Annotated in this window: 52 protein-coding genes (2 of these 52 running past the window's edge); 30 read left to right on the top strand and 22 right to left on the bottom strand. The window is 40.2% G+C overall.

Translation table 11 applies throughout. The features are described 5' to 3' along the window. The 4 genes in view from ACL9RF_RS13580 to ACL9RF_RS13565 are tightly spaced (at most 55 nt apart) and all read left to right on the top strand, a layout consistent with a single transcriptional unit that may run on beyond the window. On the top strand, positions 1-225 hold the 3' portion of the coding sequence (locus ACL9RF_RS13580; protein ID WP_422801176.1) for a FecR family protein. The gene continues 663 nt to the left of window position 1, outside the view; 225 of the gene's 888 nt are visible here — the last part of the coding sequence; the start codon falls outside the window, past its left edge; the stop codon is at positions 223-225. Next, positions 189-437 carry a FecR domain-containing protein gene (locus ACL9RF_RS13575; protein WP_422801175.1) on the top strand — a complete coding sequence of 83 codons (249 nt, stop codon included), beginning with the start codon at positions 189-191 and terminating at the stop codon, positions 435-437. The genes ACL9RF_RS13580 and ACL9RF_RS13575 overlap by 37 nt, the downstream gene beginning before the upstream one ends. 55 nt (positions 438-492) lie before the next feature. Further along, complete coding sequence (locus ACL9RF_RS13570) at positions 493-3657, top strand: carboxypeptidase regulatory-like domain-containing protein (protein WP_422801174.1); 3165 nt, start codon at positions 493-495, stop codon at positions 3655-3657. Between the two features lie 20 nt (positions 3658-3677). Continuing rightward, positions 3678-6188: a phosphocholine-specific phospholipase C gene (locus ACL9RF_RS13565; protein ID WP_422801173.1), complete on the top strand. Its 2511-nt coding sequence runs from the start codon at positions 3678-3680 to the stop codon at positions 6186-6188. A 43-nt stretch (positions 6189-6231) separates the two neighbouring features. Here the strand turns inward: ACL9RF_RS13565 and ACL9RF_RS13560 are convergent, their stop codons facing one another. The 3 genes from ACL9RF_RS13560 to ACL9RF_RS13550 all read right to left on the bottom strand — a co-directional run bounded on the left by ACL9RF_RS13560 (position 6232) and on the right by ACL9RF_RS13550 (position 9045). Continuing rightward, complete coding sequence (locus tag ACL9RF_RS13560) at positions 6232-6660, bottom strand: hypothetical protein (RefSeq protein ID WP_422801172.1); 429 nt, start codon at positions 6658-6660, stop codon at positions 6232-6234. A gap of 44 nt (positions 6661-6704) precedes the next feature. Beyond that, the gene (locus tag ACL9RF_RS13555; protein WP_422801171.1) at positions 6705-8363 is read right to left on the bottom strand and encodes a M28 family metallopeptidase; all 1659 of its coding nucleotides are present in this window, start codon (positions 8361-8363) and stop codon (positions 6705-6707) included. A gap of 67 nt (positions 8364-8430) precedes the next feature. Further along, the gene (locus tag ACL9RF_RS13550) at positions 8431-9045 is read right to left on the bottom strand and encodes a sprT domain-containing protein (RefSeq protein ID WP_422801170.1); all 615 of its coding nucleotides are present in this window, start codon (positions 9043-9045) and stop codon (positions 8431-8433) included. A gap of 119 nt (positions 9046-9164) precedes the next feature. Between ACL9RF_RS13550 and recN the strand changes: the two genes are divergently transcribed. Further along, the gene (recN, locus tag ACL9RF_RS13545) at positions 9165-10823 is read left to right on the top strand and encodes a DNA repair protein RecN (RefSeq protein ID WP_422801169.1); all 1659 of its coding nucleotides are present in this window, start codon (positions 9165-9167) and stop codon (positions 10821-10823) included. 71 nt (positions 10824-10894) lie between these two features. On the opposite strand, the gene ACL9RF_RS13540 is transcribed toward recN, so the two are convergent. Both ACL9RF_RS13540 and ACL9RF_RS13535 read right to left on the bottom strand, forming a co-directional pair. Then, complete coding sequence (locus tag ACL9RF_RS13540) at positions 10895-13072, bottom strand: ATP-binding protein (RefSeq protein ID WP_422801168.1); 2178 nt, start codon at positions 13070-13072, stop codon at positions 10895-10897. Positions 13073-13490: 418 nt separating this feature from the next. Continuing rightward, positions 13491-13991, bottom strand: a complete 501-nt coding sequence (locus tag ACL9RF_RS13535) for an RNA polymerase sigma factor (protein WP_422801167.1) — start codon at positions 13989-13991, stop codon at positions 13491-13493. A 333-nt stretch (positions 13992-14324) separates the two neighbouring features. Between ACL9RF_RS13535 and ACL9RF_RS13530 the strand changes: the two genes are divergently transcribed. Then, positions 14325-14984, top strand: coding sequence for a response regulator (locus tag ACL9RF_RS13530; protein ID WP_422801166.1), 660 nt, complete (start codon positions 14325-14327; stop codon positions 14982-14984). Positions 14985-15018: 34 nt separating this feature from the next. On the opposite strand, the gene ACL9RF_RS13525 is transcribed toward ACL9RF_RS13530, so the two are convergent. The 5 genes from ACL9RF_RS13525 to hemA all read right to left on the bottom strand — a co-directional run bounded on the left by ACL9RF_RS13525 (position 15019) and on the right by hemA (position 20872). Next, the gene (locus ACL9RF_RS13525) at positions 15019-15438 is read right to left on the bottom strand and encodes a hypothetical protein (RefSeq protein WP_422801165.1); all 420 of its coding nucleotides are present in this window, start codon (positions 15436-15438) and stop codon (positions 15019-15021) included. Between the two features lie 101 nt (positions 15439-15539). Next, positions 15540-16847, bottom strand: coding sequence for a glutamate-1-semialdehyde 2,1-aminomutase (gene hemL, locus ACL9RF_RS13520; protein WP_422801164.1), 1308 nt, complete (start codon positions 16845-16847; stop codon positions 15540-15542). Between the two features lie 35 nt (positions 16848-16882). Then, the gene (hemB, locus tag ACL9RF_RS13515) at positions 16883-17851 is read right to left on the bottom strand and encodes a porphobilinogen synthase (RefSeq protein ID WP_422801163.1); all 969 of its coding nucleotides are present in this window, start codon (positions 17849-17851) and stop codon (positions 16883-16885) included. Positions 17852-17928: 77 nt separating this feature from the next. Continuing rightward, complete coding sequence (hemC, locus tag ACL9RF_RS13510; protein ID WP_422801162.1) at positions 17929-19509, bottom strand: hydroxymethylbilane synthase; 1581 nt, start codon at positions 19507-19509, stop codon at positions 17929-17931. A gap of 118 nt (positions 19510-19627) precedes the next feature. Next, complete coding sequence (hemA, locus tag ACL9RF_RS13505) at positions 19628-20872, bottom strand: glutamyl-tRNA reductase (protein WP_422801161.1); 1245 nt, start codon at positions 20870-20872, stop codon at positions 19628-19630. 310 nt (positions 20873-21182) lie between these two features. Between hemA and ACL9RF_RS13500 the strand changes: the two genes are divergently transcribed. The 6 genes from ACL9RF_RS13500 (at position 21183) to ACL9RF_RS13475 (ending at position 25799) form a co-directional block, all read left to right on the top strand. Then, positions 21183-21581: a hypothetical protein gene (locus tag ACL9RF_RS13500; protein WP_422801160.1), complete on the top strand. Its 399-nt coding sequence runs from the start codon at positions 21183-21185 to the stop codon at positions 21579-21581. A 9-nt stretch (positions 21582-21590) separates the two neighbouring features. Then, a complete protein-coding gene (locus tag ACL9RF_RS13495) occupies positions 21591-22643 on the top strand; it encodes an AI-2E family transporter (protein WP_422801159.1) in 1053 nt (350 codons plus the stop codon). Positions 22644-23040: 397 nt separating this feature from the next. Next, positions 23041-23412 (top strand): 30S ribosome-binding factor RbfA, encoded by a 372-nt coding sequence (gene rbfA, locus ACL9RF_RS13490; RefSeq protein WP_422801158.1) that lies wholly within the window; start codon positions 23041-23043, stop codon positions 23410-23412. A gap of 21 nt (positions 23413-23433) precedes the next feature. Beyond that, positions 23434-24111: a leucyl/phenylalanyl-tRNA--protein transferase gene (aat, locus tag ACL9RF_RS13485; protein ID WP_422801157.1), complete on the top strand. Its 678-nt coding sequence runs from the start codon at positions 23434-23436 to the stop codon at positions 24109-24111. Further along, the gene (locus ACL9RF_RS13480; RefSeq protein ID WP_422801156.1) at positions 24080-25168 is read left to right on the top strand and encodes an aminotransferase class V-fold PLP-dependent enzyme; all 1089 of its coding nucleotides are present in this window, start codon (positions 24080-24082) and stop codon (positions 25166-25168) included. Before aat ends, ACL9RF_RS13480 begins: the two co-directional genes overlap by 32 nt. Next, on the top strand, positions 25158-25799 hold the full coding sequence (locus ACL9RF_RS13475) for a hypothetical protein (protein WP_422801155.1): 642 nt from the start codon (positions 25158-25160) through the stop codon (positions 25797-25799). Before ACL9RF_RS13480 ends, ACL9RF_RS13475 begins: the two co-directional genes overlap by 11 nt. 74 nt (positions 25800-25873) lie before the next feature. Here the strand turns inward: ACL9RF_RS13475 and tsf are convergent, their stop codons facing one another. The 4 genes from tsf to rplM form a co-directional block, all read right to left on the bottom strand. Continuing rightward, the gene (gene tsf, locus ACL9RF_RS13470) at positions 25874-26710 is read right to left on the bottom strand and encodes a translation elongation factor Ts (RefSeq protein ID WP_422801154.1); all 837 of its coding nucleotides are present in this window, start codon (positions 26708-26710) and stop codon (positions 25874-25876) included. Positions 26711-26884: 174 nt separating this feature from the next. Further along, entirely contained in the window at positions 26885-27691 is an 807-nt protein-coding gene (gene rpsB / locus ACL9RF_RS13465; RefSeq protein WP_422801153.1) for a 30S ribosomal protein S2, read from the bottom strand. An 18-nt stretch (positions 27692-27709) separates the two neighbouring features. Beyond that, the gene (gene rpsI, locus ACL9RF_RS13460) at positions 27710-28096 is read right to left on the bottom strand and encodes a 30S ribosomal protein S9 (RefSeq protein WP_422801152.1); all 387 of its coding nucleotides are present in this window, start codon (positions 28094-28096) and stop codon (positions 27710-27712) included. Positions 28097-28107: 11 nt separating this feature from the next. Next, a complete protein-coding gene (gene rplM / locus ACL9RF_RS13455; RefSeq protein ID WP_422801151.1) occupies positions 28108-28551 on the bottom strand; it encodes a 50S ribosomal protein L13 in 444 nt (147 codons plus the stop codon). Positions 28552-28763: 212 nt separating this feature from the next. Between rplM and ACL9RF_RS13450 the strand changes: the two genes are divergently transcribed. From ACL9RF_RS13450 to ACL9RF_RS13430, 5 genes are all read left to right on the top strand, one after another. Beyond that, a complete protein-coding gene (locus ACL9RF_RS13450; protein WP_422801150.1) occupies positions 28764-30482 on the top strand; it encodes a tetratricopeptide repeat protein in 1719 nt (572 codons plus the stop codon). Next, on the top strand, positions 30472-31239 hold the full coding sequence (locus ACL9RF_RS13445) for a DUF4292 domain-containing protein (RefSeq protein WP_422801149.1): 768 nt from the start codon (positions 30472-30474) through the stop codon (positions 31237-31239). Before ACL9RF_RS13450 ends, ACL9RF_RS13445 begins: the two co-directional genes overlap by 11 nt. Positions 31240-31337: 98 nt before the next feature. Next, positions 31338-32603 (top strand): murein hydrolase activator EnvC family protein, encoded by a 1266-nt coding sequence (locus ACL9RF_RS13440; protein ID WP_422801148.1) that lies wholly within the window; start codon positions 31338-31340, stop codon positions 32601-32603. A gap of 82 nt (positions 32604-32685) precedes the next feature. Then, the gene (locus ACL9RF_RS13435) at positions 32686-32898 is read left to right on the top strand and encodes a twin-arginine translocase TatA/TatE family subunit (protein ID WP_422801147.1); all 213 of its coding nucleotides are present in this window, start codon (positions 32686-32688) and stop codon (positions 32896-32898) included. Positions 32899-33035: 137 nt separating this feature from the next. Continuing rightward, positions 33036-34478 (top strand): LysM peptidoglycan-binding domain-containing protein, encoded by a 1443-nt coding sequence (locus tag ACL9RF_RS13430; RefSeq protein WP_422801146.1) that lies wholly within the window; start codon positions 33036-33038, stop codon positions 34476-34478. Between the two features lie 136 nt (positions 34479-34614). Here the strand turns inward: ACL9RF_RS13430 and ACL9RF_RS13425 are convergent, their stop codons facing one another. Then, positions 34615-35130 (bottom strand): phosphoribosyltransferase family protein, encoded by a 516-nt coding sequence (locus tag ACL9RF_RS13425; protein WP_422801145.1) that lies wholly within the window; start codon positions 35128-35130, stop codon positions 34615-34617. A 97-nt stretch (positions 35131-35227) separates the two neighbouring features. After that, positions 35228-35785 (bottom strand): C40 family peptidase, encoded by a 558-nt coding sequence (locus ACL9RF_RS13420; RefSeq protein ID WP_422801144.1) that lies wholly within the window; start codon positions 35783-35785, stop codon positions 35228-35230. A gap of 482 nt (positions 35786-36267) precedes the next feature. On the opposite strand from ACL9RF_RS13420, the gene thrA reads away from it, so the two are divergent. The 4 genes from thrA to ACL9RF_RS13400 are packed head-to-tail and all read left to right on the top strand — an operon-like array spanning position 36268 to position 42294. Beyond that, the gene (thrA, locus tag ACL9RF_RS13415) at positions 36268-38715 is read left to right on the top strand and encodes a bifunctional aspartate kinase/homoserine dehydrogenase I (RefSeq protein ID WP_422801143.1); all 2448 of its coding nucleotides are present in this window, start codon (positions 36268-36270) and stop codon (positions 38713-38715) included. Between the two features lie 32 nt (positions 38716-38747). Continuing rightward, the gene (locus tag ACL9RF_RS13410; RefSeq protein WP_422801142.1) at positions 38748-39752 is read left to right on the top strand and encodes a homoserine kinase; all 1005 of its coding nucleotides are present in this window, start codon (positions 38748-38750) and stop codon (positions 39750-39752) included. Between the two features lie 26 nt (positions 39753-39778). Further along, on the top strand, positions 39779-41086 hold the full coding sequence (thrC, locus tag ACL9RF_RS13405; RefSeq protein WP_422801141.1) for a threonine synthase: 1308 nt from the start codon (positions 39779-39781) through the stop codon (positions 41084-41086). A gap of 23 nt (positions 41087-41109) precedes the next feature. Further along, complete coding sequence (locus tag ACL9RF_RS13400; protein WP_422801140.1) at positions 41110-42294, top strand: class I SAM-dependent rRNA methyltransferase; 1185 nt, start codon at positions 41110-41112, stop codon at positions 42292-42294. Between the two features lie 43 nt (positions 42295-42337). Here the strand turns inward: ACL9RF_RS13400 and ACL9RF_RS13395 are convergent, their stop codons facing one another. After that, positions 42338-43384 (bottom strand): 3-oxoacyl-ACP synthase III family protein, encoded by a 1047-nt coding sequence (locus tag ACL9RF_RS13395; protein WP_422801139.1) that lies wholly within the window; start codon positions 43382-43384, stop codon positions 42338-42340. Positions 43385-43456: 72 nt separating this feature from the next. Here ACL9RF_RS13395 and ACL9RF_RS13390 point away from each other — a divergent pair, with 72 nt between their 5' ends. The 3 genes from ACL9RF_RS13390 to ACL9RF_RS13380 all read left to right on the top strand — a co-directional run bounded on the left by ACL9RF_RS13390 (position 43457) and on the right by ACL9RF_RS13380 (position 47217). Next, entirely contained in the window at positions 43457-43738 is a 282-nt protein-coding gene (locus tag ACL9RF_RS13390) for an ATP-dependent Clp protease adaptor ClpS (RefSeq protein ID WP_422801138.1), read from the top strand. A gap of 79 nt (positions 43739-43817) precedes the next feature. Then, positions 43818-46310 carry a TonB-dependent receptor domain-containing protein gene (locus tag ACL9RF_RS13385; protein WP_422801137.1) on the top strand — a complete coding sequence of 831 codons (2493 nt, stop codon included), beginning with the start codon at positions 43818-43820 and terminating at the stop codon, positions 46308-46310. A gap of 91 nt (positions 46311-46401) precedes the next feature. Then, a complete protein-coding gene (locus tag ACL9RF_RS13380; protein WP_422801136.1) occupies positions 46402-47217 on the top strand; it encodes a 3-keto-disaccharide hydrolase in 816 nt (271 codons plus the stop codon). A gap of 63 nt (positions 47218-47280) precedes the next feature. Here ACL9RF_RS13380 and ACL9RF_RS13375 read toward each other — a convergent pair whose 3' ends face one another. Continuing rightward, the gene (locus ACL9RF_RS13375) at positions 47281-47982 is read right to left on the bottom strand and encodes a YjjG family noncanonical pyrimidine nucleotidase (protein WP_422801135.1); all 702 of its coding nucleotides are present in this window, start codon (positions 47980-47982) and stop codon (positions 47281-47283) included. Positions 47983-48099: 117 nt separating this feature from the next. Between ACL9RF_RS13375 and ACL9RF_RS13370 the strand changes: the two genes are divergently transcribed. The 6 genes from ACL9RF_RS13370 to ACL9RF_RS13345 all read left to right on the top strand — a co-directional run bounded on the left by ACL9RF_RS13370 (position 48100) and on the right by ACL9RF_RS13345 (position 52433). Beyond that, on the top strand, positions 48100-48975 hold the full coding sequence (locus ACL9RF_RS13370) for a sensor histidine kinase (RefSeq protein ID WP_422801134.1): 876 nt from the start codon (positions 48100-48102) through the stop codon (positions 48973-48975). Next, a complete protein-coding gene (locus tag ACL9RF_RS13365; protein ID WP_422801133.1) occupies positions 48965-49687 on the top strand; it encodes a response regulator transcription factor in 723 nt (240 codons plus the stop codon). Before ACL9RF_RS13370 ends, ACL9RF_RS13365 begins: the two co-directional genes overlap by 11 nt. Before the next feature lie 2 nt (positions 49688-49689). Continuing rightward, positions 49690-50205 carry a hypothetical protein gene (locus tag ACL9RF_RS13360; RefSeq protein ID WP_422801132.1) on the top strand — a complete coding sequence of 172 codons (516 nt, stop codon included), beginning with the start codon at positions 49690-49692 and terminating at the stop codon, positions 50203-50205. A 6-nt stretch (positions 50206-50211) separates the two neighbouring features. Further along, positions 50212-51246: a uroporphyrinogen decarboxylase gene (gene hemE, locus ACL9RF_RS13355; RefSeq protein ID WP_422801131.1), complete on the top strand. Its 1035-nt coding sequence runs from the start codon at positions 50212-50214 to the stop codon at positions 51244-51246. A 124-nt stretch (positions 51247-51370) separates the two neighbouring features. Next, complete coding sequence (locus tag ACL9RF_RS13350) at positions 51371-51922, top strand: CopD family protein (protein WP_422801130.1); 552 nt, start codon at positions 51371-51373, stop codon at positions 51920-51922. A gap of 10 nt (positions 51923-51932) precedes the next feature. Further along, the gene (locus tag ACL9RF_RS13345) at positions 51933-52433 is read left to right on the top strand and encodes a hypothetical protein (protein ID WP_422801129.1); all 501 of its coding nucleotides are present in this window, start codon (positions 51933-51935) and stop codon (positions 52431-52433) included. 435 nt (positions 52434-52868) lie between these two features. On the opposite strand, the gene ACL9RF_RS13340 is transcribed toward ACL9RF_RS13345, so the two are convergent. The 4 genes from ACL9RF_RS13340 to ACL9RF_RS13325 all read right to left on the bottom strand — a co-directional run. After that, complete coding sequence (locus ACL9RF_RS13340; protein WP_422801128.1) at positions 52869-54302, bottom strand: NAD-dependent succinate-semialdehyde dehydrogenase; 1434 nt, start codon at positions 54300-54302, stop codon at positions 52869-52871. 491 nt (positions 54303-54793) lie between these two features. Next, entirely contained in the window at positions 54794-56008 is a 1215-nt protein-coding gene (locus ACL9RF_RS13335; RefSeq protein ID WP_422801127.1) for a bifunctional 3,4-dihydroxy-2-butanone-4-phosphate synthase/GTP cyclohydrolase II, read from the bottom strand. Positions 56009-56080: 72 nt separating this feature from the next. Continuing rightward, complete coding sequence (locus ACL9RF_RS13330; protein ID WP_422801126.1) at positions 56081-57547, bottom strand: LptF/LptG family permease; 1467 nt, start codon at positions 57545-57547, stop codon at positions 56081-56083. Positions 57548-57614: 67 nt separating this feature from the next. Next, positions 57615-57671 carry the 3' portion of an START-like domain-containing protein gene (locus ACL9RF_RS13325; RefSeq protein ID WP_422801125.1) on the bottom strand. 321 nt of this gene lie beyond the right edge of the window, so only the last 57 of its 378 coding nucleotides appear in the window; the start codon falls outside the window, past its right edge; it ends in the stop codon at positions 57615-57617.

Raw genomic sequence — 57671 nt, 5'->3', positions numbered from 1 at the left:
AAAGTTGTTGTTAAGGCGTTAAAGGCCGACCCTAATGTTAAGGATGTGTACCTGAACCCGGGCGAGGAGTGGCAATTGGATCCTAGGCAAGATGTGAAGGCACTAAAGCCGCTGTTATGGCAGCAAGAGCGTTTTGCACGGTTTGAAAAGGAGGCCCAATCGACATACCTGTTGGAGCTCGTAATTTGGTGTTACATTACGATGATACACCTCTACCTACCGTAATAGAGCAGCTGAAAGCGATTTATCCGGTAGACTTTGAATTTTATACCGATGATTTGAAAGGCATTCGCTTCTCGGGCAAACTTCCTATACCTAACAGTGCATTACAACCGAACTCCTTAGATACGGTCTTACAGCTTTTGTTTAAAAATTGCCCTGTACTGTATCACCGATACCCTAATAAAGTGATTATTAATCTTCTTCCTCCATCATAGGGATGATGGGGCTCAAATTTATATGTATCAAATTATCTATCCATATTAATTAAAAATGAAAAATCTATTTACGATGTTGTTATCAACGCTTTTGATAACGCTCATGTTTTGTCCTGATGTATTTGCGCAAGCCACCAATGCAAGTATTTTAGGCGTAATTACCGACGGTAACAATAGACCAGTTGCAGGGGTGTCTGTTAGCGTTAAAAATGAATCTACCGGATTTCAGAATACGACTACTACCAATGAAAACGGAGCGTATTTATTCCAACAACTTCCCTTAGGTAAGCCCTATACCATACGGGTAAAACACTTGAATTACCACGAAGCTACAGAGCAGGGGTATAGCTTAAATCAAGGGGATCAGCTGCGCCTAAATTTTAGTCTGCGTGAATCGAATACTACGTTGGAAGCGGTTACAGTAACGGCTACAACGAATTTGAAAAATACGATCCGTAACCTTGGGGCATCTACTGCTGTTACAGCACGTGACTTGGAAAAACTTCCTGTTAACGGTCGGAACTTTACGTCCTTAATAAATCTCTCGCCACTTAGTAATGGTAGTCAGTTATCAGGGCAGATTGCTTCGTCAACAAATTTTTCTATCGATGGCATGACATCGCGCGGCCCATTGTCTGGTGGTACCACTAATAGAGGCCCTTATTCGGTATCTATGGAGGCTATTCGCGAGTTTGAAGTAGCTACAAATCAATATGATGTAACGTATGGGCGTGCTGGTGGGGGGACCATTAATACCGTGACAAAATCGGGTACAAACACGTTAACAGGTAGTGTTTTTACCTATGGACGTACCGGCTGGTTGTCTAGCCCTTATGATATTCGCGGAAATAAAATTGATCAGGAGTATTCTACCTATCAGTTTGGGTTTTCTCTTGGCGGTCCCATCGTAAAAGATAAAGCGCACTTTTTTGTCGCTTTAGATAAGCAAGCTGATTCTAGACCTTTTTATATCGCTGATATCCGCTCTGCAGCGGATGAAGCACGCCTTAATCTTACGCAAGGTACCTTAGATCGGTATTTGGATATTGCTCGTTCTGCATATGGGTTTGCATCTTCACAGCAAACAGGGGCCTTCGACCGAAAAAGGCCTACAACAACTTTATTTACACGTGTCGACTGGCAGTTGAATACTAAAAACCTCCTTACTATTCGTAATAACTACGTACGCGACATGAACAACCTAGGGGTGAGCGATAACAGTGCAATTAATGTTTATGAAGTGTATGGCTCGCATCTATCGACCGATAACAGCCTTATGGCTTCGTTGCGTACAGCATTGAAACCGCGCCTTACGAACGAGTTAAAAGTTCAGTATCTGTATACGATGGATGATGGTCGTCCGAATGCACAACTGCCTTCAACGAATATCCCGCGCGCTATTGTCGAACAGGTGGAGTCGCAGATTGATGGTAAACCGGTTACAACAACCATACAATTAGGGCGGCAACGTTATCTTCCGGAAACATTTAAAAATCATGTCTTGCAGTTGGTGGATAACCTCTACTGGACAAAAGGCCGGGTAAACTACAGCTTTGGTGTGGATCTTATGTATACTAAGCTAAGTTCGCTGGCAACAAGTGAAATGAATGGTCGTTTTTACTTTAGTGGCTTGGAGAACTTTGCTAATCTGCAACCATATCGCTATGCCCGCGAGGTTGCTTTGGTCGATGATGCTGCGGTAAAACAGGCTGTTTTAAATGCTGGCCTTTATGGGCAGGCACAGGCTAATTTAGGTGCCGGGGTAGATGTTACCTTAGGCTTACGTACCGATTATACGCATTATTTTAACCACCCTGCACTTAACCAATCGGTAGAAAAGGCGCTAGGGTTACGCACGGATTATGGTGTGAAAACGTTGCAGGTGCAGCCTCGCTTTCAGCTAACCTGGGATATGGGCGAGCGTAAAACGGATATTTTACGTGTCGGTGCTGGTATCTTCGGCTCTAACTTAAACAATTATGCTATGGTGAATAATATGCTTAACGATGGCACAAAGGTCGCCTCAGTGGATCTTTCGGGTACTTTGGTGCCAAGGCCTGATTTTATCGGTTACCGTGATAACCCAGCTTCAGCACCAGGAAAAGAGCTGTTTGACCTTCCTGGTGTAGCAAAGGTGAGTACGATTAACATGAATAGTAAAGGTATTAAGGTGCCTACTTTATATAAAGCTAATATGTCATACAATAGGTTTATTACGGATCGTTTTCGCGTTGGGGCTACTTTTTTAATGTCTTTTGCGCGTAATAATTACATGTATGTTGACCGTAATATGGTCGACAACCCTTTCTTTAGGTTGGCCAACGAGAATAATCGTGCGGTTTATGTGCCGACAACGGGAATCAACCCGAAAAATGGTGCTGCTGATTGGACAACAGGGCGTAAGAGTGCCGAGGTAAGCCGGGTGCTGGAGTTGGTGAGCGAGGGTAAAATTAATCAATATGCATTGGTATTGGATGCTACGGCTCGTTATTATAAAGACGGTCAGATTACCCTGAGTTATACCTGGAATGACACCAAGGATAATACGTCTTATAATGGTAATGTTGCGAATACAGCGACATTGGATTTAATGACGGCTGAAGATCCTCGTGATCTTTCAAAGATGACGTATTCATCGAACCAGTTTAGAAATAAGGTGGTGTTGTATGGTACATTGCCTACCTTTTATGGGGTAAGTATCGGGGTTCGTTATGCTGGAATCGGTGGTACGCGTTATTCGGTCGCGGTAAATGGGAATGTAAATGGTGACTTTGTAAACAGCAACGATTTGGCTTTTATTTTCGATCCGAATAATACCAACAATGCGAGTGCGCTGCGTACAGGGATACAGGCAATCTTGGACAATCCTAATGCAGATAAGGGATTTAAAGAATACATCGCCGGCCATATAGGGCAGATTGCAACACGTAATGGTGGCATAAACCGCTTCTATGGGGTATGGGATGTGCGTGCAAGTAAGAAATTTAAGTTTTATAAAACGCATGCCTTAGAGCTGTCGGCGGATGTTTTCAACTTCGCCAATCTTTTAAATAAAAATTGGGGCGTAGATAAAACCTTGGGTAAGCAGAATCTGATGTCAATACGGGGTTTTGACGCCGACAAAAAAGAATATACTTACCAGATTAACCCTAATGCAGGCGTAGCTTCCTTAACGGGTAATCCTTATCAGGTGCAATTGGGGGTACGTTATAGTTTCTAATGACAATATTGGAGAATGTTATGCACACAAACAGAAGAGATTTTATAAAAAAAGCAACGCTGCTTTCAGGGAGTACGGCATTGCTGCAGGTTTTGCCGGATACCATACAGCGGGCATTGGCCATTAATCCGGTGGCTGGCAGCACATTTTATGATGCCGAGCATATTGTGTTTTTAATGCAGGAAAATCGTTCGTTCGACCATCTTTATGGCACCCTGAAGGGGGTACGTGGTTTTAACGACCCGCGAGCCATTCAGCTACCCAATAAAAATAAGGTGTGGCTTCAAACAAATGCAGAGGGTAAAACTTATGCGCCCTTTCGGTTAAATGTTACGGAAACGAAAGCTCCATGGATGGGGTCTACACCGCATGGTTGGGCAGATCAGACGGATGCGCGTAACCATGGTAAGTATGACCGCTGGCTGGATGTTAAAAAGCCATATAATGCGGAATATGCGGATGTACCCTTAACATTAGGCTACTGTAACCGGACGGATTTCCCCTTTTATTATTCCTTGGCTGATGCTTTTACAATTTGTGACCAGCATTTTAGCTCTAGTATCACGGGGACGCACCCCAACCGCTGGTATTGGATGACGGGTACTGTGCGCGAAGCCAATACAGCAGAGTCAAAAGCACATTTGTGGAATATATCGGACTATACGAAACCGACATTAGATTGGAAAACTTTTCCCGAACGCCTGCAGGAACAGGGCATTAGTTGGCGGGTATACCAGAATGAACTGACGCTGGGTTATGGCTTAAGTACGAAGGAAAGTAGCTGGTTAGGGAATTTTGGAACCAATGTGCTGGAGTATTTTAAGGCTTATCATGTAGGCTTGCATAGCAGCAGTTTGAAAAATATGGCCGAGCGTAAACGCTATGTTCAGGATGAAATAAACCGTCTCGGGGATAGTCCTTCTTCTGAAGCCGATAAACAACGTTTAATTGCGGCTCAAAAAGTGCTTTTAATGATTGATAGTAAGGAGAAAATTTATACGGAGGAGGCATTTAATAGGTTGTCGCCAATAGAAAAGGCTTTAAATACCAACGCTTTTACTGTAAACGATAGCGATCCGTATTTCCATGAGTTAACAACCGTAAGCTATGATGATAATGGGGTGGAGCGTAGCTTGGAGATCCCTAAAGGTGATGTTTTACATCAGTTTAGGCAGGATGTTAAAAATCATAAACTCCCTACGGTTAGTTGGTTAATGTCGCCGGCAAATTTCTCGGACCATCCTGGCGTACCTTGGTTTGGATCTTGGTATGTAAATGAGGTTATGGAAATACTATTGGAAAATCCAGCGGTATGGAAGAAAACAATTTTTATTCTTACCTACGATGAGAATGATGGTTTTTTCGACCATGTGCCCCCGTATGCCGTTCCGCATCCGTATAAGGAGAATTGTGGTAAAGTTTCTTCCAGCATAGATCCTCGTTTAGATTTTGTATTAAACGATCAACAAACAAATCCATCTGCAAAGGCAGATCGCTTACGCGAGAGTGCAATAGGTCTTGGCTACAGGGTTCCTTTGCTTATAGCTTCGCCATGGACACGAGGTGGTTTCGTAAATTCCGAAGTATTTGACCACACTTCCTCCATTCGGTTTTTGGAACATTTTATCGCCCATAAATTTAATAAAAACATTGTGGAAGAGAATATCTCTTCCTGGCGTAGAAGCATCTGTGGCGATCTTACATCGATATTTAGACCCTATACTGGAGCGCAGATAGCAAATCCTAAGGCGCTGGATAAAAATAGTTTTCTGCGCAATATCCAGAATTCAAAGTTTAAGGATATTCCACATACGTATAAATCTTTGTCGGAGCAGGAAATTGAGCTTATCAATACCGACCCGAAGCAGTCGCCGTATTTTCCACAACAGGAAAAAGGGGTTAAACCTGCCAATGCTATCCCTTATGAATTATACGTTGACGGTGTTTTTGACCAGCAGCGCAATAGTTTCTCCATTATTTTTCAGGCACAGGATAATGTTTTTAAAGCTAAAAGCGCAGGTTCACCATTTTTAGTATATGCCATGAACGCCTATGATGGTGAGACTTGGAAAACCTGGGAGTATGCTGTCGCTGCTGGAGATAAATTATCGGATAGCTGGGCATTGTCGAAATTTGAACATAGGGGCTACCACTTCAGGGTATATGGACCCAATGGTTTTTACCGTGAGTTTAAAGGGACAGCCGAAAATAGTGGGCTAACGCTATCTTGCCGGTATGAGTTTGCTGCAAAAATGGAGGCGCAGCCTACAGGGAATCTTGTTTTTGTAGTAAAAAATACTGCACCAGCGGCCAAAGAATTGTTAATTGAAGACCTGGGGTATAATAAGCCTACAGTTAGCAAGGTTATTCCAGCAAATGCAACAATAGATATTGTGCTGCCCTTGAAGGATAGCTTTTCTTGGTATGATTTTCAACTGCAAATTAAAGGAAATACAGCCTGGTCAGAGCGTTTTGCAGGCCATGTTGAAACCGGAGGGGTTTCCAAAACAGACCCGCTGATGGGGGCATAGTAAAAAAAAATAGGTGCCGTTTTAGGCACCTATTTTTTTTATACTATTGAAATAACGACCATGTAGCCCAAGGAATTCTTGACAGGATAGCGATTAATCCGAGGATAAAGAAAATCAAAACGGTCTGGTTTGCCTTTTTATCATCAGAAATTCTTTTCGCTTTAGAATAGCCAATGGTGATTAATGTAATACCAATAATCATCATGAGGGGGTGTTCTAAAAAGTAAAGGCGCGAAAGACTATTGCTCATGTTTTCACCTTTAAAACTGGATAAACCAAGTGGAGAGGTAAAATAGATCAGCAAACCAACAACAAGTTGTAAATGTGCTGAAATAAGCCCCAAAAGGGAGATTTTACGGTTGTACGTTTTGTTGCCTAAAAAGTTTGCCAATGTAATAACAATGGATAGCACTAAAGCTACCAACAAAACGATGGCCAAAGTGGAGTGTAGGTGTTTCATTCCTGTTAACATAGTTTTTAAGATTTAATTCACTTTCTTCTGTGTATGCAAAAGTACTATTTTGTAAGTCGTTTTAAGCCTAATTCTCTAAATTCTGATTTTTCCTTAAACTGTGGGAATGTTTTTTCCCTACTTAAGGTATAACCAATATCAAAGAAAAGGCGGATATCGGCTAATATACCGTTGAAATCCCAATGCGCATCCAGCTCGTCGGAAGGGGCATGATAACGCCCTTTTAGCGCTTCCTTGCGCAAGTTTAAGGCCAGCGTATCTGTACTGATGTAGGTATTTCCGCTACCCATAAAAAGCCCTGGCACACCTTTCTTTACGAAGTTAAAGTGGTCAGAACGATAAAATCCACCCGAGCTTGGGTTCTTTTCTCCCTGTACTATACGGCCGAATTTAGCCGCTGAATGTTCCACATAATTGTCCATTTCCGACTGCCCGTAACCTATAACCGACACATCCTTTGTTTCACCGGTAGGGTTAAAGGCGTCCATATTGATATTAGCGACTGTTTTACGCAACGGAAACAAAGGGTTATCTGTATAATAAGCCGAGCCTAATAAACCCTCTTCCTCACCCGTTAGGGCAATAAACAACACCGTTCGTTCGGGTTTTACCTTTGCAGCTTTAAAGGCTTTCGCAATTTCAAATAGTGCCGCTACACCAGCTGCATTATCTACAGCCCCATTATATATCGAATCGCCATTAACAGGTTCTCCTACACCTAAATGGTCCCAGTGTGCCGTATAGATTATTACTTCTTCCGGTCTTTTACTACCTTCAATCTTTGCAACTACATTATTAGAGGTTGCATACCGTAGGTTATTTTGCAAGGTAATGGTTGTAGAAACTTGCATAGGAACGGCTTTAAAACCAGGTTTCAAGGCCTGCTCAACAAGGTTTGTACCTGGAGCAGCGATTTTAAATAAAGCCCTTGCAGCGTCGGCAGACAGCCAGCCTTCAAATGCCGTTTTGGGTTCAGCGTTGTTTGCCAAGTCAAGCTGCGGTCCGGTCCAGCCTGAGCGTATCACATCCCACCCATAACTGGCAGCTTTGGTATCGTGGATTATCAATACCCCCGTTGCACCCTGGCGTGCAGCCTCCTCATATTTGTAAGTCCAGCGCCCATAATAGGTCATCGTATCGGCTTTAAAAAGATTTTTATCGTAGTGTCCTGGGTCAGATGCCAGAACTACCACCGTTTTTCCTTTAACATCCAATCCTGCATAATCGTTCCATTTATATTCCGGCGCGACAATACCAAAGCCTGCAAACACCAATTCCGTTGTAGGAATGGTAATTTCTGTCTCCAGTTTTCTGGATCCAATAACAAAATCATCCAGATAATTAAGGTTTATACTGCCCTGCGGTCCTTGAAAATTTAACGTTTTATTTTTAGGTTTTGACGTTACTTCAACCATAGGCACTTCTTGGAAGTAGGAATCTGCATTGGCAGGCTGAAGTCCTAATTCCTTAAACCTATCGGCAATAAAATTAACGGCGAGGGTATCCCCCTTTGTAAAAGGCTTACGTCCTAAAAACTCGTCGGATGCCAGTTGAGCTACATTGGCTTTATAGCTTTCTTCGGAAATGGCCTGTAAGGCGGTGCTGTCCAGACTTCCGCCATCGTGCGTGGGTGCAGCAGATTGGCACGCGCTAAACAAAGAAGCAAGACCCATGCTAGCCACAAAGAGGTATTTCGTAATCATAGTGGTTTGATCGTTTAATAATTAAATAATAAAAGTACAGCTTTTTCGATTAAGATATCATTTGTCGTTAATCTTCGCTTGGAAATACCTCGGCAATGGGGTGAAAGAGATATACTTTCTGCGTATGAAGTTCGATGCATCGGTATCTTTTACGCAGTTTTTCCATCTTTTGGAACTTACGTCCATTTTCCAATTGAAAGCAACTGTTTATCGGTAGGTCTTCCAAATGTACAGCGCGAGTTTGTAGGGTATCATACCGCTTTAAGGATCGATATAAATTGATATCCGTACAAGAAGATGCGGCTGGGTTGTTTAAATATTGGGCTATAGCTTGTATAATGTCAGCAGGAAAAATAGCGCGATTTAAGAAAGGCTCCATAAGCATTTTAAAGTTTTCTTTCCATTCATTTCCATGGGGTTTAACCTTGTTTTTATGCTCTTGATAGGTTTTAAGATGAGCAAACTCATGTACTGTGGTAATCAAAAAAGAATAGGGGTTAAGGTCATGGTTGACCGTAATCTGATGGGAAGAACCTTTAAATGGTGCTCTATAATCACCTAATTTACTGTTTCTGCTACGCGTAACCTTAAACCTACAGCCTGTATCGTTTATCCATTGCGAAATTACAGGAGCTGCAGCTTCAGGCATATACTTTTTTAAAGAGGTACTGTAATCGGGCATATCTACAAAACTAATTTTTTTTTGGGAGTTTTATCCATGAGCCGTATTTTTAAAGCTTGTGCTAATACAGTATCTTTGAAAAGATAAATAGCAGCTTTAATCCAAAACGGCAATATTTTATGTTAGCTAAATTACACATCAAAAACTATGCTTTAATAGATACACTTGATATAGCCTTTGATAAAGGTCTTAATATCATTACCGGAGAAACGGGAGCAGGGAAATCTATTTTAATGGGGGCGTTAGGTCTGATATTAGGAAATAGGGTTGAAGGGAAACCTTTTTTTGATGTCCAAAAAAAATGTATTATTGAAGCTACTTTTGATATTCGTTCGTATGCCCTTCAGGACTTCTTTACCCTGCATGATTTAGACTTCGAAGCGGAAACCATAATTCGTCGGGAGATTGCTATAGATGGTAAATCGCGTGCCTTTGTCAACGATTCACCGGTGACGCTGGCTACGCTAAAAAGTTTGGGTGAGCGTTTGATTGATATCCATTCCCAGCATGCCACCTTGCAGATTAATACCGAAAGCTTTCAGCTTTTTGTCTTGGATAGTCTGGCCGATAATATACAACTGCTGCATGATTTTCAACAAAAATTGAAAACTTTTAAACAAGCAGCTAAAAACCTTAAAAATGCGCAAGAGGAGTTAGCGGCGGCGAATGCGGAACTCGATTATAACCGGTTTTTATATGAGGAGCTGGAGCGCGTTAACCCCTATACTGGGGAGGTTGCAGCTTTGGAAATTGAGCAGCAACAACTGGAAAATGCCGAAGATATAAAACGTAGTCTTCACTTAGCTGGACAGGGGCTGGCGGATGCCGAACAAAATGTGCTATCGATGCTTAAAGATAGCATTCAACAGGTGCATGGTGCCGGCAAATATTTGCATAATGCCAGTGCCTTGGCGGAAAGACTGCAAAGTTCTTATATTGAGATAAAAGATGTAGCGAATGAAATCTCCGATGAAGAGAGTCGTGTAAATCTTGATGAGCAGCGTCTGGACGAGGTAAACAATCGGTTAAGTGCTATTTATTCCCTATTAAAAAAACACCGCCTGGATACTGATGTTGAACTGCTGCAGTTTAAGGAACAGCTGGAAGAGAAGTTGCAGTTTGCCTCCAATCAGGATGCGCTATTGGATCGCTTGGAGCAGGAGCTGCAGTTACATCGGGAGCTGCTATTAAAACAAGCAACCCTGATTCATAACAAACGGTTAGCAGTCGTGCCTGTAGTTGAAAAAAGTGTCGCTACGACACTGGAAGAGGTGGGGATGCCCAATGCTCAACTCAAAATATCACTCGACTTATTGGATATTAACGCTGTAACATCTACGGGTTTAGATACGGTGCAGTTTTTATTCTCAGCAAATAAGGGGCAACCCTTACAGCATATACATAAGGTGGCTTCGGGTGGCGAGTTGTCGCGCGTAATGTTGGCGATAAAATCCTTAGTCGCTAAATCATCGGCTTTGCCTACCATAGTATTTGATGAAATCGATACAGGGATTTCAGGTGAAGTCGCTCTTCGTGTTGGGGAGGTAATGGCAGCGCTTGCTCAAAATATGCAGGTTGTAGCTATATCACACCTACCGCAGATAGCCTCTAAAGGGAAAGCGCATTTTAAGGTATACAAAGAAGATAAACAGGAAAAAACTCAATCCAACCTGGTGTTATTAACGGCGGAACAAAGGGTCGTAGAAATTGCGCAGATGTTAAGCGGGAAGACACCTGGTGAAGCCGCTTTGCAGCACGCAAGGGAACTTTTAAAGTAAGGGGAGGGGGCTGTGTTAAGCATTAAGTAGCGTTAGTTCCCTTGCCCGTCCCCGTTGCTCGTGCCTATTGCTTAATGCTTAAAGCACACCTTAAATGCCGTACCTTCCCCGATGATGCTTTCTACCTGTATATCACCTTCTAAACGATCAATGATTCGTTTTACAATAGATAAACCTACACCCGTTCCCTCAAACACATGTGCATTTCGTGTGCGTTTAAAAATCTCATAAATATTGGCTAATTCTTCGTTTGGAATGCCAATTCCGTTATCTCTGATTTTATAGATGATGTGTTTATCGGTAGCGTAGCTGCTCACTTTTATCGCTGGTTTCTCTTTTTTACTGCTGAATTTTATGGCGTTATTTATTAGGTTCATAAACATCTGGTACAGTAAGGTCTGCTCGCCTTTAACATCCAGTAGATCACCGATATGCACATCTAAATGAGGCACATTATACCGCTTTTTTCCATCGCTTATCAGTTGATGGATAAAATGTTCCGTCTGTACCTTTTCAATCTTTATAGCAAAGGATTTGGCCTTGGAAAAGTCGTAAATCATATTCATCATATTGTTCATGAGCTCCACCGCATCCAACATATTTAGGGCAATTTTCTCTAATAATTCTGGGCTAAGGTCTTTACGTTGCAGTATCATCTGGGCGCCTAATTTAATCGATGATAGTGGGTTTTTTAAATCATGTGCTAAGGTATGTGTATAGGTATCCAGGCTATTATTTATTTCCATGAGCTGTTCATTCAGTCGCTGGATTTCGGCAATTTTTGTCGCGATAGAGCCCTGAATTAATTGTTTTATGCGTCGGATAAAAAGAATTTCTTTGTCCAACCAATTGGATGATTTTCCTTTCACTAACTGTCTCCAGGCATGGAATGATGTTCGCGGACTGATTAATATTATTTTCTTTTTGGCGTCGTAAGCATAGTTTTTCTCCGGGTTACCGGCCCATATTTCTTCCACTACTTGCTCCTTACGAAACCAATACACAGAAAATGTATGATCTTGGTCGATATCCATTTTTACAATTCCAGGAAAACGAACTTCACCCTCGGCTAAGGTATAAGGTTCCCTATAATCTTTCGTAATATAGAAGGTTTCCTGTGTATGCTCTACTATATCTTTATGGATATGCTCAATACGCTCAAGCCCGGGGGTTATGCCTATAGCAATACTATGATGTGGATGCCGGATAATCATACCATCTGCTGCAACAGTGGCAATAAGCTTTGGGCCGATTTCCTGAAACACCTTTAATATGTTTTTTTGAACGAGAAGCTTCTCTTTAATTTCCAGTTCAATGGTTTTTTTTAGCTCATTAAATTTTAGATCATCCTCAGTTTTCAATGTTAAGTAAAGGTTTGCCGCATGTTGCGTTATAAAGTAACAAAGATGCCTTTGGCCAAGGTCTATGTGTTTAGGGGCACGATTTTGGCAGGCAATAAGTCCCCAAAGGTTGCCGTTGATAAGAATTGAAAAACTAACACTCGCTGCTACGCCGGCATTGCGCAGGTAATGGAGGTGCATTGGCGATAGCGCACGAATACCGGTGTATCCTAAATCAAGTTCATTCGCTTCAAGGCCTATTACGTCCCAGGCAGTACTATTAATATCAGCAACCATACGAGAGGGCATTTTCTTGTACAGCGCTCGCGCCTGTGCTGGGATATCAAACTCAGGAAATCGATACCCGCGTAAACTATCTAAGCCATCAATCACCTTTTCTGCCACGACGATACCACTGTTATCTTCTAAGAATTGATATACCATAACGCGGTCGTACTGAATGATTGAGCTTATATTGTCACATAGTGCGCCCCATATATTATTCTTATTTTGATCCAGGTGACGTGAAAAGTTTTGTAAATAAACATAGGATTGGTTGTACTCCTTTTTAGACTCAAATTCTAAGTAATACTTATCCTGATGTAAATAGATACTTAGGTAGATCTTTCTGCCGGAAACAGCCGTATTAAATACTAGACGCTGCCCTTCGCGGACCTTTATCTGTACTTCAGAAAAATCAAAAGTATCTTCAAAGCGTAGTTTTGCCAAGATTTCTTCTATGCCTACCCCTAAAGGCATAGGTGTTGCTATGGGCAATAGTTCGGGTATGTTAGCGCTGTAAGCTATACAGTGTTGGCTGCTATCGAATACCAAAAGATAACCGAAATCTTGTATTTTACCACAAAGATGTATTTGTTCTTGATCACAATTTTTAAATGTTGCATTCATAATAGACCTCAAGGTAATATTGTTAGTTTCTAAATATAAGTTAAAAAAATTGAATGTGTATCTATTTTTAACTCCTTTTTATTTCTAGTTATATTACTTTTTTTAACGGTCTGCAGGATTTTTTAAATTATGCGTTTGTATTTTTTGTATTTTTAGTTTTTAAGCTGTTGATAGCTAGCGGTTAAGGTGTTTTTTTTTATTGATGGTGTTATGTTTTTAATAATTAATTTTTGTGAAAGAATAATTAATCATTGTTACTACTAGGTAAATTAATTGTTAAGACATGCTTCTGATCTGGCATATATAAAAAGAGCCATCTCCTACTTTGAGACAGCTCTTTTAAAAATTATATGTTTTTATATGTAGCTATTTTCGGTTTATGCATTACCACTAATACCTACATAATCTAAGGTTTTGACTAATTAAAGTTTGCATATGTACTTAGTCTTTTCTGCAGGAATTTTCTGGAGACATGGATTCTAGTTTTCACCGTTCCTTCCGGTATATTAAAATGCTGTGCAATTTCATGGTATTTATAGCCTTCTAGAAACATGGTGAATATAAGGTAGTTATCGTTGGATAGTTCTTTCAACGCACTGTTGATATCGGCATTTACAAACTGACTTTCACCCCTGTTTTTTGCATGCTTAGGTTGGTCCGAAACTAAAAAGTTTTGCTGCATCGTCTCAAATCTTTTTGTTTTTCGATAATTGTTAATATAGGTGTTTTTCATAATGGTAAACAACCAAGACATTAACTTCGGATGTTGAATGAATTTTTCAATAGAAGATAAGGATCTATAAATAGTCTCCTGGATTAAATCTTCCTTTTCATCCTCGTCTGTCGTAAATCTTGCCGCTATGCGATTTAAATAGGGTCTTTTTTCTTTAAAGAGAATATTCAATTTTGCATTTTCCATTTTGTGTTAATTTAAGTTCCTTGTATAAGAGGCTACAAGAATGATGCAAGAAAATATTATGCTAAAGTAATTTAGTTACTTTATGGTTATATTTTTATCTTTAAGAGCGTGTGTTAACGTGCTGAAAAACAGTTTGTTGTGTAAAAATATGACCTCTGTCATATTTTATTTGTAGCTAAATGAACCGTATAAGTACGTGTTAAACTGCGTATTTATTATTTTACACTATGTTGTTTGTACGATGAAACGTATCTTTATACATAGTAGCTATGCCCTTCAATAATTCGGATAGCGGAGTAATCTAATATAGAATAAAAGAATATCAATGATATTATGGTAAAGGTTCTGTTAGTTGAAGATCATATGGTGGTGCGCAGTGGCATAAAAATGTTGCTAAACTCGAGTACTGATTTTGAGGTGGTTGCCGAGGGAGGCGAGGGGGGCGAGGCAATAAAATTTTTGGACGATGGTGGCCAAGCGGATTTGGTCATTACAGATATACAAATGACGGGTATAGATGGGTTAGCCTTATTGGAATATTTGCGTAAGCAGCATCCAAAGATTAAAGTCGTAATGTTTTCCGTTCTTGCTGACCTCCATGTCGTTATCGGTGCTTTTAGTAAAGGGCTGTCTGGTTATTTAGTTAAAAATGTAGAATACAATGAATTGATGTTTGCCCTGAGGCATATTTCAAATGGGGGTACATACCTATGTGCTGAATTAAGTAAAAAACTTATTGAAACATATGCACAGTACAGTAGTGGACCGAGTTATATTCCTACAAATGAGGATGGAAAGATTGGGCTTAACGAACGAGAAATCGAGGTTTTAAAATTTATTGCTCAAGGATTGACGAATGGAGAGATTGCCGAGAAGATATTTTTGAGCAAAAGAACCGTGGAGGGGTATCGATTGTCGCTGATCGAAAAGGCGCAGGTTAAAAATACAGCACAGCTGATTACTTTTGCTTTTCAAAATGGCTTATTAATATAAAAAATAAGGCTTGCATACTTGCAAGCCTTATTTTTTAGTTTCCTACTCTGGCATCTGTTAATACCACCTTTACCGACATATCCCCTGGGTTCAAAGGCTGATCGGTAAGATAGTCTGCAAAAATTCTTACTTTTCCAATAGAATAATTTGCACTATAACGGAAATCCAATACGGTTGCAGGAATAATTTCGTAAGTAGCTTCCTGTCCTGAAGCAGTAGGCAAGCTTACAGCTACACTTACATGGCCATCTTCGAAATAACGGCCATCCAAATCGTTAATATTGATAACGGCTTCATAAGTTCTGGAATTACCTATTCGACTCCAATTATTAGATTTTAAGTTATAAACGTAGCTTACTCCTTCTTGAGTATTGGTTATGTATTCCTTTGTACAGGAGTTAAGCGTTACTAATGACGCACTAGCAATAGCTAAAGCAAGTAATATTTTTTTCATATTTGAATTGTTTATGTTTAAAGGTTTAATATAAGACGATTAATCCGCTATAAAAGTTTACCTCTAGCAAAAATATTGCCATAAAATGAAGGCCTACAATTTTACTGGAATGCAACCAGTAGAGCCTGTTTCAGCGCATCCTTAGCTAGCGCCAAATCTTCAGCCGTATGTGCCGCAGAAATAAAGCCAACTTCATAACCAGAAGGACCAAAGTATATACCTCTATTTAACAATTCACGATGCATTTTTTTATATTTCTCCATCGATGCAGGGTCAATTTGATCGGCACGCTGTATAGTAGGCTGCGCTGTAAAAGCAAACCAGAAAATTGAACCAACCGTAAATAATTGAACCTCCAGGTTATTCGTTTCAATAAAGTTACGCAGATCAGCTACAAAAGCCTGCGTTGTTTTTTCTAAATTGCTATAAAAATCAGGTTGTGCTAATAGGGATAAGGCTGCAATTCCTGCCGCCATGGCAACCGGATTTCCTGATAATGTACCTGCCTGGTAAACGGTACCTTCTGGCGAAATATGGCTCATTAGTTCATTAGAAGCGCCATATGCACCTACTGGCATACCACCACCAATAATTTTTCCGTAGGTTAGGATATCGGGTTTAATACCGTAGTATTTGGCGGCGCCTTCAAAACCTATACGAAAGCCGGTAATTACTTCATCGAAAATTAATAATGTGCCATTCTGTTGGGTTATTTCCCGCAAAAAATGGATGTATTCTGGATCTTGAATTAAAAGTCCGTTGTTTGCCGGAATACCTTCAATAATAACCGCAGCAATTTGGTCTTTAAAGTCGGTAAACACTTGTTTTAAGGCCTCCTTATCGTTCAACGAAATAACAATGGTTTCCGCAGCAAAGGCTTTCGGTACACCAGAGGAGGATGTTTCGCCAAAAGTTACCAAACCTGATCCTGCTTTTACCAATAGCGAATCCGAATGTCCATGGTAACAACCATCAAACTTCACTATTTTATCTCGCTTGGTATAACCTCTTGCTAATCGTATGGCCGACATTACGGCTTCGGTACCCGAGCTTACAAAACGAATTTTGTCGATAAGGCTATTATTCTTTAAGATCAATTCTGCCAATTGATTTTCCAATGCGGTAGGCGCTCCAAAACTCAAGCCCTTCGACAATTGCGCCTCCACGGCGGTTCTAATTTCGGGGTTGTTATGGCCTAAAATCAATGGCCCCCAGGAGCAGCAGAAATCAATAAACTCATTGCCGTCGGCATCCCATAAATGGGCTTTATCGCCACGCTCGATAAACAGTGGTGTGCCATAAACCGATTTAAAGGCACGTACAGGAGAGTTTACGCCACCAGGGAAATAGTGTTTAGCTTTTTCAAATAATTCAGCCGATTTTTCTCTTGAAATATCTGTTGTTGTCATGTTTTTTTGATTAGAACACGTAAAAAATTATAGCATTAAACCCAACCTTTTTCAAGTACCTCTTTAGCATGGTACGTGAGGATGGCCGTTGCACCAGCACGACGGAAACTTAAAAGGGTCTCCAATATAGCACTTTCTGCTAACCATCCGTTAGCAATTGCCGCCTTTAACATAGCATATTCGCCAGATACATTATACGCTGCAATAGGCAGGTCAAAATTCTGGTTTAGGAGTTTAATGATATCCAAATACGGTAAGCCTGGTTTTACCATTAAGAAGTCTGCACCCTCTGCAGCATCTAACTGGGCTTCAATAAGCGCTTCGCGGCTGTTTGCAGGGTTCATCTGGTATGTTTTTTTGTCCCCTTTCTTCGGTGCCGAGCCTAAAGCGTCACGGAAAGGGCCATAAAATGCAGAGGCATACTTTGCCGTATACGACATTAAGGATACATGCTTAAAGCCATTTTGATCCAAGAGTTCTCGGATATAACCGATACGTCCATCCATCATATCCGAAGGCGCAATAATATCGGCCCCCGATTGTGCATGCGCTAAGGCCATTTTCCCTAATACTGCAAGGGTCTCATCGTTAAGAATCTCATCGTTTTCAACAATACCATCATGCCCGTCCGAGCTGTACGGATCCATGGCTACATCCGTTATTACACAAGCCTCAGGGAAGTTTTTCTTTACCGCCTCGATAGCCCGTAGGTATAAGGTGCCTTCACGGTAGCTTTCCGTAGCATATTTATCTTTTAGCGATTCCTCTACTGCAGGAAAAAGGTCGAAACTGTTCAAGCCTAATTTCAAACAACTTTCAATTTCATGCAATAGGTTATCAATACCGTACCGGTAAATGCCTGGCATAGACTTTACCTCTACTTTTTGCTTTTCTCCATCTACAATAAATAAGGGGAAAATTAAGTTTGACGACGACAGGTGCGTCTCTTGAATCATGTCGCGAATGACAGCAGATTTTCTATTTCTTCTCGGACGTTGAAGCATTGTTATGTATTTAAATTTAAGAAATGAGCGTACAAAACACAGGCAAGAAACTGTGTTGTCTTGCCTGCGTATGTTTTTTATATTCCGTATACGGCTTCCGCCAATCCCATTTCATCCGGTGAAAAGGGTAGTGTATAGTTAAGCCCCATTTCTTCTATAGCCTGTGCTGTAGAGTGGCCTATACAAATTATTTTTTGTTCCGGATCAGCTAAGTTCTCGCGGAAATATGCGGTTACGTTGCTTGGACTGGTAAATATTAAAACATCGGCATTTGATTTGTCTACATTCGGCTCTAAGACGGTTTCGTAAATAGGCATATCGATAACCTTAGTTTGCTCGGTTAACGCCTTTTGAATACTCATTAAAGAGTCTTTAGCGCGAGGTATTAAAACCGTTTGGCCATCGACCAATTCGGCAAATTTCTGGGTGATTTCGTCGGTGCTGATGCCTAAATCATCGCCCGAAAAATCCGCTACGCGGCCGTATTTTCTTAAGGTAGACTCCGATCCACGACCTAAAACGGCAAGCTTTGTCTTTTTAAGGATCAATGGGTTTAAGTTAAAGAAATGTTCGATGGCATTTTTACTATTAAAGAAAATCCAATCGGCACGCTTTAAAATGAAAGAGTCTAAAACATGTATGGTAGGGTATATTTTTATTAACGATCGTGCCTCAACCTTAATATGATGCTTTTTTAATGCACGTGCCAAGTAAGAGTTTTCGTCCAGGTCGCGTGTAATAAATACAGAAGCAGGTAATTTCCGTTCCTTACTAAACTTTTCAAATATGGCTTCGGCCATGCCCTCCGTTGTTTCCGATTGCAAATAGATACGATCTGGAAAATCTTCATTGTCGGCCGCAATGGAAGTCCACGACTCATATTTGCCATCGCGGAAACGGCAATAGCACCCCAGTGGAGCATGACAACCTGCATCGAACATATTTAATACCTTACGTTCTACAGCAATAGCTTTGGCAACTTCTGTATTATTTATTTTTTGAAGGATAGCAAAAAGTTCGGTGTCTTCTTCCCTAATTTGTATTGCCAATACCCCTTGCGCAGGCGCTGGAATAATTTCTACCGGAGCGATCTCTTCCAAATGAAAATCCGAAAGCTCCATATTTAACCTGCTGATACCCGCTTTTGCCAGTACGATAGCGTCATATTTTTCGTCGCGCAATTTTTGAATTCGGGTCTGCAAATTACCACGGAGGTCTTCAAATTCAAGATCCGGACGTACCGATAACAATTGTGCTTTACGTCGGTTCGACGAAGTACCTACTGTGGCATTATGTTTTAATGACAACCTCTTTTTAATATCGACACAGTCTTTATGGATAATAATAATTTCTGCAGGATCTTCACGTTCCGACACTGCGGCAATAATTAATCCCGGTGGGTTTATGGTAGGTAAATCTTTGTGTGAGTGAACAGCAAGATCAATTTTTGATGATAATAATTCTTCTTCCAATTCTTTGGTGAAAAATCCTTTACCTTCCAGTTTATCTAGTCGCAGATGTTGGATAATATCGCCCTGGGTTTTAATAATTTTTAACTCGGCTTGAACTCCGATTTCTGCCAATCTGTCTTTAACATAGTTTGCTTGCCATAATGCAAGTTCACTACCTCTGGTACCAATAATTAATTTTCTATTCACAACGAAAGATTTTTTTTAATAGGGATTATATGCAGGCAAATTTAGCCAAAAGACCGTATATTCCGACGTTTTTATGTCAGATTAAAGTATGTTTTAAATAGGTAACGAAAAAATGATATTAGTTGTTTTCGAAGTCTTGTGTGTTTTTTACAAGAATCTCTTTAGCCATTACCATAGGAACCTTAATGTATTTCTTTTCCATATAGTTAATAACTTTTTCAAGTACCTCACGTGCCTGAGGGTCTAATTTATTGACGTCTTGTGCAAAGACTTCATTCATAGCAAGCGCACGAATTTCTTTAATTTTATCAGGTACCTGGCGCATGGCAACCTCCACGCGACGTTGTTTTATGATGGGAAGGAATTCCTTTATGTTCTCGTCAATAATTTTTTCCGCATTTTCCAACTCATTATAGCGCTCCTGAATATTTTTCTCGGCGATAGCTTGTAAGCCACATACCTCGATATAATGTATCGGGAAGTTGGCAATAACCTCGGCATCGATATCGTTTGGAATAGCAAGATCTACAATAATCTTTTTGTCGGTTTCGCCATTTAATAAAGAGCGGTATAAATCTGTGCCGATGATAGAAGTTGCGGCGCCCGTGCAGGTAATCATAATATCGAAACCTTGCTTATACTGTGGCAATTCTGCCAGTGGAAATGCAGTGCAGTTTAACTCTTGTGCTAGCGCTTTAGCATTTTCTACTGTACGATTAAAAACAACAAAATTAGAGAGTTTATGTTTTTTTAGGTATTTAGCCAAATTTTGGTTGGTTTCTCCAGAACCGATGACCAGAATTCTAGGGTTCTCGCTTAGTTTAACCTCCCTCAGCTTACGGTAGGCCAAAGAAACAACTGATATCGGGTTGCGTGAAATACTCGTATACGTATACACCTCTTTCGCTGTTTTTACCAAGCGGTCCATCATTAAACGTAAGAAATCGCCAGTAAAACCAGCTTCACGGCATTTTTCATAGGCACGACGCACTTGTGCTAAAATCTCTTTTTCACCGACTACTAAACTCTCTAACGAGCATGACATCCGTAACAAGTGGTTTAGTGCATCCAGACCTGTGTAACGTATAACCTGACCTAAATAACATTGCATTCTTTCTGTAGGAACACAGAAATTCATTTTATCAAGAAATTGAGCAATAAAATCATCTGTAAGCTCATGTGCACCATAAAAAACAAACTCCACACGATTACATGTAGCAATATAGAATATTTCGGGAATATCCAAGCTGTTCTTAAGATTAATCAATCTGGAATCTAACTCCTCGTTACAAATTACCAAATTCCCTAAATCTTTTAGGTTAACATGCTTGTGCGTAAATGCTATAACTTTTAAATTCTTCAACTCCTTTGATTCTAGCTCAACTAACTTGATGCAAATGTAGACTAAAAACCTTATTGGTTGTGTCAGAAATCTGTCAAAGCAATTAATTTAGAATGTTTTTAAATAGCAACTTTTATTTTGTAACACGTTGATATATTGTGTTTTAATATTTTGCTTTTTACGCGATATGATCGCTGTCATAATTTTAGGTGTATAAAATCTGGTTTCCATGTGTCTTATTGCAAACTCAAATAGGTGAATTAGCGTTAAATATTCATTTAGCGAGCATTTATTATTTTCTATATTGGGAGATGAAATCTACCTTTACAGCATGTATATTTTAAACAAACCAATTGCACTTACAGGTATTGCTGTGGCAGCATTATCTACGGTTTTATGTCCTTTTCTAAAAGCACCATTTGTAGGAAACTGGAACCTCTATCAAACGGATTACAGCTTATTCTTTATTACGATTGGCTTATTGTCGGTTTCTGTACTGGTATTCTTTTTACGAAAGGTGGGTTTATTTTTAGGCATAAGCAGGCTATTTTTAGGTTGGTGTATTTTAGGATGTGCTGCAGTATATTTTAAAATCAACCATTATTTTGGTTTTAAACTGGCGGATGGATTGTTGGGTAAAACCTTACACCTGAAATGGGGCTGGTTTGTCTTATTTTTAGGAGCAATTATAATGTTGTTCAGTGTTCGTAAAGTAAAAGAAATACACTAACCTACGGCTATGGCTAATAAACAGATTCATAATACCTCGATAAATCAGCTTATGCTGATTGTGATTATCATCCTTATTGGAATTTTAATTTTTAAGAATCTTATCTATTATTTACCGGGTTTTCTTGGTGCCATTACGATGTACATTCTTTTCCGACGTAGTTATATCAAGCTTACGGAAAACCGGCGCTGGAATAAAAGTTTGACGAGTATTCTTTTTATCCTGCTGTCTTTGGTTTTTATAGTTTTACCGCTCTGGGGTATTATAAACTACCTTTCTCCACAGATTTCCAAAATTTTGAGCAATACAGATCAAATTGTAACGCAGTTTAATTTGGTAAAGAAATATATGAGTGATAAGCCAATGTTGCGCGAAATCGATCTTTCAGACGAAGCACTTTTGGCCGGACTGCAACGTTTTACCAAGTATATACCGAGTATTTTGAACTCTGTCGTTGAAGTAGCGGTAAATATATTGGTAGCTTTTTTTGTGCTATTTTTTATGCAGGTGCATTATAAGAAAATGGAAAATTATATAGCCAATGCTATTCCTTTTTCGTTAAAAAGTAAAATGGAGGTTTGGCATGAAGTGGATTTAATGGTGCGCTCCAATGCTTTAGGAATCCCCATTTTGGGTCTCTGCCAAGGTCTGGTGGCTATGTTTGGGTATTGGTTTTTTGGCGTCGATAATTTTGTGTTATGGGGTATTTTAACAGGGATATCTTCTATCGTTCCCGTGTTAGGAACGATGACTATATATGTGCCTTTATGTGTGGTGGTTTTGGCTACGGGTAATACTGTAAACGGTTTGGGGCTTTTGGCATATTGCTTTTTGCTGGTAGGAAGTATTGATAATATCCTCCGTTTTACAATATTGAAAAAATTAGGCGATGTGCCTCCCATGATTACGGTTTTCGGGGTTTTGTTAGGACTGAATATGTTTGGGATGCTAGGCTTGATTTTTGGCCCTCTTATTCTTTCTTCCATGGGGGTGCTGTTTAAGGTTTATCGTAATGAATTTGGTAGGGCAGATTCAATTTCTTCCAAAATGGAGGGTGAGTAGATAATTATACAATAAAGTAACCACTTACTTTTTTTTGAAATATAATTTTCATTATCGTAAATATCTCGTTATGTTTGTAACACAAAGGGAGATGAAATTGAAAATATTGTGAGTTAATACTCACGCTTTGTAACCAAAAAAAATAAATCACCAAATAATGATAGACCGCTAAGTCTTAAAACTTGAAAGAAATTACCTAACCAATTGTAAACTATTTTTTGATAAAAGACTTGTCCACTTGCCCGAGACAAGTCTTTTTTATGCTTTATAGCTTTGTTTAGACCGATCTTCATGGCAATATAACAGCCATACCAATCGAAATAATTATATTTGTGGAAAGAGACAAGGCGTTAAGGTTTTGTTTCTTAATTTATAGGGATACATAAAAATTACTACAATGGGTACAGAGAGCAAAAGACAGCAACGTTTTGCCGGTGTAATTCAACAGGACCTGGCTGAACTTTTTCACCGTGATGGGAAGGCATGGGCGCCAGGAGCGTTTATTACGGTTACAAAGGTACGTGTAACGCCAGACTTGGCCATTGCACGGGTTTATTTAAGTTTTTTGAATACCAATACCGCCGCGCAGGATATTGCAGCCATTAAAACGAAGACGAATGAAATTCGGTACAAACTTGGAACTCGTATAAAGAATCAAACTAGAATTGTGCCTCAGTTGGAGTTCTTTTTGGATGATACAAATTCCTACGTCGAACATATGGATAAGTTATTTGATGAAATCAGTAAAGAAACTAGACAGCCAGATTAAATAATCTGGCTTTTTTAACCCATGATATTTCAGTTAGATAATACGCATTACGATTTTCCGGATCCTTCCTATGCGGAGGAAGATGGTTTATTGGCTGTGGGAGGCGATTTATGTACCGAAAGGTTACTCAAAGCGTATAGCTTAGGTATTTTCCCTTGGTATAACGCAGATAGCCCCATTCTTTGGTATGCACCTTTAGACCGCTTTGTCTTACGACCTGAAGGGGTTAAGGTGAGCAAAACTATGCAGAAATTGCTGGCAAAGAATACTTTTGATATCACCTTTAATCAAAGTTTTGACGCGGTAATTAAAAATTGCTCGAACATAACACGTAAAGATCAGGACGGTACCTGGATTGTGGATGATATGCAGGAAGCATATGGCAGATTGCATCGGGAGGGCTATGCCCATAGTATTGAGGTATGGCAAGCAGGTGCTTTAGTTGGTGGGTTATATGGTGTGTTGTTTGGCGAGGTGTTCTGCGGCGAAAGTATGTTTGCAAAAGTTTCGAATGCATCTAAAGCGGCCCTAATTTATCTTTGTCAGAATTTTAATATTAAGTTAATTGATTGCCAGGTGTATACGGATCATCTTGCTTCTATGGGGGCTGTAGAAATTGAAGCGGCATCTTTTAGAAGCTACCTAAACAACCAAACCTTTACAAAAAATGGATTACAAAAGTTATTTCGATATTCCTGAAGGGATATCTTATTTTAATACCCCAGGAAATGGCTTGCTACCCAAGAGCCACCATGCCTGGCGGAGACAGCGGGAGTATGATTTTTTTAACCCGAAGGGTGATCTTCGTGAGCAGCAGGGGCCATTTATAGATACTGTTAAAGCGGCTTTTGGTGGGATGTTTAATTGCCCGACAGCGAATATTTTTGCGGTTCCGAATTTTTCATTCGGTTTTAATACACTGATGGAAGGTTTGGATAGCAGCTTAAGCTGTGCCTTACTACATGAAGATTATCCATCCTTAAATTACCCTGTACTATATCGGGGTTTCCCTGTGGAATGGATTACTGTAGACGCTGCTATTGAAACAAACATCCGTGCGGTTGTAGCAACTAAAAAACCAAAGATTTTGCTGTTAAGCATTGTACAGTATGTATCCGGCGTTAAAATTGACTTAGACTTTATTAAGCAGTTAAGGAATGATTTTCCGGATTTGCTAATTATTGGCGATGCAACGCAGTATTTAGGTACGGAGCCCTTTGACTTTTTGGCCTCTGGTTTTGATGCCGTTGGTGGAAGCGGCTATAAATGGCTTATGGCTGGTTTTGGAAATGGCTATTTTATGGTTTCCGATAGGTTAAAAGCAATGCTTTACGCTAAGGCGCAGCAAATGGATAGACCTACGGAGGCGATGTGGAGTAACAAAACAATTTTGAATACCTTTTTTGAGCCGGGGCATCAAGATACGTTGAGCCATGGTACGCTGCTGCAATCTATTAATTTTTTTAATGCGATTGGATTGGAAAATGTTCAGGCTTATTTAAACGAACTCAGAGATTATGCCTACCAAGCATTTAAAAAGCATAATTTATTGCTACCTATAGCGGAACAGCGCGCTCTAAAATCGTCGGTTGTGAACTTACAAATTCCACCGGAATGGTACCCCCAATTATTGGAACTCGGTATTCGTTGTTTCCCTAGGGGTGGGGGTATACGGATTGGTCTACATATTTATAATGATAAAACAGATATTGATTATCTGATAAAATCGATAGAAAGGATAAAAAATGAACTATAAAATCGGAGATTTAGTACGGTTTGTCGATGAACCTATTGAAGGACATATAACGTCTATACAGGCCAACGATATTATTGGGGTGACAGACGATACAGGTTTTGAAATACCTGTGCTGAAAACAAAGGTTACCTTGGTGCATGGAAATATGCGTTTGCCGGAGGATGATCGGGAGGAAGAGCTGTTTACCAAGAACCTTCCTTTTGTGGGTAAAGGTATTTTTATGGCCGTAGCAGGTGAGCAAAAAGATGGCTTGGCAAAATTCTATATCGTTAATGAAACATCTTATGAATTGTTGGTGAGCATTGCCGAAGTATCGGGTAGCAAAACCACAGGTGTATTTGCGAATAGCATACCTAAACACGACTATGCGCAGGTGTATACCGCAAATTTCTCCTCAGTTGGTAAATGGCCGACCTTTCAGCTACAGATTTTACGCCATAGCCGGGATCTGCAAACCCAAACCCAGCCTATAAGTAAGGAATTTAGGGTAAAACCTTTGGATTTGATAAATTCGAAGGAAAGGGTAGAAATGCTGCAGGAAAAAGCATGGCTTTATGAGTTGGATAAAGTGGAGGAGGATATTGGCCTGGATAAGCTGAAAAACCATTTTATCTCCCATCGGCCTAGATAATACTTTGCAGTTGAACTAAAAAAGCCGGATTTCAAAAGACAATGAAATCCGGCTTTTTCTATTTTTATAAAAGCTTATGCTCCTAATTGTACGCGTTTGAAAGCAGTAACTGTTAATCCTTTAGCTACTGAATCTAAGAATTGAGCGATGTTTTTCGAAGAATCTTTAACGAACTCTTGGTTCAATAAGGTAGATTCTTTATAGAATTTGTTCAATTTACCAGCCGCGATTTTCTCAACCATTTCTTCTGGTTTACCTTCAGCACGGATTTGCTCTTTAGCAATTTCCAACTCACGCTCGATAGTTTTTGAATCAACACCATCTTTATCGATAGCTACAGGGTTCATGGCTGCAATTTGCATAGCAACGTCTCTACCTGCATCTTCAACACCTTCAGCATCAGCAGAAAGACCTACTAACACACCTAAACGGTAGTTACCGTGGATGTAAGCAACAACTTTATCTGCAGCAACAGTTTCGTATTTAGAAACGTCGATTTTCTCGCCGATAACACCCGTTTGCTCGATTAACGCTTCAGAAATAACTTTTCCATCAACCGTTAATGCTTTTAATTCTTCTAAAGAAGCTGGTGTATTTTCTAAAGCTACCGCAGCGATTTTCTCTGCGAAAGCTACGAAATCAGCATTTTTAGCTACGAAGTCAGTCTCACAGTTAACCTCAACAACAACACCAATTTTACCATCAGCAGTAGCTTTAGCGATAACAACACCTTCGTTAGAATCACGGTCTTGACGGCTTGCAGCAACTTTAGCGCCTTTTTTACGTAAATAATCTACAGCCGCTTCGAAGTCTCCGTTTGCTTCTACTAATGCTTTTTTACAATCCATCATACCTGCGCCGGTTTGTTGACGCAATTTGTTTACATCTGATGCAGAAATTTGTACTGACATGATATTTTCTTTTTTTAATAAAATTACACCTGAGTTATGAACAATGTTAACAAACTGTGTGAAAACATTGTTAAGTTTTGTCTTTTAAACAAAAAAACCGGAAAAACAGCGACGGTTAAGGAAGTTTATCTTCCAGAAACCTACACTTGTTTATCCGGCTTATGTTAGAGAATATTATTCTCCGTCTTTTGCTTTACGAGTGCGTTTTCCTGGAGCAGCATCTGTTGCTTCACCATTATCTACTGCCGCTTTTGCTGCTGCAGCTTCTTTTTCCGCATCTTCTTCTTTGTCGCGTTTACGCTCATCTAATCCTTCAACGATAGCTTGACCGATAATACCAGCGATAAGGCTAATAGATTTAGTAGCGTCATCATTTGCAGGAATTGGGAAATCAATGTTTGTAGGATCAGAGTTTGTATCTACCATTGCAAAAGTAGGGATATTCAATTTGATAGCTTCTGCTACAGCGATGTGTTCTTTTTTCACATCGATGATAAACAATGCTGCCGGTAAACGGTTCAAATCAGCGATACCTCCTAAAAGGTTTTCTAATTTGATACGCTCACGTTGAATCATCAACTTTTCTTTTTTAGACAATACATCGAATGTACCATCTTTTTGCATTTTGTCAATGTTAGACATTTTTTTGATAGACTTACGCACTGTTGCAAAGTTTGTAAGCATACCTCCTAACCAACGCTCAGTAACATAAGGCATGTTTACTGCCTTCGCTTGTTGTGCGATGATTTCTTTTGCTTGTTTTTTCGTTGCTACGAATAAAACTTTACGACCTGATTTTACGATTTGTTTGATAGCTGATGCAGCTTCTTCCAATTTCGTAAGAGTTTTGTTCAAGTCGATAATGTGGATTCCGTTACGTTCCATGAAAATGTACTTCGCCATTTTCGGGTCCCATTTACGAGTAAGGTGACCAAAGTGAACACCTGCATCCAATAATTCTTGATAAGTAGTTCTTGCCATTTTGTGATCCTCCTTTGATTAACGTTTACTGAATTGGAATCTTTTACGTGCTTTACGACGTCCTGGTTTCTTACGCTCAACCATACGGTCGTCACGTGTTACTAAACCTTTCGCGCGTAATGCAGGTTTTACTTCTGGGTTAAGCTCAACTAAGGCTTTAGCAATTGCTAAACGTACGGCCTCAGCTTGACCTTTAACACCACCACCTTGAACGTTAACTTTCACATCAAAATTTGCTAATGACTCTGCTACAGATAAAGATTGTGTAACAATGTATTGCAATGGCAATGTTGGGAAATACTCTTTGTAGTCTTTACCGTTTACGGTAATGTTTCCGCCACCAGCTCCTAAGTAGATACGAGCAACAGCAGTTTTTCTTCTTCCTGAAGTGTTAGTTGTTGACATAATGTTTCTCCTTAAAATTTAACTGGTTGAGGGTTCTGTGCCTCATGTTTGTGCGCTGAACCGGCATAAACAAAAAGGTTTTTGAATAATTGACGACCTAAACGGTTTTTAGGCAACATACCACGTACCGCTTTCTCAATGATGCGCTCTGGGTGTTTTGCCATTAATTCTTTTGGAGAAACGAAACGCTGACCACCTGGGTAACCTGTGTAACGCACATAAGTTTTGTCACCTAGTTTGTTTCCAGTCAACTTGATTTTGTCTGCATTGATAACAATAACGTTATCACCGCAGTCTACGTGTGGGGTAAAAGAAGGCTTGTGCTTACCACGAATTACTTTCGCAATTTCGCTTGCCAAGCGCCCCAAGATCTCGCCCTCAGCGTCAACAACAATCCACGCTTTGTTAACGGTGTTTTTGTTGGCAGAGACAGTTTTGTAACTTAACGTATTCACTTGCTTTTATTTAATTAATTAATACTATTTATTAGATTGTAATCACTACAATCGGAATGCAAAGGTACAGTTTTTATTTTTAATATCGCAAATACCTGCTTTAAAAATATTTTAACATTAATTAAGAGGTCTAAAATAAACTTTTAGCTGTGATAATGCGCAATTTTGTGCGTAATAAGCTACCTTAGTGATAGCGTATAATGATATAAACGATGATAAAAGATTTGGTTACTATTAATAAAAACTATAAAACCTTAAAGAAACTTGTATTTGCGCTTTGCTTTTGGGCTGGTTTAAGCCATGCGCAAGCACAAACGGTGCAACCTTATCGGGAGCAATTGCTGCTGGTAGAAAGTAAACTTAAATCTGGCGATTTTGCACAGGCCTTAAGGGAGATGGATAATATCACGGATAAATATCCGCAAGCTGCAGATGTATATTATGCTAAAGCCTTAGTGCTCGGGCAAACCGGAGACTACGACGGTGCCCTCATAAATGCGAAGCTGGCCTATCAATACGACCCTAGCTTGGCTTATGCCAATTATGTTTTGGATCTGTATCGTGCCAAGCAAAATATACCGGATGCGATAGCCTTATTAAAGGAGATGCGCGCAGCGCACCCTCAGGTGAGTTCTATTTCTCGGGATCTGATATCGCTGTTTTCTAAACAGGGAAATATGGATGAGGTTACAGCCATCTATCAGGATGAACTAAAAAAAGGCTATGGCTCGGATACTTTAGAGGTCGTTATGGGCGAGCATTATATAGCCCATGAGAAATATAACGATGCTGTAGTATTGTTGCGCCCATTGGCGGGGAAGTCTACCCTGCGTGAAGTGTATTCTGCCCTGGGGTATGCGTACTTGCAGGATAAAAAGACGAAACAAGCGCTGGCGGTATTAGCGCAGGGCATGAAAATAACAAATGACCCTATCTTAAACCTGGACTTAGCAGCTGCTTACAAGGAAGATCATAAATCTAAGCTGGCATTTGATGCCTTGTTAAAGGCGTTTGAATCCAATAAGGTAGAGTTTATGGATAAACACCGCATTATGCTTAACCTCCTTGTGCCTGATGTGAAGGACTTCTCTCTGGATCAGGTGCAGCTTTTAGCCAATGCCTTGGTGCTGGTGCATCCGCGGTATGCCGAAAGCCATGTCATGAAGGGGGAGGTACTTTGGCGTCGTGGTAAAATGACGGAAGCCCGTGCTATGTTTATGACTGCAGTTGGGTTAAACCCTAAACATATCGATGCCTGGCGTATGTTAATTAATACGGATTTAGGCTTAAATGAGGTCGATCAGGCGATCCGTCATGGTGAAGAATCTTTAACGGTAAATCCTGGAAATCCGATGCTGTTATATTTTACAGGATTAGCCTATATGGTGAAGGAGAATTTCGATAGAAGTAGGCAGTTCCTGGAATTGGCTCTGGATCATAGCGAAGAAGAAAATAGTTATTTACGCTCCATTATTTACAGCGCTTTAGGTGATCTGTATCATCAGTTGAAAATGGAATCCGCTTCGGATGTAGCCTATACCGAGTCTATAGCCTTGGATAGCACTAATGTTACGGCGATGAACAATCTTGCTTATTACCTTTCATTGCGCAAGCATGATTTAGATAAAGCGGCTGCTTTATCTAAAAAGTCGAATGAGTTGGAACCAAATTCGCCAACCTTTCAAGACACTTATGCCTGGGTGCTGTTTCAGCAGGAGAAGTACCAGGAAGCCTTAATATGGATAGAAAAGGCCGTCAAAGCATCGGCTGTACCGTCGGCGGTATTATTGGAACATTATGGCGATATTTTGAGTAAAGTTGGCAAACAAAAGGAGGCTATAAAACAATGGGAAAAAGCACTTACCTTGGGTGTAGGTATAGATAAGGAAAAGGTACAGCTAAAGATTAAACAAAAAAACTATGTGGAATAAGTGGTGGATAGTACTAGGTATTGCCTTATTGGCAGTAGGTTGTAAAACAAAAAAAAATATTACAGGGCAGCCTAAAATCGATGTAGCAAAGCCTAATGCCGGCGAGGCTTTTGCCATAAATAACTTAGATTTCCATACTTTTACCGGCAGGGCAAAGGCTAGGGTAGAGCTGGGTAAGGATAAGCAAGACGTTACGATGCATATCCGTATACAGCGGGATCAGGCTATCTGGATATCTGTAACCGCTACGGTTTTGAATTTTGAGGCCGCACGGGTGCTTATTACGCCGGATAGTGTCAAGATTTTAAATAAAATGCAAAGTGAGTATATAGCCAAGCCTTTTGTGTATATACACCGGTATACGGGCCCAGGCATTAGTTTTGCCAATTTACAAGACCTGCTGATGGCCAACGTTTCACGTGCTTTAATACGCACCGACCAAATGACAGTGGCTAGTGCAACCGATGAAGTGCAGCTGGTGGGAGTAAAAGAAAATGTTTCTTTTCAGTATAGTTTAAATGCGAATAATAGACCAAAGGTGTTTCGGTTGAACTTGTTGGGAAGCGATGAAAATTTGGAAGCTTTTTATGGCAACTTTAATACGGTATCGGGATTTAGTTTTCCACATAACCAGAATATTAAGTTAAACGCGCACCAGATTGTCGTTAATGCTTTGCTAGACTATAACAGGGTGGATTTTAACCAGGAGGTGGATATGCCTTTTACGGTTCCACAGCGTTATAAACGTGTGGATTAGTCTTAAAAGGTGTTAAATTCCAATTTTTATTAGGCTAGTACTTTAGATATATTTATTTTTGGTGGTTTCACAAAAAGCTAATTAACAAATAGCAATACATGAGTTTTAAGAAAGTACTTTTTAGTATCATTATAGTATTTGGCTGTACCCAGATTTCTTTCGCGCAAAGTAGTGCGCAGCTAAAAAAGCAATTGGAGAAAATTAATGCCGATATTGCTGCATTGTCGAAGGAATTGGCGGCTAAAACAAAGGAAAAATTGCTCTCTCAAAGGGAGGTTAATGCCTTGAGCCAGCAGCTGCGTCTTCGGGAGGATAAAATTGTGGTCATTAACGCGGAGGTCAGCAATTTAAGTAGGCAGATAAATGAGAACACAAAATCTGTGCAAGCGTTGAAAGCCGAGCTGGAAAAAATGAAGGCCGACTATGAGAAGATGATCATGTTTGCTTTTCGCAATAAAAGCGCTTATAATAAAATGATGTTTATTTTCGCTTCTAAAGATTTTAATCAGGCTTTTAGAAGGGTGAAATATTTGCAGCAATTTACAGATGCCCGAAAAATTAAGGTGAATGAAATTGAGGGGGTGAAAAAAGAAATTGAGTTGAAAATCGCGCAATTAGAACGGGATAAAAAAACGCAGAATGAACTCTTAAAGGAGCAACAAAACGAACGTAGTATTATCGCAAAAGACCGCTCTGAACATCAATCGCAATTGAATCAAATTGCCAATCAAGAGAAAGATTTTAAAGGTCAGCTGACACAAAAACAACAAGAGAAGAAAAAGACGGAGGCTTTAGTGCGTGCTGCTGTACAACGTGAAATTGCGGAACAGCGTCGTAAAGAGGAGTTAGAGCGTAAACGTTTGGCAGAGCTGGAAGCCAAAAAGGTGGGTAAACCTGTCGCTGAGGTGGAGAAGAAAACACCTAAGAAAACGGATAGTGAAGTGCTGCGCGCAACACCTGAATCCGCAAAACTTTCGGCCGATTTTAAATCAAATCGTGGTAGCTTACCGTGGCCTGTGGCGCAGGGAAATATTATTCGCGGTTTTGGTCGTAAAGTTGTTGGCGGTTTAACTTCTGATGATATGGATGTGGCTATCCGTACCTCTACAAATGCGGGTGTTAAGGTGGTGTTCGATGGCGAGGTTGTGCAGGCATTGCCTGGGGTTGTTGTTGTAAAACATGGGGAGTACTTTAGTTTTTACTCTAACTTAGCTTCCGTGTCGGTAAGACGTGGACAAAAGGTAAGCCGTGGACAGCAGATTGGTACGGCCGGCAGTGATGCAGATTTAGGCTATTCGTACGTGAACTTTGGATTAATGCAGGGTATGCGGGAATTTGACCCATCACCTTGGTTAGCAAGATAGTTACAGAATATATAACTTATAATAAGTATATTTGTCATTCTGTACTTTAAATAGATTATTTATTAAGCATAATATAAAGAAAATGTATACATCAGGATTGTTATTCATAGGAACCCAAGAAATTATCGTTATCGTTGTTTTGGTTCTTTTATTATTTGGAGGTAAGAAAATTCCGGAATTAATGCGTGGACTTGGTCGCGGTGTTAAGGAGTTTAAAGATGGACAACGTGAAGATAGCTCATCTTCGGATGTTTCTAATACGAATACACCAAATGAAAATAAGAACAATCCGTAAATGATTGTTTAAATATAGGGTAAAGATTTCATTATGATTTTGTCGTAATGGAATCTTTATTTTTTTTGCCCTGCCCTCACCGTTACCAATTTACCAATATAGCGCTATAGGGTTAGGTTTACTTAAAACAGAACCACATGAGATTTCCGATTTATTTATCTTTTGTTGCTGTACTTACTTTTTCCTCAGTTAAAGCACAAGAAATAGCAATTGATCGTAATAAAGAAGAACTAAATAGTTCCTTAATAAGCATTATAGAAATACAAAAACGGCAGCTTAGTGCCGATCTGGATTCCATCAAAGAAAATGTTGACCCTAGACTCGAGGTTGCTCCGGAAGATATAGGGATTTTAAGACGGATGCGTGCCGTTACCAAAGATATTCCATTAGATTTTAACTCGCAGGTGAAAAGCTATATTGAAAAATATACGTCACAAAATTATCGACCTTATATGAACAGGTTGTTGGGGTTAAGTAGGCATTATTTTGGGATTTACGAAAAGGTATTCAAGGAAGCTGGGGTGCCGGACGAAATTAAATACCTCTCTCTAGTGGAGTCTTCCTTAAACCCTCACTTGATATCTACTTCCGGTGCTGTAGGACCGTGGCAGTTTATGTATGGTACGGCAAAATTGTATGATTTGGATATGAACAGCAATATAGATGAACGTAAGGATGCTTATGCTTCTACCTATGCCGTAACACAGTACCTGAAAGAAGCCTATAATCAGTTTGACGATTGGTTAATTGCTTTAGCATCCTATAATTGTGGGCGTGGTTGTGTTGCCAGAGCCATCACCCGCTCGGGTATTGAGTCGCCAACATTTTGGGAGCTATCGCCCTATTTACCCCAGGAAACCCGTAATTATATTCCGAAGTATATCGCTATGACTTATGTGTTGTCTAATGCCGAGTTTCATGATATCCGTCCGGTTTCTACGGAATTAGATATGCCCAATACACTGATGATGGTCGATAAAACTGTTGATCTTGCAAACATTGCACATGCTGTTGGGGTAAGTTTAACTGTGTTAAAAACATATAATCCTGCTTTTAAAAAGAATAGGATAGAGGCGTCTATCGATAACCCAGTTCGTTTATTATTGCCGCAAACCAGCAATATTAATGATAGCTTATTGTATGTTGCCCTGAATAGCTTAACACCGCTGGCACAGGGGGAGCCAGACAAGGATAATGGTCCGGCAGACATTATACGCCATAGCGTACCACAAAGGTATAAGGTGAAACCCGGAGAAACGCTAGCGACAGTTTCGCGCAAGTTTGATGTTTCGGTGCAGAACCTTCGTGCCTGGAATAATCTTAGCAGCAAAAGCCCTATTGTGGGGCGTAGTCTTATTGTAGAAAAAGCCATAGACAATAAGCTTGCTAAAAATGTGGGTACCGCCAGTAAAAAGAAATCGACTACAAATGTTATGCTGTATACCGTTAAAAGCGGAGATTCTTTAGAACGTATTGCCAATAGACATAAAGGGGTAACAGTGGCGCAATTAAAAAGTGATAATAACCTGAAAGGAAGTTTGATAAAACCTGGAATGAAGCTTAAAGTAAACCTGCGTTAAGGTTTTATTTATTTGGCCTGTACTTTAGGGCTGATTAGGCGTTATTGGGTGTAAAAAAGGTTGCATATTGTTGTCTATTACAACAGTATGCAACCTTTTTTATTTAATAGCAAATTTTGTGCGCTGTAGCCTTAGGTTAAATTAACCATGCAGCATCTTCTTCGTTGTCAAATTCTTTTAGACAGACCTCCACATTTTCTTTTAGTATGGTTGATAGCTTAAGGCCGTAAAAGTCGCTGAATATTGGGAATTTATGATGACTGCGGTCTATAAGTACTGCAGTACGCATTTTCTTTAAGGGTACATTTATAAATGCGCCGAGTGCATATGCTAAGGTACGACCGCTGTTTAATACATCATCGATAACTATGATAGCCTTATCTTTGGCTAATTCTACAGGTTGATCTGTGCTTGCTTCTAAGTTGCGTTTATTTTTTTGTATGGTAACTTTTATCAGTTCGATTTCCTTATCCTTGGCAATTTCCTGAAGGATTTTTTGCAAGCGATGTGCAAAAATATAACCTCGGTCGGCAATACCTACCAATACAATATTTTTTTCCTCGAAGTTGTCTTCCAGTATCTGATAGGCGATACGCTTAGATTTTTGTTGTATTTGCGCTTTGTTAAGTATTAAAGTTTTCTTCGTTGACATAGCATAAGTTTGACTAGGCTAAAATAAATAAAAAAGTCCGAATGCAGGGTTTACATTCGGACTTATTAAATAATTTTAAATATTTTCTTCGTATGGATTAATAGCTTGAAGCATCTGCTGTCATTGTACGGCTATCATCTTTATTCGGGCGGCCACCATTGTAGTAATAACGTTGCCAGTAAGCTTCATTAAGGTTACTTACCATAACACCTTTACTGGAGGATGCATGTGCAAACTTATTATCGCCTAAATAGACACCAACATGGGTAATACTTTTACTTCTGATTTTGAAAAACACTAAATCTCCGGGTTGAAGATCATTTTTACGTACTGGAGTTACGTTGTCAAACTGATTGCGGCTATTATAACCGATAGTCGTATTGAATACGTTTTCATAAACCGCTAGAGAAAACTTAGAACAGTCGATACCATTTTTAGAATCTCCTCCTAATCGATAAGGCGTTCCTAACCAATCATAAACAAACTGGTAAAGTTTAGTGTTTGTGGTCGCATTTACCGCAACACCCATAATCTGCGAAAAATATTCTTTCGCTAGATTATCTTGATCCCCTTTACTTTTGTTTGTTGTTTGTGCGTGCGAGACTAGACAAAAGCCTATAAATAGCATTCCTGCTATTAGTTTTTTTGTGTTCATTAAATCGCTTTTTTTTAATTACAACTTCCTTCACATTCGCTATTTTTTATCGAATGCTGAACGAATATAAAGCTTAAAGCTTACGTTTGCAAATTTTTTGACATAAGTTTAACAAACTTTTAACATATTTAAGCGTTGTTTTTGCTGATAATCAGCGCCTTATTGTTTCCCTCCTTTAGGGTATTTAACATAATTTGTAATGTTTTAACGGCTTTTAAGTTTTTATTAATTGAAAATAAATTAAAAAATATTTGATTTTATTGAATTTATTGTACTATATTTATTAAAATTTTAAAATAACAATGTTTAATACAGCGATTATTTCAACTATTATTATTACCACCGGCTATAAAACTCGGAGGAAGTAATTCTATTGTTATATCGTAAGTACACACAATATAAAAGCCTTCCTCCAAATTGGGGAAGGCTTTTTTTGTATCTATAATTGATTAAGCTATTAACAAAAAAATATATTAAGACCAATGAAAGTATTAAAATTTGGAGGGACTTCGGTTGGAACGGTAGAAAGTATACAGGCTGTTCTATCAATTGTAAAGGAAGCATATGAAAAGGGGGAACAGCCTTTAGTCGTTTTATCGGCAATGTCGGGTGTTACGAATCTTTTAACACAGATGGCGGAAAATGCTGCCGAAGGCAAACCTTTTGATACGGACTTAAAAATTTTGGAAGAGCGTCATTTCGAGGTGGTGAAAAAACTTATCGCCGTAAAATATCAAAATCCTGTATTTACCCGTTTGAAATTATTATTGAATGAACTGGATGATATTTTGCAGGGTGTCTCTGCATTGAAAGAATTAAGTGCCCAAAGTAAAGATCTTATTCTATCCTTTGGGGAGCGTTTCTCGAATTATATGCTGTCGAAAATTATGGAACAGGATATACCGGCTGCTAGCTACCTGGATGCGTCCTATTATATTAAAACGGATAGTAATTTCGGCCATGCGGGTTTAAATGAGACCCTAACAACGCAACTTATACAATCGTTGACCTTTAGCCATGCCGATAAGCTTTTATTTGTAACGGGTTTTATCGGTTCGAATGAGGCCGGTCGTATTACCACCTTGGGGCGTGGTGGGTCGGATTACACAGCAGCTATTTTTGGTTCGGTATTAAATGCTACGGTTATTGAAATATGGACGGATGTTAACGGAATGCTTACCGCAGACCCTCGTATGGTGAAGAAGGCTTTCTCCCTGCCGGTATTATCTTATACCGAAGCGATGGAGCTTTCCTATTTTGGGGCTAAGGTTATTTATCCGCCTACGATGATTCCTGCGTTTATGAAGAAAATTCCGATTGCTATACGCAATACCTTCGAGCCGCATCTTGCTGGTACAATTATACAGTTTGATTCGGGTTGCTCGACTTATCCAATAAAAGGTATTTCCAGCATTTCAGATATTTCTATAATTAACCTATCAGGTTCTGGTATGATTGGGAAATCGGGCTTTTCAGGTCGTCTGTTTACCTTATTGGCACGTGAGTCTATTAATGTGGTGCTGATAACGCAATCTTCATCGGAGCATAGTATAACCTTCGCTGTGCAGCCTAATGAAGCGCAAAAGGCCTTGAAGCTGATTGCTGCGGAGTTTGAATTGGAATTGGCAGCGGGAAAACTTCTTATGCCCGAAGTAGAAAACAATCTTTCAGTATTGGCTATCGTTGGCGAAAATATGAAACGTACGCCTGGTATGTCTGGGAAGCTGTTTCATGCTTTGGGGCGCAACGGTATCAATGTGCGTGCCATTGCTCAAGGGTCTTCGGAGCTTAATATTTCGGTAATTATAGGTAAAAGTGATTTAGCAAAAGCATTAAACGCTGTCCACGATGCTTTTTTTGCTGAACTTAAAAAGACTTTGCATGTATTTTGTTTAGGAACAGGAAATATTGGAGCGACTTTATTTAAGCAATTGTATAAGCAGCATGACTTCTTGTTGGAGAATAACGATATTGACATTCAGGTGGTAGGGATTTGTAATTCCCGGAAAATGGTATTCAATGCGCTTGGCATAGACCTTGGCAATTGGCAGGCTGTACTTGACGAAAAAGGTGAGCTGGCCGATATGGGTAGTTTTATAGAGAAGATGAAATCAATGAACCTTCCAAACTGTGTATTTATCGATAACACGGCGAGTCCGTTGCCGGCGACGTATTATGTGGATATCTTTAAAGCCAATATCTCTGTGGTAACCTGCAATAAAATTGCCAATTCAGGTGATTATGCGCAGTATAACCTTTTGCACGAAACCGCCCGTAAACATGGAGTCGATTTCTTCTATGAAACCAATGTTGGTGCAGGCCTTCCGATTGTTAGGGTGTTAAAAGACTTGATGCTGAGTGGGGATAGAATCTTAAAAATCGAAGCCATTCTATCGGGTACAATTTCATATATCTTCAATAATTTTATCGGGGATGCCTCTTTTTATGAGGTGGTGAAAAATGCGCAGGCCTTAGGGTATACCGAGCCTGACCCTCGAGATGATTTAAGTGGGGTAGATTTTATGCGTAAAATGTTAATCTTAGGGCGCGATGCTGGACATGCTATTGAATCTGCTGATGTAGCATTAGGGGCTATACTTCCTGAGGCATGCTTAAGCGCAGCATCTGTGGACGATTTTTATACCGAATTATTAAAAGCGGAAAAGTATTTCAATGCCTTAAAAGATAAAGCCGCAGCCGAGAACAAGGTCATCCGTTACATCGGTAAACTGGAAGATGGTAAAGTTTCTATTGCTATGGAAATGGTAGGCGATAATCACCCATTTTATGCCCTTTCTGGTAGTGATAACATTATATCATTTACCACCGAGCGGTATAAAGAAACACCGTTGGTGGTAAAAGGACCTGGCGCAGGTGCTGAGGTTACAGCTGCAGGGGTGTTTGCCGATTTAGTGAATGTTGGCGCTTAATAAGTTTTAATCTGTTGTAATAAATATATAAAATGTCTGTAGATAATAAATCCGGAAATCTGGTCCATAAAAAGATAGATTTTGCCCATATTTTAGAGAAAGTACGTGTTTTTGCTCCAGCTACGGTAGCCAATATGATCTGTGGTTTTGATGTGCTAGGTTTCGCTGTTGACGAGCCTGGTGATGAGGTGTTGATGTATCGTGTGGCGGAGCCTGGCGTGCGTATTCGTGCCATTAAGGGTGATGCTGGCCGTTTACCTTTGGATCCACAAAAAAATACCGTAAGTGCTTGTGTTCAGATGCTGTTAACAGACTTGGGTATAGAAAATGAATTGGGTATTGAGATTGAATTAATAAAACATATGCCTATAGGTTCGGGATTAGGGTCTAGCTCGGCGAGTACCGTTGCCGGTCTTTTCGCTATAAACAGCCTCCTGGGCAACCCGTTATCTAAGGAAGAGCTCATGCCTTACTGTGTGGAGGGCGAGCGCTTAGCATGTGGCCATGGCCATGCCGATAATGTGGCCCCGGCACTGCTGGGGGGCATAACGCTCATCCGTGGGTATGCGCCTTTGGATATGGTGCGTTTGCCGGTACCTGAGGAGCTCTATGCCGGTATTGTATTCCCACAGGTGGATGTACCGACACGCGATGCTAGGCAGCTTATTAAAGAAAAGGTAGCCCTGAAGGATGCCGTAACCCAATGGGGAAATATTGCCGGCTTGGTGGCGGGTTTATTTCAAAATGATTATGACTTGATTAGTCGTAGTATGCACGACGTTATTATAGAACCAACGCGCGCAATTCTTATTCCCGAGTTCTATGCCATGAAACAGATTGCTTTAGATAACGGTGCTTTAAGTTTTGGTATTTCGGGCTCAGGGCCTTCCGTCGTAGCCATTACCCGTGGGCAGGAGGTTGCTCAAGTCGTTACCGAAAAAATTCAACAACACCTTTCTGCCAACGACATCGACAGCTTCAAATATGTGTCGTCGGTAAACATCGATGGCCCGAAAGTATTACCATTTAATGCATAATTGACTATTTTTTACGTTATTATACCATGATATTATACAGTACAAACAATAAAGATCTGCGTGTTTCTTTTCAAGAAGCTGTTTTTAACTCCTTACCTGAAGATAAAGGTTTATATATGCCGGTGCATATTCCGACTTTAGACCCCTTGTTTATCCAAAATATACAGCAATATAATTTACAGGAAATTGCGCTTACAGTCGCCCATGCCCTAATCGGGGACGATATTCCTCAGGAAGATTTAAAGAAAATTATCGATGAGGCTATAAATTTTGATGCACCCGTAAAACTATTAGATCCACAAACGGCAGTGCTGGAGCTATTTCATGGGCCGTCGTATGCATTTAAAGATTTTGGCGCTCGCTTTATGAGCCGTGTTATGGGGTATTTCTCTAAGCAGGGAGAGCAGTTGTTGGATGTTCTTGTGGCTACATCGGGTGATACGGGCGGTGCTGTGGCATTGGGCTTTCTGGGTGTTGCAGGTACACGTGTAACGATTTTATATCCGAAAGGGAAAGTTTCTAAAGTGCAGGAAGAGCAGTTAACAACCAATGGACAAAATATTCGTGCTTTAGAGGTTGATGGTACTTTCGACGATTGCCAGGCGTTGGTAAAGGAGGCCTTTGGCGATGCGGAGCTCAATGGAAAGCTGCGCCTTACATCGGCAAACTCTATAAATATTGCACGCCTTATTCCGCAGACTTTTTATTATTTCTGGGCCTATGCACAACTAAAGACACAAGGTATAGATCAGGTGGTATTTACCGTTCCTAGTGGGAATTTTGGTAATATTGGCGCCGGATTACTGGCCTATAAAATGGGGCTTCCGGTAAAACATTTTGTGGCTGGCACGAATGTAAACGATACGGTACCTCGTTTTCTGACATCGGGGACTTACAGCCCTAAAAGCTCCGTACAAACCCTGTCGAATGCAATGGACGTCGGCAATCCAAGCAACTGGGTGCGTATCCAAGACCTTTTTCATCATAATTTAGATGCGCTGAAAGCGATGGTAACCTCGTATACCTATACCGATAGAGCAACACAAGAAGGGATGGACGAACTGTACGAAAAATACAAATACGTCGCCTGTCCGCATACTGCCATTGCTTATCTCGCAGCCGAGGCCTACCGTAAAGATAATCCAGGTGCATATGCGTCGGTATTTCTATCTACAGCACATGCCTGTAAGTTTCCAGATGCCATCGATGCTGATATTTTTGAAAAGGTCGACTGGCCAGCGGGTGCTGAAAAGTTAGCCGAAAAGGAAAAACAAGCCGCGGCCCTTTCCACAGATTTTGCTGCATTTAAAGCGTATCTTTTAACGAATTTGTAGTCAAATTCGCTATTTTTGCTGCGATGAATAAAATAACCCTTAATAAAGGTAAAGATAAGGCAGCATGGCAATTGCACCCCTGGGTGTTTTCGGGTGCTATTGCCAACATACAGCCCGGCATTTCCAATGGTGATGTCGCGGCGGTATATAATTGCGATAATGAGTTTATTGCTTATGGTATCTACAACAACAGCTCGCGGGTGGCGGTGCGCTTGTTGGAGTGGGACCCGAATAAAGAGATTAACGAGGCATGGTGGCGTAACCGAGTGAAGAAAGCGGTAGGGCATAGAAGGCATTTACTGCGAGATAACAACGATACGGTGCGCCTAATTTTTGCTGAAGCGGATTTCTTGCCCGGCTTAATCGCGGATAAGTACGCCGATTTTATTTCCATACAGGTGCATGCGGCAGGGGTAGAGCGTGTTAAAGCAATTATTGTCGATGAGTTGGCGATACAGTTAGCGCCAAGGGGTATCTATGAGCGTAGCGATCTTAAGTCGCGCGATTACGAAGGTCTACCCGATACCAATGGCCTATTATGGGGCGAGCTACCACCGGAATTTGTCGACATTATTGAAAATGGTATTCAATACCAAGTGAATATTATCGAAGGGCAAAAGTCAGGCTTTTACTGCGACCAGCGTGAAAATAGAGCCCTAACAGCACAGTATGTTCAGGGTAAAAATGTGTTAGACTGTTTCTGTTATTCAGGAGGTTTTACATTAAATGCATTCCGCCAAGGGGCAGCAGCAGTAACCTCGGTAGATAGCTCTGCATTGGCGATAGAAACCTTAAAGAATAATGTAATACGCAATGGTTTTGATACCCTAAAACATACCGCAGTGCACGCTGATGTAAATAAATACCTGCGCCAGTTGGGGGAGGAAGGGGCAAAATTTGATCTTATTGTACTGGATCCACCGAAGTATGCGCCTTCACGCTCTACGCTTGAAAAAGCTTCTCGCGCCTACAAAGATCTAAACAGAAGAGGGTTACTGTTATTAGAAAGTGGCGGTCTATTGGCTACATTTTCATGCTCGGGAGCCATGGATATAGATACCTTTAAACAAGTATTGGCTTGGGCAGCCCTTGATGCCGGCAAAGAGATTCAATTTATCCGACAGTTTTCACAACCAGAAGACCATCCTGTAAGGGCCTCATTCCCCGAGGGTGAATACCTGAAAGGGTTATTGGTGCGTGTGGTTTAAACATAGTATGCAGTTCTTGGTTCTTTATAACCAAGAACTGAACTTAAAATCTTACCAAAGCAGCGCCCCAAGTAAAACCGGCACCAAAAGCAGCCAAGCATACCAAGTCGCCAGGTTTTATTTTTCCGGCTTCCCAAGCCTCAGAAAGCGCTAAAGGCACAGACGCCGCCGTAGTATTTCCATATTTCTGAATGTTATTAAACACTTTATCATTGGGAAGCTGTAATACTTTCTGTATGTATTGCGATATCCTTAGGTTAGCCTGATGCGGTATGAGCAAGTCGATATCGCTGGTAGTGAGGTTATTTTTAGTTAATGCCTCCAGGATGACCTCCGGAAACTTTACTACCGCTTTTTTAAATACGGCCTGTCCGTCCATGTATGGGAATATAGACCCATCTTTCACCAGCTCCTCCGTCATAAAAAGACCGCCAAGCTCAACATCTGGCCATACCGGAGGGTTATCCAGGTGCATACCATTTGCCGAGCCCGGGTAATACATAGCCAACTTTTCCGCATCCGTCCCGTCGGCATGCAGGTGCGTGCTTAGAATACCCGATTTGGAATCGTCTGTAGGCTGTAAAACTACCGCCCCGGCGCCATCGCCAAAAATTACAGACACCGCACGTCCACGCGTACTGAAGTCCATCGCAAAAGAATGTTTCTCCGAACCTATGACCAGGATATTTTTGTACATACCGGTTTTAATAAACTGGTCGCCAATGGAAAGAGCATAAATAAAACCCGAACACTGATTACGGATATCCAAAGCACCCACTTCTTGCATACCCATTTCCCGCTGCACCAACACTGCACATCCCGGAAAATAATAGTCTGGAGAGAGTGTAGCAAAAATTATAAAGTCTATATCCTGCGCAGTAATACCGGCACGTGTTATAGCCATCTCTGCTGCTGCTATCCCCATACTGCTGGTCGTTTCACCGAAGCGATCGGCAAAACGGCGTTCCTGGATCCCTGTTCGTGCCTGAATCCATTCGTCGCTTGTATCCATAAATCGGGTAAGGTCATGGTTGCTGTATATATTTTTCGGAACATAATGTCCTATACCAGCAATTCGTGTCTGAAACATAATGCTTTACTTAAGTTTATTCAAATTGTGTCAAAATTACTCTTTTTTTGAAAAATACACTATTTTTGTCTTATGAGTGTAGAAACGGCGCAGGAAACCTTTACCTTAGAAGAAATTTTGGCATCAGTAAAAGAGAGTCATCGTTTAATATTATGGAATGATGAAATTAATACCTTTGACCATGTAATCTATTGCTTAATGCATCATTTACAGTATACTGAACCCGAAGCGGAACGCATTGCTTGGCAGGTGCATACCGCTGGAAAATGTGCCGTTCTGGAAGGCTCTTTCACGGAGATGGAAGTGTATCGCAAAATCCTTAAATCTGAAGGATTAACGGTTTCCGTAGATTAATTATAGGTAATAAAATAGTTACGATAGTTGATTTTTGTGACGAATTAAGCATTTTTGTGTTTAGACAGCTCACTTCATTATGCAACTTAAACGATTAAGCTTCATAAAGCTTATACACTTCTTATTCTTATTTATCCCTCTTTTTTCATTTGCCCAGCAAGGAGCATTACGTGTGAAAGTGCTGGAGGCAGGTAGTAGTGATCCTGTAATGGGCGCTAGTGTAACCTTATTAAATCCAACAACGAAAGCCCCTGTTTTAGGCCGACAAACCAGTACTGAAGGTGTCGCCTTAATGTCTGACGTAAAAACCGGACGCTATATTTTGCAGATTTCTTTTGTGGGAATGGTCGATTATTTAAAAGACAATGTATTGATCGAAGCCGGAAAGACCTTGGATTTAGGGACGATTTCACTGGAAGAGGCCGGAAAGGAAATTGGGGAGGTTGTGGTGCAAGGCCGCGTTCCGGAGTTACAGTTGGGTATCGATAAAAAGGTATTTGATGTATCACAGAGTATGGTATCTGCAGGAGGTACCGCGCAAGATTTATTAGGCAATGTACCGACGTTACAGATGGATGCAGATGGCTCGTTGAGTTTACGGGGGTCGTCGGTTCGAATCTTAATTGATGGTAAAGAATCGGCCATGGCGGGTTCAGATGTGAACAAGCTCTTACAATCTTTACCGGCAGATGCGATAGCAAAAGTGGAAATTATTACCAATCCTTCTGCCAAGTATGATGCTGAAGGTCAGACGGGTATTGTAAATATTGTTCTGAAAAAGAATATTCGTACCGGTTTAAATGGTACGGCCAATGTTACGGCAGGTAGTTATGATACCTACAATGCAGGCGTAACTTTAAACTATAGAAATAATAAGTTTAATTATTTTGGTAACTATAATTTCCGCCGCGGTAATAACCCTGGGGAAAATGGTGGACGTACCGTAGAATTGATTAATGGTGAAGAAACGGCAGCATCTAGTATTACCAATACATCGGCAGAAAGCTTTAGAAAAGGAATGAACAATTCGTTCCGCTTGGGCGCTGATTATTATGCCAACGATAAAACTACCTTTAGCTTGGGTGGGAATATGAGTATACGCGATAATAAACGTGGTGATGATATCTTGTATACCTTTGAAAACCAGTTTAACAACCTGTCGAATCGTGTTACCCGTCAGAAAGAAAATGACCTGGGGTATGATGTAACCTTCGACTTTAAGCGTACGCTGAAACGCGAAGGTGAGGAGTTAACGGCGAATGTTACGTATGGTAGTGATAAGGAAGATGGTACGAACACTTTTTACCAGACTTATGATGTAAATTCTCGTGAAAGCCGACGTACCAGCACGACCTACGAGAAGGGTAAAAACTGGAATATGCAGGTGGATTATGTTTTGCCATTAGGGGAGAATCATAAATTTGAAGCGGGGTACCGTAGTATTATCCGTAACTCGGATGAAAACCAACTTTCTGACACCTTATTGTCTAATAATAATTGGGGCCGCGACTATCGTGCCTCAAACTATTTCGATATGGAATCTGGGGTACATGCGCTGTATGCTAATTACCAACGTCAACTTGGCTCTCGTTTTGGCGTACAGGTAGGATTACGCGCCGAAGATGCGTATTTAAAAACAAAAATTACAGGTTTCGATAGCTTGGGCGCTATCGGCCCTACCAATAATGGGCGCTTGGATTATTTTAGGCTGTACCCAAGTGTATTTTTAAGTTATAATGTAAACCAAGGGGGGGATAAAGTGCAGCTTTCTTACTCAAGAAGGGTGCAACGCCCTAGAGGTTGGCAGGTAAACCCCTTTGTGAGCCTTTCCGACGAGTTAAATATCCGTCAAGGTAATCCAAATCTCTTACCGGAGGATATTCATTCGGTGGAATTAAGCTTCGCCAAATTCTACGATACATGGAATTTTGTTACTTCAGCGTATTACCGTCGTGTTAACGATATGATTCAACCGCTGCAGTTGGGTACTGACGATCCTATTGCTAATGAATATTTAGCCGGTCGTGGGAATGCTACCTTTATGCGTTGGGAGAACATGGGGAATCGCAATAGTGGCGGTGTGGAAATCGTGTCTAAGGTGAATATTTTTAAATGGTGGGATGCAACGGCGAATGTAAACTTATTCTACCTAAAGGTTAACCCGGATAAGGCGTTTAATCTGGCATCTCGCGAAGGCTTTGCCTGGAGCTCCAATCTAACCACGAATGTGAAGTTTGCGAAGTCTACATCGTTGCAGTTGCGTGGCGATTACAGAACGCCAATGAATACTGCACAGGGAAAAATGCACCGCATGTATGGTGTAGATGCGGCAATTCGTCAGGATGTATTAAAAGGTAAAGGTTCTTTGTTGTTTAATGTTCGGGATTTATTTGACTCCCGTAGATTTAGCAGCGAGTCGTATTTGGCAACGCGATATATGGAAAATTATTTCCGCTGGTCTAAACGCACCGTAAGTCTAACATTTTCATACCGTTTCGGTTTACAAGACTTAAGTAAAAATAAACGTAATCATCAGGAATCAGCTCCTATGGAAGGTGAGGGTGGATATTAAGAGAAGATTATAATTTTGTTTAATGAATAGCCATATTTCGTTTTGGAATTGGCTTTTCTTTTTTAAATTTACTATCATTTGAATTAAAACCATGAAAAGAAAACTAGTAATTACATGTGTAATGGTGGGGATGTTTACCATAACATCAGCATTTGCACAGAAAAAAAACTCTTTTGAACAAGTGAAACCAAATTATGAGCTATTGGACCTTCCAAAGGTTGACCTAAAAGATTTTAAAAAAAATAAACAAGGCGCTTATATTTTGTTTGATGGAACTTCGTTAAAAGGATGGCGTGGATACGATAAGGAACACGTGCCTAACAAGTGGTCTATTGACAACGGTACCTTAAAATTCTCTAAAAACCCGGGGCTGGCAAACCCTGAAGGTGGCGATTTGATTTTTGCACATGATTTCAAAAACTTTGAATTAGCTTTCGAGTGGAAAATTTCGGAAGCAGGTAACTCGGGGGTATTCTTTTTAGCGAAGGAGATAAAAGGACAGCCTATCTATATTTCGAGTCCGGAGTATCAGTTATTGGACAACGATAACCATCCAGATGCTAAAAATGGCGTAGACGGCAACCGTAAATCGGCTTCTTTATACGATATGATTCCGGCAAAACCACAAAATGCGAAACCTGTGGGCGAATGGAATCAAGCGAAGATTGTTGTGAATAATGGGAAGGTACAGCATTTCCAGAATGGGGTTAAGGTAGTGGAATACACGTTATGGACGCCAGAATGGATCGCTTTATTAGACAAAAGTAAATTCAGTAAAGATAAATGGCCTTTGGCGTACGAGTTGCTATCCAACGTAGGGGGCACAACGAAGTCTGGTGTTATCGGTTTCCAAGATCATGGCGACGATATTTGGTTGAAAAACGTAACCGTTAAGGTGTTAAAATAATACATGTAGTAAGCGTATAAAAGCCGTAGATTAATACCTACGGCTTTTTGCTTTTTCTGGGTGCTAAAACCAGGATTTTAACTCTTTAAGGTCGACAATCATATGGGGCACATCGGTTGGTTTTTCTGCTCCAACGGCATTAAAGTAGATGGCTTCCATCCCCACGTTTTGTGCACCACGCACATCTGCGTCGATATTGTCGCCAATCATAATGGAATACGGCTTATCGGCTTTTCCATTTCTTAACGCATACTCGAATATGCGTGGATCGGGTTTGTTAACACCAAAATCTTCAGATATAACAACGGTACGGAAGTAATGACCGAGGTTGCTATTCTTTATCTTCTGCTCACAGGCTTCTTTAAAACTATTGGATATAAGGTGCAGGTTGTACCCTTTATATAGATAGTCTAATGTTTCTTTCGCATGGGGTAGCAAGTTGGTTTTCGTCGGACAGGTGCTGAGGTATTGTTCCTCAAAATCCTTCGGGAAAAGCGCGGGATCTACGCCGAGTTCAATAAAGGTATTATCGAAACGTAATTTACGTAACGTGGTTTTATCTATTTTGCCATGGTGGTATAGCTCCCATACTTTACGATTATTTACCGTATAGGTGGCTATAAAGTTATCGGCTGTGGCATGGCCAAATAGCTGCTGAAAGTTATAATGCGCATATAATTCGTGCAATGTTTCTTCTGCATTTTTATCAAAATCCCAAATGGTATGGTCGAGGTCGAAGAAAATATCTTTTTTGTGGGTAAACATATGCAAATATAGGTGCTCTTGGTAATAATAAAAACGTTGATTTTCGTATTAGTGTCATAATATAGAACCTATTTTATTATAATAAGGTATTTAAGTACTTTTGTGGAAACGTAGCAGATGAGAAGAGCAATATTTTGGTTTTACCTTTTAGCAATGTATGCCTTATGCCAATTGATTGGTTGGGGTTATATGTTTGTTAAACACGTACCCGATAGAAAGGGAATGATAATTGGAGAGGGGCTGATCTTTCTGGCCATTTTTACTTTAGCTGTTATCAAACTTAAAAAACATCTGGGCCGTGAGCGTTATTACCATCAGCAGCAGCAAAATTTTCTGCTGGCTGTAACGCACGAATTAAAATCTCCACTGGCATCGGTGAAATTATACCTACAAACAATTTTGAAAAGGGATTTGGATCGCGAGCAGCAAAAAATGTTCTTAAGCAATTCTCTTAAGGATATTGAGCGTTTAGATTACCTGGTAGAGAATGTGCTGTTGGCGACAAAGTTGGAGAATCGGAGCTTTATTCTTCCGAAGGAAGATTTTGACCTCTCCGAGCTTGTTCATGATATTTTAGACCGCTTGCAAAAAAATGCCTGTAAAACGGAAATCCTAAAACCTAATATTGAAGAAAATATTACCTTACACGCCGATAAGTTTGCGATTACAAATGTGGTAACTAACTTGGTGGAAAATGCGATTAAATATTCACCGCCATGTGCCAATGTTGAGGTTTCCCTGTATAAAAAGGATGAATCGTTGGTTTTTACTGTGGCCGATCATGGTGCCGGCATTCCGGATGAGGAGAAACGATTGATCTTCAATAAATTTTATCGTGTAGGAAATGAGTCTACCCGTAAAACCAAAGGTACTGGTTTGGGGTTATACATAGTGAAATCTGTTTTACAAAAACATGATGCTTCTATTAAGGTGATGGATAATGCACCTTCAGGAAGTATCTTTGAAGTAACTTTTGAAAATTATGCAAACTAAGCAAAGAATATTATTAGTCGAAGACGAGGAGCATTTGTTAGAGGCTATCAAGTTAAACCTTGAATTGGAAGGATACCGCGTTACCACAGCGACGGACGGTAAAAAAGCCTTGAAAATTTTTAAAGAGGAGCGTTTTAATTTGGTTGTTCTGGATGTTATGATTCCGGAAATCGATGGCTTTCAGGTCGCTGAAACAATACGTTTACAGAATACCGAAGTGCCTATTATGTTTCTTACTGCAAAAAATAGTAGTGAAGATCGTATCACAGGTCTTAAAAAAGGTGCCGACGATTACTTGGTGAAGCCTTTTAATTTGGAAGAGCTTATTTTAAGGGTGGGTAATCTTATTCGCCGTGGTATGAAAGGTGAAGATCTTAAAGAGCTTAATTCTTATACTATTGGCGATAAAACCATTTATTTTAATTCTTATGAATTGCATTTGGCCGATGGTACGATTACTTCTTTAACGAAAAAAGAAACGATGTTGCTGAAGTTGTTAATCGAGCGTCGTAATGAGGCTGTTTCGCGTGAGCAGATCTTGGAAACGGTGTGGAATTATGACGTATACCCATCGACACGTACTATCGACAATTTTATCCTTACTTTCCGTAAGTATTTCGAACCTGATCAAAAGCACCCTATCTATTTTCACTCGATCCGTGGTGTGGGGTATAAATTTACAGATAGTCCGGAAGGGCATACCGAAGATTAAGCATGAATACAAGATTCCGCTTAATTTGTATTGCCTTGGCAGCTATCGCTTTAGCGTATGCTGTGGTATCGGGGTATTATAATGTTTGTATTTATTTGTTGGGTATTATTGGTTACATGGTATGGAGCCAGTATCGAGAAGGGACCGTATTTTTAGCTACGCAGGCCTTTCATAGGCAAGATTACGAAAAAACAAAACGCCTTTTAAGCGACATTAAAAATCCGGATTACCTTCGTAAAGGGAGAAGGAATTTTTATGAGTTTATGTTAGGAAACATTGCCTTAAAAGAAGGGAATATCGATGAGGCTGAAATGCACTTTCAGCTTGCCTCTCGTTTGCCTTGGCGCAAGGATGTGGAAAAAGGAATGGTTTTGATTAATCTGGCTAATATTAACCTACGTAAAAAACAGTACAATAGGGTACAGGCTTATATTGACCTGGCTTTAAAACTTAAACTTACCCAAAGGCAGGTAGATATTATTGAAAAAATTAAAAACGACGTAAATACATATAAATAAGATATAGTGAGTACAACTTTACAAAACGATTTGTTTATTAGAGCTGCTTTAGGACAGCAAACCGAGAGACCCCCAGTATGGATGATGCGTCAAGCTGGACGTTTTATGCCGGAATATTGGGAAATTAAAAATAAGTATTCTTTCTTGGAGATGTGCAAAACTCCTGAAATTGCCGCCGATGTTACGATGTTGCCGGTTGATTTGTTGGATATTGATGCCGCCATTTTATTCTCCGATATTTTGGTTACAGCAGAGGCTATGGGGGGAGATCTTTCCTTCGAGCAGGGGGTAGGTCCACGATTTGCTAATCCGGTACGTTCTATGGCTGCTGCAGATCAGTTGGCAACAGATTGTTTGGATAAGTTGCAGTATGTTGCGGATGCTATCCGCGTTATTCAGCAGCGCTTAAATGGTCGTATTCCTTTGATTGGTTTTGCAGGTGCGCCCTTCACCATATTAAGTTATTTAGTGGAAGGTGCTTCTTCTAAAGATTTTAAACTTACGAAGTTGATGTTGAATAATGAACCTGCATTGGCTCATAAAATTCTGCAAAAAATCGCGGATGTAACGGTAGATTATTTGAATATGCAAATCGATGCTGGAGTAAATGCTATTCAGTTATTTGATAGCTGGGCTTTAGCGCTTTCATGGAACGACTACAAAGAATTTTCGCACCAGTATAATACGTATATCCTTTCTAAAATAAAACGTACCGTTCCGGTTATTTCTTTCTGTAAAGGTTCTTCTGTTTTTGCGCCAATTATGGCTGAAGCAAATCCTGATGTTGTTTCGGTAGACTGGAATGCTGATTTAAAAAATATTAAACAGGCTTTACCTTCAGGTATGGCGGTGCAGGGTAACCTGGATCCATTTGTATTATATGCCGATAAAAAAGTAATAGAGACTAAAATACTTCAGCTTTTTGAGCGTATGCGCGGTGAAAACGGATTTATCTTTAATTTAGGGCATGGCATTATGCCAGATATCCCTTTTGATAACGTAAAACATGCTATTGATGTAGTTAAAGGTTTCCGTTATTAACATTTATGTAGGAATACGTAAAACGTAGATTTTATAAAGGAGGAGGAGTAATCACCATTTGGCGTTACTTTTCCTCCTAATTTTTTATCTTTACATTTTTATTTTTACCTTATAATTTTGCCTTATGTTATATCTTTATGCCAAGGCGGTTCATATTATTTTTGTTATCTGTTGGATGGTGGGTTTATTCTATATGCCCCGATTATATATTTACCATACAGAGGCGAAAGACAAAGGCAAAGATGCGTATGCTATATTACACCAACAGTTTACGCTGATGGAGAATCGGTTGTGGTGGGTAATCACTACGCCAGCCATGTATATGGCTATACTGTCGGCCATGTTGATGCTTTATGTTAATCCAGGCTTGCTTTCTATGGGCTGGATGCATATTAAATTGCTTTTTGTTGCTGGTATGGTATTTTATCATTTCCGTACGCAGCGACTGATGTATAAATTCAGGGATCAAACCTCGACGTTAACTTCCGGGCGCTTACGCATGTGGAATGAGGTCGCAACGCTGTTCATGTTTGCCATTGTTTTTGCTGTGGTTTTGAAGTCTGCGTTAAACCTTGTATATGGATTAGTGGGTTTAATCGGTCTGGCTATAGTTTTAATGTTTTTAATAAAGTTATATAAGAATTACCGACGTCGTAAAGGCGAAAAAGTGGATTAATTAAAACGCTATGATAAAAAAATTACTTGCCTTATTTTATGGCTTAATGGGTATGCAGCTGCTGTATGCCCAAGAGCATAAATGGGCCTTTGGATTTTATGCTGATGTACAATTTGAAAAGGATGTCACGCCCGCAAGTTTTGGTGTACAAGGAAAGTATGATATCGGCAGACACTCGGCTTTTCAGGCGCAGGTGCATGGTCGTTCGACTTTCGTCTCTGTAGGGGGCGATTATTTATTTGCTATTTTGGATCAAAAACAAAACAATTTTAACGTCTTTTTAGGAGCTGGTGTAGCCCAGGATTTTTTTAACCATGGCACCTTTAAAGATGGAGATCGGGTTAAAGATAGAGCGAGCTATTTTATAGGAAATGGTCAGATAGGTTTGAGTTATTCTTTTCAACCGATTCCTTTATCTGTCTATGCCGGCTACAAGCTAAAATATAATTTCGATCAAGATAAAGTGAATCCTAATTTTATGATGTTCGGTTTGCGGTACCATCTTTGGTAAAGAACATTCTCCGTATAGGGGCAGGGTTCATCGTTATAATAGGTTTGGTTTATCTTTCATACGTTACTGTTGGCCGCGCAATGGGCGTATCGGGTGTACGCAATAAACTTAAATAATGCCATAGCCTTATGCTGCGCCCAAACAAATTTATCATGGAGTTAATTCGGCAAGGTTATATCCCAACAATAGGCGAGGGTTCTTGTATTGTAGCTGGTTTATGTCGGTTATTCAGTGTGCTCGTTCCTGCCAAATTTCGCTAGATATGGCGCATAGATTCCTGGGAATACTCTACAGCTGACAGGTGTTGCCCCTTTTTATTCTGAAATGTAGCATGCTCAATAAGGCAGGCCTAGCGTGTTATAGCATAGGCCCCAAGTTTTATTCGTTTAATAATCTTAATCCTTTCAAGGCTTGGGGCTATGCAACTACCCGAGTTTAAAACTTACCGTAGCAGAGGTATTTAATTTCCAGGTATTCATCTAAGCCATACTTTGAACCTTCGCGACCGATTCCAGATTGCTTTACGCCACCAAACGGCGCCGAAGCATTGGATATTAATCCCGTGTTTATGCCTACCATACCGGCCTCTAAGGCCGCTGCGACACGCTGGCAGCGGTGTATATTTTCGCTGTAAAAATACGCTGCTAGTCCATACGGGGTATTATTGGCTAAGGCGATAACTTCATCTTCTGTTTCGAACTTAAATAAGGCACATAAAGGACCAAAGGTTTCTTCCGATGCAACCAAGCTGTCTGCAGCTACGTTTATTAGTACCGTAGGTTCAAAAAAGTTGCCTTGGATGGTATTTCCTCCACAGGCTAGCGTAGCACCTTTAGATAGCGCATCCGCAACATGCTGCTTTACTTTTTCAAGTCCTTTTTTGTTAATTAACGGACCTACTTGTACAGCCTCTTCAAAACCATCACCAACCTTAAGTTTTCCAACCGCTTCAGCAAGTTGGGTAGCAAATTTGTCGTACACCTTTTCCTGAACAAAAAACCTATTTATAGAAACGCAAGTCTGGCCGGCATTTCTAAACTTTCCGGCTACAGCACCGGCTACTGCCTGTTCGATGTCTGCATCGTCAAAGACTATAAATGGAGCATTGCCACCTAATTCTAAGGAAATACGTTTTAGGGTAGAGGCAGCCTGTTCCATTAAAGTCTGACCTACGGCAGTAGATCCGGTAAACGTAATCTTACGTACCAATGGATTTGTCGCTAATTCTTTACCTATACCTTTGCTATCTGTCGAGGACAGTACAGAAAAAACACCCTTCGGAATGCCCGCCTGCTGTGCTAGCTCGGCCAGTGCAATGGCGGTAAATGGCGTTTGTGATGCCGGTTTTAACACCACAGTACATCCTGCAACCAAGGCCGGGGCTAGTTTACGGGTTAACATAGCCAACGGGAAATTCCACGGTGTAATGGCCGCAACAACGCCTACACTCTGTTTAATAGTGCTCAACTGTGCATTGCCCTGTAGCGAAGGTATAGTTTCTCCGTACATACGTTTTCCTTCTTCAGCAAACCACTCGATAAAAGAGTTGCCGTACGATACCTCGCCCAAAGATTCCGCCAGAGGTTTGCCACTTTCCAATGTCATAATCTCTGCAATATAATTTTTATGCTGTTCGACCAGTTCCGAGAGCTTACGTACAATTTTAATACGTTCGCCAAGGGCAACATTTCGCCAACTTTCCCAAGCCTTATTTGCGGCCTCAATAGCGGCAGTACAATCGTCGACAGTAAGATCGGGTAATGTTCCTAAAACCTTTTCTGTCGATGGATTTATTACCTCAAATGTTTTAGCCGAAGTAATATAGGCCCCATCAATAAACGCTTTTTGTATAAATAATGGATTTGACATAATTTTTCTATTTTAAAATGCTATTGTGAATTACTTGATGTTAATAAATGTATTATATATCCTACGGTTCTTTTTAACAATGTTATTAACATTTTTGTTTTTTTAAGGTTAAAAACTTCATCCGTATAATCTTATTGTCGCTTATAATCATGCGTTTAACACGAGTGTTAATAACGCCACTCTTATCAACAAGGTTATGCACATTTTGTTAGGAATGTAGCTTTGTTGAGTAGGTGTTGAAATTAAAATGTGGATAAACATAATGTTATCAACATGGTTATTAACAATAGTCCGGCATTCTACAGTCCAGCATATGATTTTTTTTGCTAAAGGCCTGCAGGAGCGGTACAGCCAGGATATAAACAACAGTAAATTGTGGATAAGGTATGGAATGTGGAATAATTCCTCCTGTGCTGACTTCCGTTATATAGCAACGCTACCTATAAAGTAAAAGAGCTGTCTTCTTGGTAGGGAGGACAGCTCTTGTATTTTTATGTGTTTTTTAATATGGTATGACCCATACGATCTCGCTTAGTTTTCAAATAACTCTCATTAAAGGGGTTGGGGTCAATTTCTATAGCAACATTTTCTACAACCTCCAAACCATAACCCACCAATCCGGCACGCTTTGTTGGGTTATTAGACATTAAGCGCATTTTACTTACGCCTAAATGACGTAGAATCTGTGCGCCTACACCATAATCGCGCAAGTCTGCCTTAAATCCTAATTCAAGGTTGGCGTCTACCGTATCTACACCTTGTTCCTGTAATTTATAGGCCAATAACTTATTTACCAAACCTATACCGCGGCCTTCTTGGTTCATGTATACGATAACACCTTTGCCTTCTTCCTGAATCATCTGCATGGCTTTATGTAGTTGAGGGCCACAGTCGCAGCGGCAGGAGCCAAAGATATCTCCAGTCATGCAGGAGCTATGTACCCTTACTAAAACGGGTTCATCAGGGCTCCAATCGCCTTTATAAATCGCTAAGTGTTGCTCGCCCGTATTTTTTTGTGTGAAAGCACGCATTTTAAAATCACCAAAAGCAGTTGGCATATTAACGGTAACTTCATCCTTAATTAAGCTATCATGTTTAAGGCGGTACTCAATAAGATCCTCAATACTAATTATTTTAAGATCAAATCTTTTTGCTACCTCCATTAAATCCGGTAACCTTGCCATCTCACCATCCTCGTTTAAAATCTCGACCAATACACCGGCAGGTTCAAAACCAGCTAAGCGCGCAATGTCAACTGTAGCTTCGGTATGTCCTGTTCGGCGTAGGACGCCACCATCCATTGCGATTAATGGGAAAATATGTCCCGGACGACCGAGTTCCTCGGGTTTAATATTAGGGTCGATTAATGCTTTTATAGTTTTAGAACGGTCGGACGCTGAAATACCAGTCGTACAACCATATCCCTGTAAGTCTACGGATACCGTGAAGTTAGTTTCATACACCGCTGTGTTCTTGCCTACCATAGGCGTTAAATTTAGGGCTAAACAACGCTCTTCGGTAAGCGGAGCACAGACTAAACCTCTGCCATGGGTAGCCATAAAGTTGATTACTTCTGGTGTAGCATTACGGGCAGCAGTAACGAAGTCTCCTTCGTTTTCACGGTCTTCATCATCTACAACAATGATAACTTTTCCCGCTTTAATATCTTCAATAGCTTCTTCTATTGTATTTAATTTGATATCCATGGATACGTTAAATTTTCTAAGTACAAAAGTATAGTTGTTTTTTTAATCTTTTCTAATACTGGCGTCATAAAGTTAGGATGACACTTTTTTTCGCTGCAGTTTTAGCTTCTCCTTGACCCAGTTCAATGCATACTGTGCTTTAATTTTGTACTGATCTAAGTCAAAAAGTGCCGAGTCGGTGGTCGATTTATACGTTAAAAATGCCGCTAATGGTGTTAATACAATAATCGCCATCCACATTCCCCAAAATGGGGTGATAGCACCTTCTCGAGCCGACTTCTCGGCTACGGTGGAGATAATATGGTAAATAAGGAAGAATATAATCGACATAACAACGGGCGCTCCAAGCCCTCCTTTACGGATAATCGCCCCCAAGGGTGCCCCTATAGCAAACAACAAAAGACAGGATACTGCTAATGTAAATTTGCGGTGGTATTCAATATCATAACGGATATCTTTTTCCACCATTGCCTGGTATTCTGCAGAGCGGTTAAAAGTTCCATCTTTAAATTGCTGTACCTGGCTCATTGCTGCATTAACAATTTGCCGACGGTCATGCACGGGTACATAATCCATAATAGTTGCAGAGGGTACTATTTTAGCGTTGCCAACATTACCTTCGTTATAATAATTGGACGTAAACAGGACTCCATGCTTAAATTCTTTACTCGTAATAAGGTTTATGCTGTCCAGTTCTATTTTGTTGGAGTCGGATTTTAATTTCAGCTGTTTAAGATTTAACATCTGATGGTGCGACTTAAACATATTTTCATCTGTTTTATTCATCGCAAAGGAGCTCATATCGAATTTCTGTTCGGTCTCTTCGAAATAAAAACGGGTAAACTGCTGCCGTGGGTCATAGTTGTTCGAGTTGGAGGACCTGGCATCCTCATAACGTACGCCGTCAATCAGTTTTAAAATCATATACTGCTGATCGCGGGAGAAGTACATATACCCTTCTTTTGCCAGCAGTACATTGCTGCCTGCATTGCCGTTATTGTCGTTGTTGTATATCGTTAGATCATAGAGTGTTGTACCGTCTTTACTTTTACTCTTGGCACGGATGGAGTAATTGGGTATGGTATTGTTAAAAATTCCGGGCTTAATTAAAAAGTCCGCTTTTTTCTTCCGTACATCATAAAGCAGCGACCCCATTTTAAGATTCACCACCGGCAAAATATAGTCTGAAAAGAAGAAAGAGCCGCTGGCGAATAAACCCACTAATACAAATAATGGCGTCATTGCTTTCCTCAACGATACACCCGCAGCTTTGATGGCTACCAACTCATAACTTTCACCTAAATTTCCAAAGGTCATTATCGAGGATAATAACATGGATAGCGGTAAGGCCATGCTCAATTGAACGGCACATTGGTAGCTTATAAGCTCCAAAATAACATACCATTCGAATCCCTTCCCAATTAAATCGTCAATGTATTTAAATAAAAAAAGCATTAAAAGCACAAACATCACTATACAAAAAGTAACGATGAATGGTCTTATAAATGCTTGTAATATTAATGCGTGTACCTTCTTCATATAAAACATGCCTGATCGCTAAACCGTATATTTAGCCGACTTTTATTAGGGACAAAGATAGGTAAATTTATGCGCCAATTACACTCTGTAAATAGCTAATCGAATTGTCCCAGATTTTTTTTCG

Origin of the sequence: Sphingobacterium sp. Mn56C (assembly GCF_049319645.1) — a bacterium.
In the GTDB taxonomy this organism is placed as follows: Bacteria; Bacteroidota; Bacteroidia; order Sphingobacteriales; family Sphingobacteriaceae; genus Sphingobacterium.
Note: the sequence above shows the minus strand (reverse complement) of the source record. Positions and strands in the feature narration are given on the sequence as shown.

Coding starts and splice junctions, on each gene's coding strand:
- ACL9RF_RS13570 (WP_422801174.1), top strand. CDS start 493: ATGAAAAATCTATTTACGATGTTGTTATCAACGCTTTTGATAACGCTC.
- ACL9RF_RS13565 (WP_422801173.1), top strand. CDS start 3,678: ATGCACACAAACAGAAGAGATTTTATAAAAAAAGCAACGCTGCTTTCA.
- ACL9RF_RS13560 (WP_422801172.1), bottom strand. CDS start 6,660: ATGTTAACAGGAATGAAACACCTACACTCCACTTTGGCCATCGTTTTG.
- ACL9RF_RS13555 (WP_422801171.1), bottom strand. CDS start 8,363: ATGATTACGAAATACCTCTTTGTGGCTAGCATGGGTCTTGCTTCTTTG.
- ACL9RF_RS13550 (WP_422801170.1), bottom strand. CDS start 9,045: ATGCCCGATTACAGTACCTCTTTAAAAAAGTATATGCCTGAAGCTGCA.
- recN (WP_422801169.1), top strand. CDS start 9,165: ATGTTAGCTAAATTACACATCAAAAACTATGCTTTAATAGATACACTT.
- ACL9RF_RS13540 (WP_422801168.1), bottom strand. CDS start 13,072: ATGAATGCAACATTTAAAAATTGTGATCAAGAACAAATACATCTTTGT.
- ACL9RF_RS13535 (WP_422801167.1), bottom strand. CDS start 13,991: ATGGAAAATGCAAAATTGAATATTCTCTTTAAAGAAAAAAGACCCTAT.
- ACL9RF_RS13530 (WP_422801166.1), top strand. CDS start 14,325: ATGGTAAAGGTTCTGTTAGTTGAAGATCATATGGTGGTGCGCAGTGGC.
- ACL9RF_RS13525 (WP_422801165.1), bottom strand. CDS start 15,438: ATGAAAAAAATATTACTTGCTTTAGCTATTGCTAGTGCGTCATTAGTA.
- hemL (WP_422801164.1), bottom strand. CDS start 16,847: ATGACAACAACAGATATTTCAAGAGAAAAATCGGCTGAATTATTTGAA.
- hemB (WP_422801163.1), bottom strand. CDS start 17,851: ATGCTTCAACGTCCGAGAAGAAATAGAAAATCTGCTGTCATTCGCGAC.
- ACL9RF_RS13500 (WP_422801160.1), top strand. CDS start 21,183: ATGTATATTTTAAACAAACCAATTGCACTTACAGGTATTGCTGTGGCA.
- ACL9RF_RS13495 (WP_422801159.1), top strand. CDS start 21,591: ATGGCTAATAAACAGATTCATAATACCTCGATAAATCAGCTTATGCTG.
- rbfA (WP_422801158.1), top strand. CDS start 23,041: ATGGGTACAGAGAGCAAAAGACAGCAACGTTTTGCCGGTGTAATTCAA.
- aat (WP_422801157.1), top strand. CDS start 23,434: ATGATATTTCAGTTAGATAATACGCATTACGATTTTCCGGATCCTTCC.
- ACL9RF_RS13480 (WP_422801156.1), top strand. CDS start 24,080: ATGGATTACAAAAGTTATTTCGATATTCCTGAAGGGATATCTTATTTT.
- ACL9RF_RS13475 (WP_422801155.1), top strand. CDS start 25,158: ATGAACTATAAAATCGGAGATTTAGTACGGTTTGTCGATGAACCTATT.
- tsf (WP_422801154.1), bottom strand. CDS start 26,710: ATGTCAGTACAAATTTCTGCATCAGATGTAAACAAATTGCGTCAACAA.
- rpsB (WP_422801153.1), bottom strand. CDS start 27,691: ATGGCAAGAACTACTTATCAAGAATTATTGGATGCAGGTGTTCACTTT.
- rpsI (WP_422801152.1), bottom strand. CDS start 28,096: ATGTCAACAACTAACACTTCAGGAAGAAGAAAAACTGCTGTTGCTCGT.
- ACL9RF_RS13450 (WP_422801150.1), top strand. CDS start 28,764: ATGATAAAAGATTTGGTTACTATTAATAAAAACTATAAAACCTTAAAG.
- ACL9RF_RS13445 (WP_422801149.1), top strand. CDS start 30,472: ATGTGGAATAAGTGGTGGATAGTACTAGGTATTGCCTTATTGGCAGTA.
- ACL9RF_RS13440 (WP_422801148.1), top strand. CDS start 31,338: ATGAGTTTTAAGAAAGTACTTTTTAGTATCATTATAGTATTTGGCTGT.
- ACL9RF_RS13435 (WP_422801147.1), top strand. CDS start 32,686: ATGTATACATCAGGATTGTTATTCATAGGAACCCAAGAAATTATCGTT.
- ACL9RF_RS13430 (WP_422801146.1), top strand. CDS start 33,036: ATGAGATTTCCGATTTATTTATCTTTTGTTGCTGTACTTACTTTTTCC.
- ACL9RF_RS13425 (WP_422801145.1), bottom strand. CDS start 35,130: ATGTCAACGAAGAAAACTTTAATACTTAACAAAGCGCAAATACAACAA.
- ACL9RF_RS13420 (WP_422801144.1), bottom strand. CDS start 35,785: ATGAACACAAAAAAACTAATAGCAGGAATGCTATTTATAGGCTTTTGT.
- thrA (WP_422801143.1), top strand. CDS start 36,268: ATGAAAGTATTAAAATTTGGAGGGACTTCGGTTGGAACGGTAGAAAGT.
- ACL9RF_RS13410 (WP_422801142.1), top strand. CDS start 38,748: ATGTCTGTAGATAATAAATCCGGAAATCTGGTCCATAAAAAGATAGAT.
- thrC (WP_422801141.1), top strand. CDS start 39,779: ATGATATTATACAGTACAAACAATAAAGATCTGCGTGTTTCTTTTCAA.
- ACL9RF_RS13400 (WP_422801140.1), top strand. CDS start 41,110: ATGAATAAAATAACCCTTAATAAAGGTAAAGATAAGGCAGCATGGCAA.
- ACL9RF_RS13395 (WP_422801139.1), bottom strand. CDS start 43,384: ATGTTTCAGACACGAATTGCTGGTATAGGACATTATGTTCCGAAAAAT.
- ACL9RF_RS13390 (WP_422801138.1), top strand. CDS start 43,457: ATGAGTGTAGAAACGGCGCAGGAAACCTTTACCTTAGAAGAAATTTTG.
- ACL9RF_RS13385 (WP_422801137.1), top strand. CDS start 43,818: ATGCAACTTAAACGATTAAGCTTCATAAAGCTTATACACTTCTTATTC.
- ACL9RF_RS13380 (WP_422801136.1), top strand. CDS start 46,402: ATGAAAAGAAAACTAGTAATTACATGTGTAATGGTGGGGATGTTTACC.
- ACL9RF_RS13375 (WP_422801135.1), bottom strand. CDS start 47,982: ATGTTTACCCACAAAAAAGATATTTTCTTCGACCTCGACCATACCATT.
- ACL9RF_RS13370 (WP_422801134.1), top strand. CDS start 48,100: ATGAGAAGAGCAATATTTTGGTTTTACCTTTTAGCAATGTATGCCTTA.
- ACL9RF_RS13365 (WP_422801133.1), top strand. CDS start 48,965: ATGCAAACTAAGCAAAGAATATTATTAGTCGAAGACGAGGAGCATTTG.
- ACL9RF_RS13360 (WP_422801132.1), top strand. CDS start 49,690: ATGAATACAAGATTCCGCTTAATTTGTATTGCCTTGGCAGCTATCGCT.
- ACL9RF_RS13350 (WP_422801130.1), top strand. CDS start 51,371: ATGTTATATCTTTATGCCAAGGCGGTTCATATTATTTTTGTTATCTGT.
- ACL9RF_RS13345 (WP_422801129.1), top strand. CDS start 51,933: ATGATAAAAAAATTACTTGCCTTATTTTATGGCTTAATGGGTATGCAG.
- ACL9RF_RS13340 (WP_422801128.1), bottom strand. CDS start 54,302: ATGTCAAATCCATTATTTATACAAAAAGCGTTTATTGATGGGGCCTAT.
- ACL9RF_RS13335 (WP_422801127.1), bottom strand. CDS start 56,008: ATGGATATCAAATTAAATACAATAGAAGAAGCTATTGAAGATATTAAA.
- ACL9RF_RS13330 (WP_422801126.1), bottom strand. CDS start 57,547: ATGAAGAAGGTACACGCATTAATATTACAAGCATTTATAAGACCATTC.